The following is a 54,872-nucleotide window of genomic DNA, read 5'->3' as shown; positions in this document are numbered from 1 at the left end:
CGTATCCCGGAACCCGACCGCCGTCTCGGCCAGTTCGCCTGACCTTCCCCGTCGGCCGCCGGGATCCTCCCGCGGCCGCACTCTATCCCAAGGAGACCTTGCCATGACCACCGCCACCCACTTCTTCGACATGACGACCGCGCCGATGCGCATAGGCGCGGTCCGGCTCAAGGTGCGTGACCTCGATGCGGTCTCCGCCTTCTACCAGAGAGTGCTCGGGCTCGTCCCGGTTGCGACCGACGGTGATCGCATCACCTTCGGCACCGGCGACGTGCCGCTTCTGGAGCTTCAGGGTGACCCGGACCTTTCCCCGCTCGATCCGCGGCAGGCCGGGCTCTTTCACACCGCCTTCCTGATGCCGACGCGGTCCGACCTGGCCCGTTGGGTCGGGCATGCCGCCGAGGCGCGCGTGCCGCTCCAGGGCGCGTCGGATCACCTCGTCAGCGAGGCGCTCTACCTCGTCGATCCCGAGGGCAACGGAATCGAGGTCTATGCGGACCGCCCGGTCTCGGCTTGGCACGGCGACGACGGCGAGATCCGGATGAGCACCGATCCGCTGGACCTGCAGGACTTGCTGCAAAGCGCCGAAGGCACTGAATGGTCAGGCTTCCCCGAGGATGGCAGCATCGGCCATGTCCACCTGCAGGTCGGCGACACGGGCGAGGCCGACCGCTTCTACCGCGACGTGCTCGGCCTCGATATCTCCGCGAGTTATCCCGGCGCCAGCTTCTACGGCAGCGGCGGCTACCACCACCAGCTTGCCGGCAATATTTGGAACAGCCGCCGGGCCGGCAAACGCCCCGAGGGAATGGCGGGTCTCGATTCCGTCGAGATTATTGTCCAGAACGCCGGGGACATCACGGGCATTGCCGCCCGCGCCGAAAGCGCCGACATTGCCAGCACCCGCACCGCGGATGGACTGACCCTGAACGACCCCTGGGGCACCGGCATCACGCTCAGGAACTAAGGAGACGATCATGCTTCGAGACGGAGAATGGGTTGCGGACTGGCAGCCGGTCCAGGCCAAGGACGACAAGGGCGGCTTCGTCCGCCAGACATCGAGCTTCCGCAACTGGGTCACGCCTGACGGCGCGCCAGGGCCGACCGGCGAGGGCGGCTTCAAAGCCGAGCCGGGCCGCTACCACCTCTATGTCGCGTTGATCTGCCCATGGGCATCCCGCACGCTTATCGGGCGCAAGCTGAAGGGACTGGAGGACGTGATCTCTGTTTCTGTGGTCGAGCCGGAACTGTCCGACCAAGGCTGGCGCTTTGGCGATCCGACCGAAGCCGAGGGCGCTTCCTACATGCACGAGATCTACACCCGGGCCGATCCCGGCATCTCCGGCCGGGCAACGGTGCCGGTGCTCTGGGACAAGGCTCGCGGGACCATCGTAAACAACGAGTCCGCCGATATCCTAAGGATGCTGAACTCCGGCTTCGGAGAGTTGGCAGACGACTGCGTCGATCTCTATCCGGCAGACCTGCGTGAGGAGATCGACGCGCTCAACGACCGCATTTATCCGGCCCTGAACAACGGCGTCTACCGCACGGGCTTTGCCACCACGCAGGTCGCCTACGAGGAGGCATTCCGCGAGGTCTTCGCGATGCTTGATGAACTTGAAGATCGTCTCGCTGACGGCCGAGACTTCCTTTCGGGAGATCGCTTCACCGAGGCCGATGTGCGGCTGTTCGTGACGCTGGTGCGCTTCGACGTGGCCTATCACGGCCTCTTCAAGTGCAACCTGCGCCGCATCGCGGACTACCCCGCCCTGAGCCGCTACCAGGAACGGATCCTGGCGATCCCCGGCGTGCGCGATACGGTCAACGTCGACCACATCAAGCGCGGTTACTACTCGATCAAGGCGCTGAACCCCACCGGCATCGTTCCTCTCGGGCCGGAATGTTCCCTGGGCTGACGGTGCCGGTGGCCCTCAGAATCAAGACCCTGGCGCGCGCGGGGCGCGCCAGCCCCGCCAGACACTGATCACCCGAAACCCGAAGGCCGCCACGACACCGGCGACGGCGATCCAGACCTCCGAGAGACCGAGCGCAGTCCCGGCCACCACGATTGTTGCGCCGACCGTCGCGGCAAGCGCATAGACTTCTTCGCGCAGGACACGCGGGATCTCGACAACAAGAAGATCCCGCGTCGCGCCACCGCCCACAGCCGTCAGAACCCCGAGCAGGATCGCGGGCAACGGATCGAGACCGAACAGGAGTGATTTCTGGCAGCCGCTGACCGCGAAGACCCCGAGCCCGAGCGCGTCCAGCACCATCACGGGCTTGTTCAAGCGTTCCAGCAGCCGATGCCCGAAGAACACGCAGACACCCGCAGCGAGCGCCGTGAGAAGGTAACGCGGATCCTCCAACGCTGTTGGCGGCGTCGCACCCAGAAGCATATCCCTGATCATGCCACCCGCGAGGCCGGCTGCGACCGAGAGGACCAAAATCCCAAATATGTCGAGGCCGCGGCGGACCGCCACCAGCGCGCCACTGATGGCGAACACGAAGGTTCCGAGAAAATCCAGCCAGAGACCCAAAGGTAGCACGTCCATATCGTCACCGAGGCAATGAGATAGGTGTGCACCTTCGCTCAGTTACGGGAAGTCGTCCATTCAACTCAGACCCGCCTGCGAGGAATACCGCGAAAGAAGGGCTGCCAGCGACCGATCACGCGATACGAAGCTTCGCCAGTGCCACACGAAATCCTGAAAGCAGTAAGTGAAGAGGAGGCGGACCTGATCGTGATGTCGACGCATGGTCGAAGCGGACTTGCCAAAATGCTCATCGGCAGCGTGACCGAGCAGGTGCTCAGAACCGCGCAAACCGACGTGCTCGCAATTCCCCCGAAACGTGGAGAGTGAGCCAGGCGTCGGCGTTGCCAACGCAGAAGGCTGGCCCACCGGTTAGTCCTCGAGACCCAGCCAGATCTCGCGCGCTACATCCTGCGGTCCCCGCAGCGCCTCGCGCAAGGCCAGAAAACGCTGTTCAACGGTCTGCGACACGCCCGCCTTTCCGACCTCGTGAGCCTCGAAGAGAATCTTGCGTTCTCCGTCTGCCTCCACAAGGGACCACGTCTCGTGTCTCGATCCACCGTCTGTTGGAGTCCACCCTGCGCGAGAACGGTTTGCACAACGGTCGAGGATCAAATAGCTGATGAGCAAATGGGCGCTCGTGGTGCTGATGCACACATTTTCCGCACCCGACCAACACCCCCCTTTGATGCGACGAGGCACATGAACAATATCGACGAAAAGCTACAACCGATCCTTACCGAAGTAGCGCGGCGCAATGCCGGCGAGCCGGAATTCCACCAGGCCGTGCACGAGGTGATGGAAAGCCTCGGGCGAGTCGTGGCAAAGCACCCTGATTATCTCGAACAAGCGCTCATCGAACGGATCTGCGAACCCGAACGCCAGATTATCTTTCGCATCCCTTGGGTTGACGACCAGGGGAATGTCCAGATCAATCGAGGATTTCGCGTCCAGTTCAACTCGTCCCTCGGTCCCTACAAGGGAGGGATGCGCTTCCACCCGTCTGTCAATCTGGGAATCATCAAGTTCCTGGGCTTCGAGCAGACCTTCAAGAATGCCCTGACCGGCCTGCCGATCGGTGGTGGAAAAGGCGGAACGGATTTCGACCCCAAGAACAAATCCGACGGCGAGATTATGCGCTTCTGTCAATCTCTCATGATCGAACTGCACCGCCACCTGGGCGAGCAGACGGATGTGCCTGCCGGCGATATCGGTGTTGGCGGGCGTGAAATCGGATACATGTTCGGACAATACAAGCGCCTGACCAACCGTTATGAATCAGGCGTGTTTACCGGCAAGGCCATCGCCTACGGCGGATCCCGCGCCCGGACCGAGGCAACTGGTTTCGGCAACGCCTATTTTACCAGGGCCATGCTTGCAACGCGCCAGAGCGACTTCGACGGGAAGCGCGTCGTGGTATCGGGCGCGGGCAATGTCGCCATCCATACCATCGAAAAGGTGCAATCCTTTGGGGGCACGGTCATCGCCTGTTCGGATTCCAGCGGTTACGTCATAGACGAAGCCGGGATTGATCTTGCCCTGCTCCAGGAGATCAAGATCGTGCGCCGAAAGCGCATTTCGGAATATGCCCGGTTGCGTGGGGACGGGGTTCATTTTGTGCCTGTCGGGAAAGGCTCTGTCTGGGATCTACCCTGTGACGTGGCAATGCCCTCGGCCACCCAGAACGAACTGACGGGCAAGGACGCGAAATCACTGGTCAAGAACGGCGTTCTGGCTGTCGGCGAAGGCGCGAACATGCCCTGCACCCCCGAGGCGATCCGCATCCTGCGCGAGGCCGGGATCCTGTTCGCGCCTGGCAAGGCGGCGAATGCCGGGGGCGTTGCGACGTCGGCGCTCGAAATGCAGCAGAACGCCAGCCGTGACCGCTGGAGCTTTGAGCAGACTGAACAGCGGTTGGCTCAAATCATGAAGAGCATCCACGACAGATGCGCCGAAACTGCCGATGAGTATGGCGCCCCCGGTGACTACGTCCTCGGCGCGAACATCGCCGGTTTCGAGCGGGTTGCGAAAGCCATGCGGATGCTGGGAGTGATCTGAGCCGATCCCCTCGGTCATCGAAAGACGAGGGCGGTCTCTTCCTCGCTCAGCAGATTCCATCGACCGGGAGCCAAGTTCTCGTGCAGGCAGAGATCGCCCAGGCGTTCACGTCGCAGAGCTTCGACGAAATTGCCGGTGGCGGCGAACATGCGGCGAACTTGGTGGTATCGGCCCTCGGTGACGGTGATCAGGGCTTCGGTTTCCGAGATTATGTCCAGCACTGCCGGCGCCAGGGGTTTGTCATCGCCTCTGAGCGTGAGTCTGCCAGACGCAAACAGTGCGGTTTCCGTGCCATCGAGTGGACGGGCAAGCGTGACACGGTAGGTTTTTCTGAGCCGGCTTCTGGGGCTGCTGATACGATGCAGAAGGTCTCCGTCGTCGGTCAGAAGCAAAAGGCCAGAGGTCTGTTTGTCCAAACGCCCAATGGTTGAAATTGCGGGCTTGCGGCGTCGCCAGCGAGCAGGCAGCCTGTCATAGACAAGCTCGCCTGCCTCCTTGTGCGAACAGGTCACGCCCGAGGGTTTGTTCATCATGACGACCAGGCCAGCAAGCGGATCAAGCGAACTGCCCGCGACCGTCATGCGGCGGGGCAGGTCCGCGCTGACAGGGATGCGGACGGAGGCGTCCAGGATCTCAGCCTGATCGAAGACAATGCCACCAGACCGCGCCAGCCGCGCGATGTCCTTGCGGGCACCATATCCCATCGAGGACAAGAGCCTGTCTACACGTGTGAATGAACTGCTGGACAAGTCCGGTGATCCTCGTAAGCGAAATCCACCACGCCGGGCTACTTGCGGCTCTATCGCAATGATCGGCCCTACCCCGAAAGTCCAGTTTGTATGCTGGAGAACAGTCAGCTTTCGGTCCATCGGGGCGATAGTTTCGGGAGCCGGAGGGTGATCGCCCAGAGCGCCATGGGGTCGCTTGGTGTTGTGGTGTTTCCGACTTCGCTCGATCGGAGCCAGCGCTTGGCTGGGGCTACAGAAGATTTCTCCGTTGAATAGTTTGTCGCGGAACCGGGCATTGAAGCTCTCGCAGCATCCGTTTTCCCAAGGTAAGCTTGGTTCGGTGTAGGCTGTCCCGGTCACCGTTCAACCAGCATCCTGATACGAGCGACCGCGCGGGGAGGCGGTCCGCTATTTCTACAGCCGCGGGCCATTTTTCGAGGATCGGATCGCCGAAGATCAAGCGGGTAGTGTAGTAATCCGCCCTCTCAGAACATGCAGTGAGAGCGCCTCGATACTCCCCTCAACCGCCAATCGCGCGCCGCAACCTCTTGCGCTCTTCAAAGTCCTCGGTGACGTCGCGCATGATCGCCGCGACCGCCTGCAAGTCGCCGTCCTCGCCGCGCAACGGAACGATGGAAAACTGGATCGAGATCTGTGCTCCGTCCTTACGGATTGCTGGAACTGACAGAAGATCGCCTGCGCCATATTTGGTTTGGCCGGTCCGCATGGTGGCCTCGTAGCCGATCCAGTGTCGCTCACGCAGTCGCTCCGGCGTGATGATGTCCAATGACTGGCCAAGCGCCTCCCCCTCTGCAAAGCCGAATATCCGCTCCGCACCCCCGTTCCAGACGCGGATGATGCCTTCGCGGTCCGCGACCACCAGCGCATCGGGCATGCCCTCGAACAGTTTTCGCGCCATCTGGTTTCTGTCCATCGTTAGCCTCCGACTTCGATCCCACGCTCGGTGAGTATGACATCCATCGGAATATCGTGGGATTGCGGATAGATCGTGGGCAGCTGCGCCGCGGCGAGACCCACGCCGATGCTGAAGGGTCGCGGCGACAGCGCCGCCAGGGTTCGATCGAAATACCCTCCACCATAGCCAAGGCGATAGCCCTCACTGTCCCAGCCCATGAGAGGCGCGAGAACGACATCCGGCATCACCTCCGGCGCGTCCCGTGGCGGCACAGGGATATTCCAGTGTCCGCGCTCCATCCGGGTCTCCGGAGTCCACAGGCGGAACACCAATGGCGCCGCCCGCGTCTCCACGAGAGGCAGGGCAATGCGGCGGCCAGACGCCTGCATCTCGGTCATCAGAGATCGCAGGTCCGGCTCGTCCTTGATCGGCCAATAGAAGGCAACGATCCCGTCGCCCGCCCCGGCAGAGTTCGCTGCAAACAGTCTCTCCAGTCCTGTCATCAGCGCTTCACCTGTTGCTTTCCTCCGGGGTGAGGAAAGCGTCCGACGCGCCTCACGAAGCCGCTTGCGTTCCGCCGTGCGCCACCGGGCCACGTCGCGCGCTTGTTCGGGATCTACGGCCAAGGGATCGAAATACCCAGGATCGACCTCTGCCGCCATGCAGGGCGGGGAGGCAAAGCCTCCCTCACTCTTGAAGCTGTTGGACCCATTGCCCATGGCCGAACTCCGAAATGCAGGTGTAGTCTTTCTCGCGGTAAGAGCCATTTATCCGCGCCGGGACTGTTCACTCTTCTGGATAAGCGCCATAATAGGCACTGTAAATACCACTTCCACTTCATGGATGGCAGATGCGCCTTACCTCATTCACCGACTACGGACTCCGCATGCTGATGCGCCTTGCCAGCGCGCCGGACCGAGCATTTTCCACGGCTGATCTCGCCAAGGAATTCCAGCTTTCCCGCAACCATCTCATCAAGATCATGCAGAAACTCGGTCGGGCCGGGTTGGTGCAGACACGCCGTGGAGGCGGTGGCGGTGCAACCCTGGCCTGCGCCCCGAAGGAGATCCGGTTGGGGGACGTGGTTCGGGTGCTGGAAGAGGGCCAAGCGCTTGTCGAATGCTTCCAACCGAATGGTGGGGATTGCACGATCGACGGATGCTGTCGCCTGAAGGCTCGGCTTCGGGTGGCCGAAATGGCCTTTATCGAGAACCTCAACCGCTCGACCCTTGCCGATGTCGCCCTCCCCGCACCAGAACCCGCCTGACACGGCGATCGTGGCGCTACCGGCGCAGATTAACCGAGGCAGCAAGTCACTCGCGATGCCTTGCCGCAGATCGGTCTGCTACTCGGCGCGTTAGACCGGTTCCACCGTTTCGATCTTCAAAACGCCGACAATGACAGTGCGACCGTCCTCTTTCTTCAGGGGCTCTTCCTGGTATCTTGACATGCCCAAGAGAGTTGCGCCCAGCAGAGATCCCACGGGAATATGGCCCGGCCGTTCTACTACGCTCATTGTCAAAATGCCCTTCTGTATAGGGCCATTGTTTTCAGCATATGTAATGCGTTTCAAAGGCAATGCGATTTGGTCGATGCCTTTGCCAGCCGCTTTCCCGGCCGTTCGCATCTTGTAGCGCAGGATCCCTTCTACAAGACGCGGCATATTCCGTGCCGCGGGGTCATCTCGGGAAAGCAGCCAGTCGATGTCGGTGCGGTCAGAAGGCCGAAGAAAAAACTCTACATCGTTGAGGCGGTTTTCTGGGGTGGTGTCGTAAGCAAAGCTATTCGGCACCCGCGCATATTGTGCGTTGGTCATGTTCGTCTCCCAGGGGCTGATCTCAGCAGACCCGATGTCTCTATCCAAATGTTCGAGAAATCCCCGGGTGGCCGTGAACGCGTTTACGCGCTCGCCCCCCGGGCAGGGAGGCGGTTCAGAAGCAGAAACCGGAAGAGGCTTTCGTTCGTAACCATGTACACAGGCTATGCAACAAATGGATTCTGTCAACCGTCACGGCCGCGGTGCGGCGAAGTGACAACACTATAAGAGTTTGTTCTCACTGCTGCGCGACAATAAAACCGAGGTCTGCGATTTCCTTTGGCGGAGCATCATCCATGAGCCTCGTCCGCCTCTCATGGCGGCAGTGCCAGAAGGTCGCAGGCCACGCCGTGCTCTTGATATACGCACGCGGAATGCCGATATCTCAGTCATGACCATGTTCAGTCTTCATACGAGGTTCCTGCTCAACGCAGGAAACACACTGAACCGCCGGTAGCCCCGGGCGGGATCAGGCCGCGTGCCGGTCCGCGCCTCGGGGTCTTCTCGATCTCTTACAGATCAGTCGAAGTGACAAACGCGCCAATCTGGCCGGAAGACCACGCCTGTGCGGGTCGCCCAGCTGACGTGGTGCGTGCGTCTCGGTTCAGTTTCTTCGTCATGGAGCATGACATGCACCCCCACGTCTTCAAATCCAATAACCATCACTTCCCACCCCCTCGAGCGGCCAGTCCGCGCAACCGCAAGCCCGGAGCGTTTCGACATTGGCTCCAGACCGCATTCCACCGCTGGCAACGCGGGAAAATGATCGAAACTCTTCGAGGCATGGACGATCGCCTGCTGCGCGACATCGGGATTGATCGCAGTGATATCCCGCGCGTCGTCGATGGTCTCACGGATCGCGAACTGAGCATGCGTCCAGTTTCTTCGGATGTGCAGGTCGATGCGCGGTGGCGCGGCGGCCGAACGGCATAAGCCGGTCCCATTCTCGAGAACCCGCACCACTGGACTGCAGTGGTGCGCAGCCTTCGCCGTGCAGTGGCTCCCTATGGAGCGATGGAAAGGAGTGACAAAATGATGCTTTGCAAGGCAGATTTCGACGAGCTGTTTCCGGAACTTTTCCGGCCGAGTGACATGGAGAGGTCGGTCGCTGAGCCGAGCGCCAAGTGCCTGGCGCGTTGGGAAGATGATGGTGGTCGCACGACTTCGGCAAACATCATCCCGCTGCCACACCGCCGGCCGATCCAGGAAGCTCGACGTGACTCAATCTTCGAGGTGCGCCGTCGGTGACCCCCCCGTCGTCGAAGTCCGCCTCGTGGACCTCGTCATCAATTCGCCGTCTCGAGATCTGTGCATCCTTGACCGTTCCAGAACTGGCCCGGTCTCCAAGATTGACAGGTTGCGCCCAAAGACTAAGGTCTCATCATGGTCACGCACGAGAACCTTTTCCGGTTTCTGCTTCTAAACCGCCCGGGTCCCCGGGCGGTCTGCGCATAAGCGCGTCTTCGACCACCCGGGGCTTTCTCACACCCTTGCATCTGAGAACGCGGGCTTCACCGCTCCGGGAGACACATCATGACCATTACCAGGATCCCCCACCTGCCTGCCGGCAGTGACTTTCGATCGCTCTTCGAACGCTCCGCTGTCGGGAGCGGCTTTCTTCTCACTGTCGACGACCGGCTCGGCATCGAGCACCTGCTTCGCTATCGCGGAACCAGGAATTCGCCCAATCCCGCTCTACTAAACGGGCTGCTGCGCCACAAGCTGCGGATCTCGCGCGGAACTCCCGAGCCGGCCTCGCCAGATCTTGTCGTGGCCGGATGCCACGTCACCTACATGATCAGCGGTGAGGGCGCTCGCAGCGGCGTGCTCTCCATGAACCCCGCGCCGGTCCCGGGACATATTCTCGTTGCTTCATTGCTTGGGGCGACCCTGATCGGGATGCGAAAGCTGCAGAAGGTTCCGCTCCTGCGGGACGACGGTCAGATCGAAGTCGTCGTGGTACTGGACGTGCATCCGTCGCCGGACCACGCCGCGGCCTGATGCTTTGATCCGTTCGTGGCGGGTCAGGGATTATGGCCACCCATAATTCACTCACACCACCAGATGGTGGAAAGGAAACTACGATGAACAAACAACTCTCTACGTCACGCGGCACCGGCCGGCGGCCCAGGGTCGTCATAGGTGCGGACTGCCTGGAAAGGCTCGAGGCACTTGCGGAGGGCGCGATCCAGCGCAACCCGGACCTTGCCGACCGGCTGCTCGGCGAAATCGGCCGGGCCCGTATCGTTCCGGCGGCGAAACTCCCGCAGAACGTCGTGGCCATCGGTCGCGCGGTCACCTATCGGGATGAATCGACCGGCCAGGAAAAGACGGTAACGCCCGTCTATCCCGAGGACGCCGACATCGCACGCGGTCGGATCTCGATCCTGACACCGATCGGGGTTGCCCTGATCGGACTGGCAGAGGGCGCATCGCTCCACTGGGACACCAGGGACGGAGAGCGGCGGGTTCTGACCGTGCTCCACGTCGCGTCCCAGGATGCCCCCGAAAGCCTGGAGGCACAATGAACCGACATTCCCGGGACCCTGCCGAAGCCCATGCTCTGCCCGGAAGGAGCCGCTCGATGCGCTGACGAAGCCACGACGCTCCTTCCGGGATATCGGCAATCGCCGCTTCGGCGTCTTCCCTTCCCGTTGAAAGAGGGTCCCATGAATCGTCACCTTCCGCTTGCCTGCCCCTCCTGCAAGACATCGCTTCCCCGCGCGGCCGCTCATCGCTGTCCCAGCTGTCGGCACATTCTCGGGGGCAATACCCCCATTATCCGAATTTCCTGTCGTCGTTGTGGCTCTGCCGTCGAGCGACATGCCGGCGCCGCCGTGACCTGCCTCCAGTGCCGGTCTCGCCGACCATCGCGGCATCAGCAACAGGGCTGCTGACATGAGACTTCTCTCACATCTCCGTCGGCTGATCTGGCCTTCGGTCCTGCTTCTTGTCGCCGCCGGCCTGGTAATCTTCGACCAGGATGTCGAGCGGCGGACTGGATTACCTCTCCGCATGCTTGGCCGCGTTGTCGGTTGCCTTGCTGCGGCCTGGCTCGGTAGCCGGCTGTTCGGCCTGTTCGCGGATCGCCGGAGACGCGACAAGCGCCCATACCCGCGTCTGTTTCGGGATCTCGTGGCGGTTCTACTGTTCTTCGCCGCCATCGTTGCCTCTGCCTCGCTCCTGCTGGAACAAGGTCTCCTTGGCGCGCTTGCGGGATCGAGCTTGATACTCGCGGTGCTGGGTTTCGCGATCCGGAACGTCGTAGCGGACACGTTGTCCGGCATCGCACTGGGCGTCGAGGCACCCTACCGGATCGGGGACTGGGTCGATATCGAGCAGGTCGCACGAGGCAAGGTCATCGAGATCGGCTGGCGCACGACACGGGTGCTGACGTTGGACTCGACCTACTTGATCCTGCCGAACAGCCAGATCGCGCGCCGACGCATCATCAACTACTCGGCACCGAAACCACAGTATCGCGCGCAGCTGTCTCTGAAGCTATCGCGTGAGGTTTCCGTGGACGCCGCCAAGGAAATAATCCTGAAGGCCGTGGGCGAGGCGCGCCTGATCCAGAGCGAGCCGGCACCGGATGTCCGCGTGCAGGAGCTGGGAAGCGAAGGCAATTCCTATGCGGTCCGGTTCTGGCTGTCGCGCTTCGAACGGGACGTTGACTGCCGCGACGAGCTGCTGTCTCTGATCGACCGCGCGATGCGGCAGGCGAAAGTCCCGACCCCACGCATGCAGATCGAGCTGAATAGGCCCCGCGGGGAAACCATGCTCCCCGTCGATCATGAAACGGAGGTCGCACGGATATTCGCTGCGCCGCCCAAGACGGAGCGCATCGGGGCGTGAGGAGCGGCTGACAACATGGAGAGACATCCGATGACAAACGGCCATGGAGGCCAGCACGTGGTCCTTTCCGGCTGCTCGGGAGGCAGGAAGTCGACGTTGCTGGCCGAACTCGCTTCCCGAGGCTTCGAAACTGTCGAGGAGCCCGGCAGGAAGATCGTGCAGGAGGAGTTGAACGGCGCAGGTGTGGCACTTCCCTGGGTCGATCTCGAAGCCTTCGCAAGGCGCGCCATCGACATAGCGACCGGGGACCGCAACCGCGTCGCGTCTTCGCAGGGTTGGGTGTTCTTCGATCGCGGGCTGCTGGATGCGGCCATCGCGCTGGAACATGCAAGCGGATTGGCGGCGTCCGTCACCCTCTCGGGACACGCCCGCTTCCATCACCAGGTGTTTCTAACTCCACCTTGGCCAGAGATCCACCACAGGGACAGTGAACGCCAGCAAGATCTGAAGGACGGCATCGCCGAGCATCATCGGCTGATCGAGGCTTTCGATTGGCTCGGATATGATCCGTCATTCTGCCAAGGCTCAAAGTCGAAGCGCGAGCCGGTTTCATTCTGAGCGCTCTTGCCTGACGTCACTGGCCTTGCCGAGCAATAAGCCAGAGAGCTACCTGCTCTCCGGATTGGACAAGTCCTTTGAAGACCCCTATATCCGCGTTGCAAGGCAGCATGCGATGGCGTCGCGCGTCCGCTGCCCCGCCCCGATACTTTCAACCGATGTCCTGAACGCCCGGACTTGCTTCCGCACATATCGTGCGGAGCCTGAAGTTATGAGGTGTCCTATGACTCTTGCCTTGCTCGACAGGTCGCAGACCATGTGGACTGGATCTTTCGCAGGAATGACCTGCATGGCCGCGGCAATGCTCCTGCTACCACTGGGCGACACGTTGTCGAAGCTTCTGACAGAGAAACTGAATCCGATCGACGTCGCGACCGCGCGCGTTCTCGCCCAGGGGGCCTTCCTCCTGCCGGCGGCGGTGGTGCTGCGGAAACGTCTCAGGGGCGCCATGTTCTCGCCGGTTGTCGCGCTGTCCGGTCTGCTGGTGATGATCACCCTCATCTGCCTGATAGGCGCCTTCGCGGTCATGCCGATTGCCACCGCGATCGCCATCTTTTTCGTTGAGCCTTTGATCCTGACTGTGCTGGCAGGTCCACTCCTCGGCGAGACAGTCGGACCGCGACGCCTCGCAGCAGTTGGCGCAGGGCTCGCGGGCGCGCTTATCGTAATCCGGCCGGGGCCCGAGTTCGAGGTCGCTGCGCTGCTGCCGCTCCTCGCGGCCGTCTCCTATGCGCTCAACATGATTGTCCTCCGCCGTGCCTCGCGCACCCGCTCCGGGCTGACCATTCAGTGCGGCGCCACAACCTATGCCTGCCTCGGCATGGTAGCGCTTTCTTCCGGTCTTCACGCAGCGGGAATTGTGACTCCGGACCCGAGCGCCCTTTCGACTTGGGCCACGGTCCTCATCCTGGGAAGCGGCCTCCTCGCCGCTGCAAGTTATGTCCTGATCGCCGAAGCCTTTCGCCACGCTGAAGCCGGTCTCCTGGCACCATTCCAGTATCTCGAGATTATAGGCGCCACCGCCGCCGGGTTCGTGGTCTTCGGAGACTTTCCCGATCGGATGACCTGGCTGGGGATCGCAGTCATCCTCACCTCGGGCCTTTACGTCGTCTATCGGGAGAGATCACGCGCGCCGGCCTCCATGCTGCCGACCGCTCACAAGAGCCGGAGGATCCGACCTCGCTGACAGAGGCATCATCAGCATGACGGCACTGGGTTGAGGACGCCCATATCGATGCTGACAGCCTCGAGATGATGGGCCATGGCACGATGCGCGGCCGGCCCGTCGCCGGCGGCAATTGCGTCGACGACCTGTTCGTGATGATCGCCATGCACCCGGGTGAACTCTTCCACGCCGACTCGGCGATAGGTGCGATCCCATTCCCTCTGCCAAACCGCGCGGCATCGGGCGCTCGAGAAATGACGCAGGAGGGCAATCAAGAGAGGGTTGCGCGCGACTTGCGCGATCGACTGGTGGAAGGCGTCATCAGCCCGCTCGCATTCCGCGCGATTTCGAGCGGCACGTCCGTTGGCGACGCGCTGTCGCAGCAGGGAAATGTCCTCCGTTACACGCCGCAACGCGGCAGCCGTTGCGACCTGCGGTTCAAGTAGGCGGCGTGCGTCCATCAGGTCCGCGGGTGTTGTCGCCTCGAGCAGGAGCGTATCCTTCACCGGACGGCCCAGGGGCGCTCGGCCGCGAAAGGTCCCCTGACCGACATGGCGCCAGATCTCGCCGCGCGCCTCGAGGGTGGCGAGCGCCCCACGAAGCGTCTCACGACTGCATCCGACGAGATCCTTCAGCACCCTCTCTGGCGGTAAACGATCTCCCGAGGCCGGCGCACGTTCCTCGAGAACCTGCCAGAGTCGCGCCCGTGCCGCATCCTTGCCTGTTCGCATGCCATTCCCCCATTCAGGCCAATATTCAGACCATTTACCGCTGAAAACAAGCGGGAGCCTGCGTGCGATCGGTCGTTTCGATCCTGACGTCTACGCGGGACCACGATCCCCCCATTCAATTGGAGATAGGACCAATGTCCTTTTCGTCGGATGCATCTGTTCACATTCTGCCATCATCTAAGGCATAGGAGGCGGAAGTTGCTCTCTTTTCGGGCAGCGAAGGAGGCCTTCGTATGCGGGCATGGTATCATCTCTACCCGGCGCTGCCGGCATTTCACGGCCGCGAGCAGTTGCGCGCCGGGCTCGGCGCAGTTCTCGGGATCAGCCTGTGCGCTCTCGTAGTGAGCTTGGCCGCCAGGCTGGGGGAATCGACATTCTTTTTGATGGCTCCGCTTGGAGCGACGGCAGTGCTCGTATTCTGCGTTCCGAACTCGCCCCTCGCCCAACCGTGGTCGGCCATCGTCGGCAATGTGACGGCAGCACTCGTCACTCTCCTGGTTCTCCGGATCGTGCCCGCTCCCTGGTCTGTTGGCGTCGCCGTCGGCGCAGCGATCACCGCCATGATGTTCGTTCGGGCGCTCCACCCGCCGGGAGGGGCAGTGGCATTGCTCACCGCCCTCGATCCGGGCGTGGCCCGGGAAGCGGGACTGCTTTTCGCCTTGATGCCGGTCGGGCTGACCACCGCCGTACTGGTCCTTGCCGCCATCGTCTACAACAGGGCAACGGGCCGGGTATATCCGTTCCGCCAGCCTGAGACGGACGAGACGGGAAATCCCGCGCTGCGCCTGGGTTTGACGACCGAGCAACTCGGTGAGCTTCTCCACCGGTTCAACCAGTCGACCAACCTTGGTGTGGCAGACCTCGGCCGGTTGCTGGCCGCTGCCGAAGCAGAGGCGGCCCAGCACCGTTTTGACGGAACAACCTGTGCTGACGTCATGACCACCGGTCTGATCACGGTCCGACCCGCCACGCCGCTCTCGGATGCGGCACGGCTTTTCCGCAGCCATTCTATCAAGAGCCTCCCGGTCGTAGACGAAGATATGATACTGCGCGGCCTCGTGCTCCAGGCCGATCTTCTGCACGTCGTCGCGGCGCAGGACCGCCCGGCGGCCTGGCGGCAGAGATCTCCGCGTCGCACCATATCAGACGTGATGCGACCCGCCGACCGTGCGGTGCCGGACGATATGCCCGTTGGCGTGCTCCTCAACAGGCTGGCGGCGCAGGGAAGCGAGGTTGTTCCGGTGACCCGGGAGCAGCGACTGGTCGGGATCCTGACCCGATCTGATATCATGCGACTACTGCTTGCTGGGGCAGAGGAACGTCCTGCGGCATGAAGGCCGCTTGCATCGATAAGCGAGGACGGCCTCGCCCAGCCAGATGGTCAACACGCGGGACGGCCCGAACAACAATCGGAGCCATCATGCGCAGCACCGCAGACCGAATTCGCCAAGCTCTCAGTTTCGAGTTCATCGGCATTGTTATCGTCACGCCGCTCTTCGCCTGGGTCTTCGATCACCCCATAGGCGACATGGGAGCACTGGTCGTGCTTGGTGCCACCGCCGCGACGATGTGGAACTACATCTTCAACCTGGTATTCGACCACGTTCTGAATTGGCGGCGACGCGATGTCCGCAAGACGATGCCGCTTCGGATTGTTCATGCCGTGCTCTTCGAGGCGACGCTTCTGGTCCTCCTGTTGCCACTCTTCGCCTGGTGGCTCGGTGTCCCACTGATCGCCTCACTGGTAATGGAGATCTCCTTTGCGGTTTTCTATATGGGCTACGCCTTTGTCTTCACTTGGGGTTACGATACCCTTTTCCCGCCTCAACGGACCGCACGGACAGCGTGACAAGGGACGATGAGGCCGGCAGAGGCGCCGCTCCCTGATTAGCTCACTTTCTTGCCGACGGGCATCCGGTCGACCCTAAGACGGCACGGGCCGTCGGCCGGTCCAGCGCGCAGAGCGGGCCCCACTCCTCGCGGCGAGCGCTGCGTCGTCGGAAGAGCGCGCGAAGGCGACAGCGGCAGTTGTCGGGGTCACGGATCATCGGTGCGGGATCCTACAGTTGGCCTCTTGGCGCCCATCGACTTCATGCCCTGGCGCGTCCCGATGACGGAGGTTTTTCTCTCCGACGGAGCGCACCTGGAACGTTAGTTCCACGCTGAGTCTCGACAGTCAGATTGCGAAGAATACCAGCGTCATCGATGCACCAACACCGACGATCAAAGCCCGCAGATACTCGGTGTGTTGAATCCGCCGCGCCTGTTGGGCGCCGATGTATCCTCCAATCGTTGTCGAGATCGCCAGGATCGTAGCGGACTCCCAGGCGATCAGGCCAGCGGTCACATACGTCGTGACAGATACCAGGGAAAGCACGGCTGAAAGCAGGTTCTTCAGACCATTCATCCCGTGCAGGTTCTGGAAGCCAATCAGGCTGAACACCGCCAGCAACATGATGCCAAGACCTCCATTGAAATAGCCGCCGTAGCCAGCAACGAGGAAGATCGCGAAAGCCGAGAGACTCGGTCCGATCGTCAGTCCCTTCGCGCGAACCAGAGCTACGAGACGCGGACCGATTGCAAAGAGCAGCGTGGCGGAGAGCAAGAGCCAAGGCACGATTCCGACAAAAGCATCGCCCGGCGTAAGCAATAGCAGCCCCGCCCCCGCCAGGCCGCCAAGCGCGGCGATCACGATGATGCTCCTTAGCCCGTGGCTTCCCTCTGCGGATATATCGTGCCTGTAGGCCCATGCACTGCCAATATAACCTGGCAAGGCAGTCAGCGTCGCCGTGGCGTTGGCCATGATCGGCGGCACTCCCAGCCAGACCAGGGCAGGAAAGCTAATGAGTGTCCCGCCACCGGCAATGGCGTTGACCATCCCGGCGAGCAGGCCCACCACGACCAATATGATGATGGAAAGCATTCGCGCATCCTCGACCTGAGTCCTCGCGTATCTGCCCCTTTGCCACATTGGTCTGCAAATTGGTCTTCCGCATGGCGTGCCGCTCCGAGGTGAGCGAAGATCGCCCCGCCACCGGCCATTGGTGAAGATCGTCGGAGTTTCAAAACCCTGCGTCCGATCGAACAGATAGCACCGAATGAAGGTGGTCACTGCCCCGGAAACTGTCGATCAGCAGAGCCTACTGCTGCGCGCCGCAACAGGCTTCACATCTCGACCCTCCCGAGACAGCAACCTTCTCAACTCCCGCGCAATAAGGGCGAGAGCCTTTGCTCGCACGTCTGCGAGCCAGCGCCGGACCGATCTCGCCAAGTCCTGCTCCAGCCATAGACCCTACTGCGCGCCGCAGAGCCTCGTCTGTTTCAGTCCCTGTCGAGGTGCACCCGACACGAAGAGTAGATTGGAACGTTCGCCGGAGAGAAAAGCATCCGATCGGTTTTTCTTCAAGCGGGCGTCTGGTGCCTCCAAAGGCCCCCAAAATCCGCCGCTCTGCGGCTCTTTCAGGGGGATTCAGGATTCTCTTGATTCAGAGGTTGTTTCGTTTCGAAAAATCAGCAGCTTAGAGCCTTCTCTGTCGCAATTTCCCCGCAAAATGACGCAGGAACCCCGCGAGATGACGATATTTCCCCGCGCCTTGACGCAAAAAACCCGCGAGCTGACGACATTTTCCCGCGCGAAATAGCTGGAGTCGATCTCCGTCCTCGCCACGCAATCCTGGACGGGATCGTCAGCCGGTGACCAGGCGTTGTGGGGCCTTTCAACTCTACTGTCATGGCCGGGTGATGATGGCTGCTTTTTTCTTCCCATGCTCAAACGTTGCAGAAAAGTTCTTCGTCTGACCAAGCTCTGGCCAATCTCATGGTCGCCGGCGGATGAAAGAACCACCACGAGACGGTCAGTAGCCCGGGCCGAGCCCTTGAAGCGGCAGATCGCCGCAATCTCTCACTCGAGGAAAGGGAAACCATGCATCACGATACTAATCGCGTGTCCGTCATCGCCACCGATCACACGGAGGATAGCAGCGTCGGCCGAGCCAGCGCGGCGGCGAGCTTCGCAATCGAAGAGGACATGTCAGGCCGCCTTCTGCGAGCACAGGCGCTTTCATGCCGCGCGGCACAATGGCTCGTCCTGATCCGGTTCCGGTCGCATGCCGCCGCCCCAGCATTCTCGGAAAGCGTGTCCCACTACCATGTGCTTCTCGGCGCAGCATCGGCGGACGCCGAGCGCCTGGCGAGCTGCCGGACGATGCTCATCTGCGTCCATCGTCAGCTGGCGGTCGAGGAGCTGGCAGCGCAAGCGGAATTCGCAGTGGAGCGGCCGGCCGATCCCTACGGTGCGGAGTGGAGGATCACAGGGCGTGGTGCCGTCCTGCACGTGATTGCCGACCTGCTCTCCGACGCGATCAGAGCATTCGAGAGGGGTCTGGCCAAATGACGGGTTTTCCCTTGGCGGCCAGCTTGGTCGCCAAGGGCGATTTTTCGATTTCCCGAATGATCCCATCTGCTCCACATGACCCATTCGCAACCTTCCCTGTGCCTGGCCGATCTGCGGATGCGGATCGAAAGCGGCGCCGTGCAATCACCGGGCAGAATCTCTATCCTGGCGTTCCTCGACCTTGCCTGCTGCGCGATAGGAACAGAGACGTTCCACGACCCTGGGGTGCTCGCTTCGGAAGCATCATTCGCGGCCACGTTTCCCCAGGTTCCAGACGACAATCTTGCCGCTGCATTCGGGGACGCTGGCCTTTACGGCCGGTGCCGGGAGAGCCTCCTGCGGCACGCACGGCTGGCAGGGGCATGGCCCGACACTGATCCCTACACGCTGCTTAACCAGCTTGCGCGGGAACGCCGTCTGCCTGGCGTGAACCGGAAACTGATGGAAGAGATGTTCCCTGGAACGATCTTGCGGGATGTGACGCGTAAGTTGGCCATCGCAGCCGACCGCGATCTCCGTGATAAGCAGAGGAATGCGTTCCGGAATTCCGCTACGACAATTGACAAGCTCAGAGACGATCCGCGCGTTGTCGTGGCCGGGATCCTTCGCCCTGAGAAAATCGGCCCCTTCCCGGCTTATCGCGATGGCGACAAACACCGCATCGAATTGCCGGCCGCGCTCGCGGCAGTTCGAGGACGACTTCCCGTCGGCCACGCCCTTCACGCTCGGCGCGCATTCGAACTTGCCGTGGATTTTGGTTTACTTTCAGAAGACGGGCCGAAGCCAGGCTGGTCGCTGAGCCTCGAGGATGCGACGAGATATCATGCAGCGGTAGGGCAGCAGATCTCCGCGAACACCGCGGCTCTCTATCTCCGGACGCTGCTCTCGTTACTTCGATGCACCGAGCCTGCGGCTGTGTCCGAAGATGTTACTGCGGACCGGGTGCGTCGACCTGAACGCCATGACAGGCTCGCCGAACCTCGGAAACGAAAGACAAACAGAAAACCGGTCATGTTACCGACCGCGATCGAGGCAGAGGTTGCGGCCTTTGCGAAAGACCGCTCGACCAGCCGACGGCACGTGAAGGACTTACGCCGGCTGCTGCGAGACCTTCTGGACGCAGGCTTCGACATCGACAGTCCCACCTTTTTGCAGGACGCCGTGGTCTTTTTCGAGACCAGGGTCGAGGAACGTGCGGACCTCACTCGGCGCGACTACCGGACCGCCCTCCGCACGTTTCTGGCGCACACGCACAGGCTTTCTTCTTGGGAGGGTATGATCTCCCGCGCCAAGGGCACGATCGCGAGCGGCACCGACATGCAGGGCCTGCTGTTGGTCAGGAAATATGCCGAATGCTCCGAGCCGCCGATACCTCCCGAAAAGATCGACATGGATGTCGCGCGGGAATTCCTTTTGAAGGCTCAAGGACTGCGAGATGTTCCGAAGTGCCTGACGGGACTGGCAGCCCTCGACGTCTTGCGTTCTGTATTTCCCGAGCTCTTGCCGGGGCCCGCGATCGGCGACCAGCGCGACTGGCTTCGCCATCACCGCGGTGACATGCCCACAGCCTTGGAGAACTCCTTGCGGTCTATCGCCGAAGCGGCGGGATACGGCGCCTTTGGGGTGAAGGAGCTGATCACTGCGGCGCGGCGCCTGTTTGAGCTGACGTCCGACAAAAAGGTCTTCCAAGCTCAGATCGACGTCATTCCATGGCGAGACCTGATCGCGGCGGCGGCCGCGAGCCATCCACGGGAAATGCTCCATTACCGCGCGCCACTGCAGCGTCTGGCTGATCGCGTCGGCCGCGCGTGGACACCCGGTTGGCAAAAGCTCCAGTCCAGGATCGTGGAGGCTGGTCTTCCGCGAGCCGGAAATCCTGTCGACACGTTGATGGACGTGGCGGCCCACGAAGCGCGTGAACCCTGGCAGCTCGATCGCGAATGGGCATGGATCCATGAGAGATCCCTGCGTCCAGACCTGCGCAGAAAGTGGGTCCGCGCCATAGAAAACTTCGATGCCTTGTGGTCCGTTCCAGAAATCGCCGGGGACAGTCTTCTGCCGGCCGAGAAACTCGGGCCGATGCCCCGGATCGGCACCCGGCTGAAGAATGCGCATTTCCCCCTTCCGCGCAGGTTCGAGACCGCGCTCGAGGGCGAGACCGTGCAGGTTCTCGAGGCCGCGCATTTCGTCTGGCGCTGCTTGCGAAAGTTCGGGGTCCATTCGTGCGGGGACGATCCTTTGACCGGCGAGTTGGTGTCGGAGGAGAACCTCGAGCGGATCATGCGCGAGCAACCCTTTATGACGCCCGCGTCGGCCCGCCTCCACGTCGCGCGGATCCGCGATTGGCGCGAAAGCCGCCCAGGCCTGGTTTAGATCAGCGTCAACCACGTCGGCGAAGAAATTCTTTCCGTCACTCTGTGCCTGGAACCATCTCCTGCAAAACAGGAGATGCCCATGCCGCCCTTCGCAAGACTTCACGCCGCGACACTCATCGATTTGAGTGTCTGGTCGAAGCTGTCGCGCAACGAAGTTCGCCGTTTTCTTGCCCGGTTCGAAATTGAACCGCTTGGTCGCAAGTACCCGATGCCGAGAGTTTATGAGCACCTGCTCGGCCTATCGCCATCGGGCCCCCTCGAAAACGACATGCTCGGCAGCGGCCTGGTACGTGTCGCGGACGTCGCGGAGTGGTTCGGTGTCTCCGGGGAGAATCTCCTTAACCAGCTGCGCGCGCCCGACAACCCCTACCCGCCACTCTACGCGTTTGGACCGAAGCGGAACCGCATGCTGAAGGCTCAGGTCGAGCAGCTGCTGGCGAGCCCCAGAAACACCTTTCATGACTTGGCGCCGATCCCCGGGCATGCCCTGCCCGCGACGCGCCTGGCGCGGCATCTCAAGGTCCCGCAAGCCCGGATCGACGCGATCCTCGCGGACGAGGGCGACCTGCCGGCCCGGATCATCAGCCATGGGCGCATCCGCTACATCGTTTCGGACGTGGTGCACAGGCTCGCATCCTCAGAAGAGAAACCCGCTTCGGAGGACGCTCTCCGGGCCGAAGAGACAAATATCGCCACCCCGAAGGCCGCGCCCTCCTCCACGGGCGGCACGTCTCGCGGCCTGTTCGCAGACACCACGGCACGTGCGGCCGCCCAGTCTGAAACGCAGCTCTCCTGCACAGGATCCGGCGCAAATGCACGCCGAGGCGATGGCCTGCACGGGGCGCCGGAAGAGGCGAAACTGTCGGGAACATAAGGCGTCGCTTAGTTCCCGGATATTCCGACTCGAGTGCACATTTTCGCTTCGTCTGCACGCCAAGCGACCAATCTCCTCAATGAACCAGATGAAAGGAAATTCCATGGGTCCCAAAACGAAATACCAAAGCCGCATCGTTGCGAACCCGCTCGCCCAGGCGCCATTCACGCTTCGGGAGGTGCTCGAGCACGAACCCGATCGGCGCCTACAGTCCGCCCTGCGCCGGCTCGAGACCCTCCTCGACAGGCCCCCCGAGAAGATTCCCGCGGACATCGACTGGTTCGATGCGCACTTTCCGAGCGGCGGCTTCGACAATGCCAAGGCGCCCTGGACCAGTGCCCAAGCCTACCAAGCTTGGCGCCACGCCGTCCGCCGCGCCATCCGGCGGTACGTCTTCGCGCTCGGCACGTCCGTCATGCGGATCCGTCACGTCCAGGCGAGCCTCCTCTCCCGGACGAATGCGCCCCCCCACTCCCCGATCCCGGCAGCCCAGCTTCTCGGGCACACTGGTGTCAAGCGCACCAGGGCCCATTACGCAAATTTCCGTGAGGCCGCATCGGACCCTAAGTCCGATTGACTCCGAAATCGCGCGGCCGTCCGGAACGTCGACCGCCTCCCTACAACCCGACAAGGAATACCGAATGGGTTTTTTCGCCAATGCCTCTCAGGCGGCCATGTCCGACGTCGTGCCAGCCTCGAAAACCATGCAGACAGTATGCGACGAGACCGTCAACGAAACCGAACGCACCCGCATTGCTCGGTTGGCCGAGTATTTCAACGCACCGCTCTCTACTCTCGATGGGGGCGAGGTCGACCTCCTCGCGTGGTTTGACACAAATTTCCCGGCACTCAAGCAGATCGGCGCCGGTCCGCTGCCCGGCTCAGGTCGGAGTTTCTGGCAGTCCAAGACCAGCTATGCAAAGTGGCGCGAGGTCGTCCGCCGCAGGATCCGGACCACCCTTGGTCTTGTCGCCGCGAAGAAAGCATTGCGGGAGCGCATCGACGGCTGGACCCCGTTCCTGGCCGTCCTGGCGGACCTATCAAAAGACCACGGTCCGGTGCATTCGGGGACACTCGGCGCGATCCGAACCTTCTCGGACCGCGCAAGAGCGGCCGGTATCGATCCGATGGACCTGACCCCCGACCTCGTTCCGCCCTTCCTGGATCAAATGCCCGTCCACGAGCGAGACGCGTCGGCGACAGCCCTCAGGGCACTTGCCCGCCATCGCGTCTTCCCGCAGATCGCAGCACATCTGCCACCAGACTTCGACCCAACCTATCTCGTTCCGACGGCCCGCATCCCCCTGCCCGACTCCGTGCGCAAGATGATCGCCGACATGGTCGAGACGGCACGCTACGACCAAAGCACCTACGATGATGTCTCCGAGAGTTGCACAGAGAGTTACAAGGCGCAAACGGCCGAGACCTACCGCGCAGCTTTGGTCGCGCTGGCCCGGGCCGCACAGGAAACCGGCGCTGCGGACGTGGCGTCGTTGAACTGTCTCGACTCGCTGTTCGAGACACCGGTTCGCATCGCCGCCATCCGTCACTGGATCGAACAGTCTCAAACGGATGCCGGGTTCAGTCTTCGGACCGCCGCGGATTACGTCCGCATCGTCGCCCAGATCGGCAAGGCCAACGGTCTCAAGACCAAGAAGTGGCTGAAGAATTTGAAGAAGAACCCGCACCTTCAGGAAGGCCACGCGGCGGGTGAAAAGATGTCCGCCAAGAACCGGACCTTCTGCGAGAACCTCATTCACAATCCCGCAGACGTTCGAACGTTTCTCAGGCAACACGTGCTTTACCAGGAGCGTGCGAAGGACGTTCTCGCGACAGACAAGGCTCTCACCACATCGCAGCTGCGTGCCGCGCGGCGTCTATCGACCTGCGCCGCCTTCTCCGCGCTGGCAATCCGTGGCGCCGGCCTACGGAAAGGCAGTGCGCTGGCTGCAGAGTGTAGCGGCACCGGGCAGAATCTGTTCCGCAAGACGACAGGTGAAAGGAAGTTCTTCGAGCTACGGGTCGCGCAGAAAGACATGAAAGGCGAGTATGTTGAGCTGCCCCCTATCCACATCCGGGATGACAAGTATTGCGGCTACGATGTGCTCGACTGGTACCTGACGACTGGGCGGCCGCTTTTCGACTTCGCCAACCCGGACTACTGCGAAGAGAAGAAGTGCGCCCTGGCCACACACCTGTTCGTCTCCGAGCGATCGGCAAACCCTCTCGGAGGGAAGATGCTCTACAAGTGGCTGACCCGCAGTAGCGCAGAGATCGGCTTGCCGATGTTCCCGCACAATTTCCGGCATGGCTTCGCAACGCTGCTGCTCGCGCGGTCCTGGAGCAACCGAGGGCGGGCAGCCGCGTATCTCGGCTGCTCGGTCGGCGTGCTCGACACCTATTACGGGTGGATCGACAAGCGGCAGAAGCTCGAGGAAGTGCAGGATCTCCTGGCGGAGGCTTTGGCCGGAAAATGACCCGTCATGTCATCCTCGCAAAACCGCACTGGCAACCCAACGCGGCTTCCCCCATCCTGCTGGGCATGCCGCTCGCGGAGTTGCAGGCACTCGACAGCCTGGTCGAGTTCATGATCGAACATGGCTGCGCGGAACTCACGCCGTCCGACTGCCGGGTCTGGGCTCGCCTCAATGACGGCGCCGCCGCCATCGGCAATGCTGTCGCGGCAATGATCAAGACCGACGGTCCCGAGGCCCCGCCGCTCGCGTCTCTGCGTGCTGCAGAACAGTCTCTGACCGCCTGCGCGCGCTTTGCCGGCATCTCGCGTGAGCCGCGCCGCGACTACAAGCGCAATATCTCGCTTTATCTCGAAGAGCTTCCCATGGAGTGGCAACAACACCTTGCGGGCATCCGGGACCGGAGGGAAGGTGGCGAGATCAAGCTGGCACCGGATCTCTACGACCGCATGACCCGGAAACTGTGTCAATACGGCTGGTATCTCCGGGAAAGCCAGCTGGCGCTGGACTTCGAAATAACCTCCCTCCGGAAATACTATACTTTTGAGACGACCAGAATTTCCGCCCGGGGCGCGCCACTGAGCACCTCAACCATCATCGCGACATTCGCCGATCTCAGGGATTTCCTCCGCTTCTCGAAGGCCTACCCGAAGCCCCTGGTCAAGCAAATCGACAAGCTTCTCCAGAAGCTGCGGGACCGGGCCAGCGTCGAGACGGCGCAGAAATTTGCCGCCCTTGCCGCGATCGACATCACGACCATTCATCCGCGCGCCGAATCCATCCTCGCAGACGTGGCCAAGCAAACCAACCCGGCAACGCGGGTCATCAAGCGCAATCGGGCCATGGCGATCGCGGTGCCCCCGCTAACTCCCCTTCGACGAGAATGGCATGATCTCAGGTTCGGCCGCGACCTCGTCTGGACCGAGGGCCGTTACCGCCTGCGGGACTACAAGTTGCGCAAGACACGGCATCGTCCCGGTCGGGAGGACTACCCCGGTTCGGTTCATCCGAATGTGCAGCATTTCGTCGATGCCCGCCTGCTTCAGGATGATGACCCGAAATATCTCGACGCCCTGCGCGACGCGGCCAAGGAAGAAGAATGGCCTCTTTTTGTCCATCCTGACAGCACGCGCGTTGCCGAGAACTACGTGTCGCAGGTCTGGTCAACCGAGTTTGGGACCGGTGCTCATATCTGTCGATCCATCGTCTACGATGTCGTGTTCGCGATCAGCGAGGATGCGACGCTGGCCGGCATGTTGATGAATGACCACACCTCGCAGCAGGCCCGAAAGAAATATACTGGTGACAGGGCAAAACTGGCCGCGCTCGCGGCAGCCGGGAAAGAGATCGACGACATCTTCGACGAGTACAATGGATCACGTGGAGCCTCCGCGTGATACCGCAGCGCAGATTTTAGACGAGGCAGTCTGGGTGCCGTCGCGCTCGACGTCAGCCGCACGACCAGAAACCCCGGTAGCCTGCAGTCAGCCCCGCATCGAGGGCGAAGGTCAGTTCCGCATCACCCCGCCAGTCCGCCTCATCTCCGAGCGGTCGAACGCTGACCTCCATGCCATCCGAGGTGAAGCTGGGCTCGCCACCGGAAGATTGCAGACCGACAAGAACACCGTTGAGCTTGGTCACGGCTTCACCGTCCGGTCCGGTCCAAAGGATCGGGTCGGCCTCGGGACTGCGGTTGAAGCGGCATGCGCCCGGCGCGTCGACGACCCGGTTCGCCTCCTCCTCGGGGAGCGGCGAAAGGTCGAGCTTGGAAATCAGGGTGTTGTTCAGGGCGTCCTCTACGCTGCCCGGTTCGGCGGCGGGGTCTTCGTAGATGTCGTTGACCACGTTGCCGCCGGAGACATCCGCGATCAGATGGCTCATCTGCGCGATCTCCTTGCGCTGCGCGGCGATGATCTCGTCGGCGAGCTTGCGCACGCGCGCGTCCTCGATCCCGGCCCGCTCCGACGTCATGACCGCGATGGAATGGTGCGGGATCATCGCGCGCATGTAGCTGGGCCCGCTGACGGTGACCTGGCTGCGAACCAGCCAGAGAGATCCGGCGAAGACGACCGCCGCGCCAAGAAAAATGGCGATGTTCAGCGCTTTGCTCGAATACATGGCCACCATGAAGGACAGCATCACGATGGCCATCGTTGCCCCCATCAGGATGGCCATGTAGGCGCGCGTCTCGGAGAAGAAGAGATGCTCCCACGCGTAGGTGTTCAGATACATCAGGATGAACATGATGATCGTCGAAGTCGCGATCATCAGACCGAACCGAATATAGGACATGTCGCCTCCTCAATTGCCGTAAATTGAGTGTGAAACAACACTCCCGCGCTGGAGGGTTCCCCTTGGCCAACCTCGGGCCGGGTCTGGGGCCGACGGCTCAAACCCGTCGGAGCACAGCGAACTCGAAGCTCTGGGTTCCCCCTCCCGGCGTCTCGTGCCTGTGCCTTCGCGTGTCCAGGAGCGAGAACTCAGGTGCGAAGAAGTCCAACAGATCGTCCGCGGACCAGCGCCTCACCGGCAGGCCGCTGCACCGCTCGGGGCCGTCTGGCGCGAAGGTGCCGATGATCGCCACGGACCCGGGCACGGTGGCCGCCAGCATCGCCCGGCGATAGGCCGCCTGGCCGGACTCCGACACGAGGAAGTGCATCACCGCCCGATCATGCCAGACATCCCAGTGACGGGCCGGCTTCCAAGTGGTGACATCGGCCACGATGAAACCGACCCGATCCGCCAAGGAGGCGAGGCGCTTTCTCGTCCGCGCGAGCGCCGCTTCGGAGATATCCAGGATCGACAGGTCGCGATAACCCGAGGCCAGGAGCGCTTCCGCAAGGCGCGAAGCCCCGCCGCCGATGTCGATAACCGATGCCGCCTTGCCGCCGCCGTGGCGCTCTATCAGCTCAAGGCTTGGCTGCGGCTCCGACTGGAACCAGGAGACGGCCCCTTCGTCGCGCGACTCGTAGACCTCATCCCAGTGCGCTCTGTCCCCGGTTCCCGTCATCGGACTCCCTCTGATGCGCCGACCGCCTCTTCCGGAACATCCTGCGCCAGGTCCTCCAGGATCGGGCAGTCGGGGCGGTCGTCCCCGGCGCAGCAGCTCACCAGTTCGGCCAGCGTCGCGCGCATCGACTGAAGCTGCGCGATCTTGTCGTCGATCTGGTGCAGGTGCTCTTCGGCGACGCGCTTGACCTGCCCGCTCTCGCGGCTCTCGTCCTCGTAGAGGGCGATCAGGGTGCGGCAGTCCTCGATGGTGAAGCCCAGCGCGCGGGCGCGGCCGAGGAAGGCCAGCTTGTGCAGGTCCTGTTCGCGGAACCGGCGATAGCCGTTCTCGCCGCGCTGCGGGCGGATCAGGCCGATCTCCTCGTAGTAGCGGATCGTCTTGGCGGGCAGGCCCGAGCGTTGGGCGACGTCTCCGATGTTCATGGCAGTCCTCCTTTCACTCTGCGGGCGCGTGCGCCGCGTGGGCGGCCGGGCGCGCGGCGGCGCCCTCGTCCATGGCGGGCGCGATGCGGCGCAGGCGCAGCGCGTTGGTCAGCACGAAGACCGACGAGAGCGCCATGGCCCCGGCGGCCAGCATTGGCGAGAGCAGCAGGCCGAAGGCCGGGTAGAGCACGCCCGCCGCGACCGGGATCAGCGCGGTGTTGTAGCCGAAGGCCCAGAACAGGTTCTCGCGGATGTTGCGCATGGTGCGGGTCGAGACCTCGAAGGCGTTGACCACACCGCGCAGGTCGCCGGACATGAGCACCACGTCGGCGGACTCGATGGCGACGTCCGTGCCGGTGCCGATGGCGATGCCGACGTCGGCATGGGCCAGCGCGGGCGCGTCATTGATGCCGTCGCCGACGAAGGCGACCTGGCGGTGCCCCTCGCGCAGCTCGTCCAGCGCGGCGACCTTGCCGTCGGGCAGGACGCCCGCGATGACATGGTCGATGCCGGTCTCGCGCGCGATGGCCTCTGCCGTCTCGCGCTTGTCGCCGGTGATCATCGCGACGGTCAGGCCCTTGTCGTGCAGCGCGGCGATGGCCTCGCGGCTGGCAGGCTTCACGGGGTCGGCCACGCCGATGACCGCGGAGATGCGGCCGTCGATGGCGGCAAAGAGAGCGGTGCGGCCGCGGCTGGCAAGCTCGGTCTCGCGCGCCGCGAGCGCGCCGGTCTCGATGCCCTCGCGGGCCATCAGGCGGTCGGCGCCGACCAGGACCTCGGCGCCGTCCACCGTGGCGCGGACGCCGTGGCCGGTGACGGAGGTGAAATCCGTGGCCTCGGCGCGCGGGGCGCCCTCTGCCCGGGCGGCGCGGACGACGGCCTCGGCGATGGGGTGCTCGGAGCGCGACTCGACCGCCGCGATCTTGGACAGGACGTCGGCGCGCTCGCCCCCCTCGGCCAGCACGAGGTCGGTCATCTCGGGCCGCCCCTCGGTCACGGTGCCGGTCTTGTCGAGCGCCACGACGCCCACGGAGGCGAGCTGCTGCAGCGCGTCGCCCTTGCGGAAGAGGACGCCCATCTCGGCGGCGCGGCCGGTGCCGACCATGATCGAGGTCGGCGTCGCGAGGCCCATGGCGCAGGGGCATGCGATGATGAGGACCGAGACCCCGGCCACCAGCGCCAGCGTCACCGCGGGCGACGGGCCGAAGACCAGCCAGACCAGCACGGTCAGCAGCGCCGCCGACATGACGGCGGGCACGAACCACAGGGTGATGCGGTCGACCAGCCCCTGGATTGGCAGCTTGGCGCCCTGCGCCTCCTCGACCATGCGGATGATCTGCGACAGCGTAGTGTCGGCGCCGACGCGGGTGGCGCGGAAGGTCAGGCTGCCCGCGCCGTTCACGGTGCCGCCGGTGATGGCGTCGCCAGGGCCCTTCTCGGCCGGGACCGGCTCGCCGGTGAGCATGCTTTCGTCGACGTGGCTGGAGCCCTCGGTGACCTCGCCGTCCACGGCAATACGCTCGCCCGGCCGCACGAGGACCATGTCGCCGGCGGAAAGATCGTCGACCGAGACCTCGACGCTTTCGCCGTCGCGCATGACGCGGGCGGTGCGGACCTGCAGGCCCAGCAGCTTGCGGATCGCCGCGCCGGTGCGGCCCTTGGCGCGCGCCTCGAGGAAGCGGCCGAGCAGGATCAGCACGACGATGACGGCGGCCGCCTCGAAATAGACGGCGCGCACCGCCTCGGGGAGCAGCGCCGGAAGGAATGTCGCCACGACCGAGTAGAAGTAGGCCGCCCCGGTGCCCACGGCGACGAGGCTGTTCATGTCGGGCGCGCCCTTGAGCAGCGCGGGGATGCCCTTGCGGTAGAACATGCGCCCGGGGCCGGCGAGCACCAGCGTGGTCAGCACGAACTGCAGCACCCAGCTGGTCTGCTGGCCGATGGTGGCGTCGATCCAGTGGTGCACGGCGGGAAAGACGTGGCCGCCCATCTCGACCAGGAAGACCGGGAGCGCGAGCGCGGCGGCCAGCGCCGTCTGGCGCAGCAGGCCGCGCGCCTCCTCTTCCTTGCGGGCACCACGATCCTCGCCGCCGGAGGCCTCGGCCACCGTGGCGGGGTAGCCCATCTCGGCGCTGGCGGCGGTCAGGTCAGAGGGCGTGACCGCGCCCTCGGCGTAGGTGACCTTCGCGGTTTCCGAGGCGAGGTTCACGTTCACCTCGAGCACGCCCGGCACGGCCTCGAGCGCCTTGTCGACGCGACCCACGCAGGATGCGCAGGACATCGACTCGATGTTCAGCGTCACCGTCGCCCGGCGCGCCGGGTAGCCCAAGTCGTCGAGCGCCTCGACCGCCGCGCCGACACGCGCGGGATCGTCGACGGTCATGCGGGCGGTTTCCGAGGCGAGGTTGACCGAGACGTCATGGACCCCCTCCAGCGCCGCCAGACCGCGATCCACGCGCCCCACGCAGGAGGCGCAGGACATGCCCTCGACGGAGAGAGTGACGGGCTTTGGTTCGGGCATGACGGCCTCCTTGATTCCTCTTGGCTGCCCCTCATGTGGGGCCTCCAGTCACTGGAAGGTCAAGCGTGCGGATGAATTTTCTTCGCGGTGACCGGCCCTCTTGACCTTCCACCCGCTGGAATCCTCATATCTGCGGCGAAGCAAACGCAAGGAGACGTCGCAATGCAATTCAATGTGCCCGACATGAGCTGCGGCCACTGCACGGCTGCCATCGAGAAATCGGTCAAGGCCGCCGACCCCGGCGCCGATGTCGCCTGCGACCTGGACACGCACCGGGTCAGCATCAACAGCGTCCTCGCGCCGGAGCAGGTGAGCGCGGCGATCAAGGACGCGGGCTACGACGCACAGCAGGTCAGCGCCTGACCATGGCCCGCGCCGGTCATCGCTGGCGCAGAGCTTACCGTCACTGCGAAGAATCGCGTGCCTCGCTCACCAGATCGGAGAGACGCTCTTTCTCGACGAAGCCGGGCACGAGCGCGTCGCCGATGACGAAGGACGGCGTCCCATTGAACCCGAGCGCCTGCGTCAGGCGCATCGAGGTTTCAATGTGCTCGGCAACTTCCTGGGCCTCCATGTCCTGTCTCAGTTGATCCAGGTCCAGCCCGACGTCTTCGGCGACACGCATGACTGAGGCTTCGTTCGCGCGGCCATCAATCGCCATCATCGCCCAGTGAAAGTCTTCGTATTTGCCTTGCGCACGGGCCGCGAGCGCCGCCTTGGCGGCAAAGACGGATCCTTCGCCGAGGATGGGCCATTCGCGGTAGACGAGCCGGACGTTCGGGTCTTCCTCGATCAGGGCCCGGATCTCCGGTTTTGCGCGGCGGCAATAGGGGCAGTTGTAGTCGAAGAACTCCACCACGGTCACATCGCCGTCCGGGTTGCCGAGCACGGGCGCGTTCGGATCATGCTCGATCAGGTCACGCTGGTTGCGCAGCACGTCCGACTGGTTCTGGGCCTGGGCATCCGCCTGCCGCTGTTCGAGCAGCGCGACCGCCTCCATGATGATCTCGGGGTTCTCGCGTATCGCCTCGAGGACCAGTTCCTTGACCCGCGCCTCGTCAAGCTCCTGGGAGAGCGCAGGCATCGGCAGCAGGGCTGCCATCGCCAGCGCAAGGATCGGTTTCTTCAGCGTCATTTCAGTTCGCTCCATTGTCCGCTTTCGTTCGTTCTGCCTGGGCTTGTTTCACGTCTTCGGGCCAGGTCGAGCGGATGTAACCCAGAATGTTTCGGATCTGTTGATCCGTCAGGCTGTCACCGAAACCCGGCATGCCACTGCCGAATTCCATGCCACGTTGCGCCATCAGGGCCTCTCCGCCCAGCTTGGTATAGTCGAACAGGACGCTGTCCGGGTGATGCCAGGTATGACCCGTCTCGTTATGCGGCGGCGCCGGCAGACGCCCATCGGGGCCGGGTGAGCGCCAGTCGGGCTGGCCCTCAAGCTCGGCTCCGTGGCAGGAGGCGCAGTTCTCGGCGTAGAGCGCCTTGCCTTCGGCGATGTCCACCGGCGCCGCAGAGGCATTCTCGGTCGTCCCCTGCCCGAGGACGAACCAGAAGCCCGCAGCCGCAAGAACCGCGAAGACTGTCCCGATGACAACGCCCCTCATGTGACCCGCACCCATGTCGTCATGCCCGAGGCCGCGTGACCGAGCATGTGGCAGTGGAACAGCCAGTCGCCGGGATTGTCGACGGTGAAGGCGATCTCGCGCGTCTCCCTGCCGCCAACAAGGATCGTGTCCCGAAGCGGTCCCAACGCGCCGTCCTCGGACACCTCTCGGAAATGCATGCCGTGCAGGTGCATGGCGTGGGGAAAAACGGTGTCGTTGACGATCTCCAGCAGCACGGTCTCGCCCAGCCCCAAGTCGGCCAGCGGCGTATCTGTCATCTCTGCCACGCCGTTGAATGCCCAGAACCGACCCGCGGCCGCCAATTCGCGGAAAGCCATGCGTTCGCCGTTCAGGATGGCGGAGTCCATGCGCCCCATCGCGCCGCCCGACATGACGAGCCGCAGCGGAGTCGCCCCGGCCAGGTCCGGCAGATCCATCTTCGGGTTCGGCGGCAGGGCCACGGGCGCCGCGCGCCGCGTCTGGCTGGCCGTGCCCGACACAGTGAAAACGACCTGCGAAAAATTCTCGGCATCGCCGACATGGACCAGGTCTGCCGTTTCCCCTTCTTCTGCCAAAACGTCGACGATCAGGTCCGTCCGCTGTGCCGGGCCAAGGACAAGGACATGCTCCACCGGGGCTGGCGTGGCGAGCGGCATCCCGTCCAGGGCCACGATCCAGCCCTCCAGCCCCGACAGCTTCAGCGGGAAAATCCGGGCGTTCGATGCGTTGATCAGCCGAAGACGCAGCCGCTCGTGCCGTCGCACGGGCAGCGACAGGTTGTAGCGCCCGTTGGTGGTGACGTAATTCCCTGTGCGTCCGCCGTGGCTCATCATCATCGGATGACCGAAACTGTCGTCGATCTGGCCGGTCTCGGGATTCAGCAACCAGTCGTCGAGAACGAGCACCTCTTCGCGATCGACATCCGGCGCCTCGGCTTCGTCGACGATCAGCGGGCCATGCAGTCCGCGTGCCACCTGTTCCCAGGACCTGTTGTGCGCGTGATACCAGTAGGTCCCGGCATCCGGCGTCACGAAATCGTAGTCGAAGGTGCCGCCTGGCGCGACGGCGTCCTGCGTCAGGCCTGACACCCCGTCCATCGCATTGTCGATGCGGATCCCGTGCCAGTGGATCGAACTGGCCTGCGGCAGGTCGTTGACAAAGCGCCGGCGCAGGCGCTGGCCCTGCCCCACCCGGATCTCGCGTCCCGGGATGGTGCCGCCATAGCCCCAGACCTCGGTCTGCGGGTAACTTTCGGGCAGCAATTGAAGCCGAGCGACCTGCGCCGCGAGTTCGGGCTTCTCCTCGGCGGCGAAGAGCCCCCGCGGAAGGCCCGCGCCAAGCCCAGCAAGTCCGGCCAGTTTCAGGGCATCACGCCTTGTGGCTATCATCGGTTCATTCCTTTCAGAGCGGGGCCGATGGCCCCGCCGTTCTCTCAGTCGATCCGGGTCTTCCGCTCTGCGGACTCCCCTTCTTCCTTCACGATGTCGTCGGCCCCGCCTACCTCCGCGTCGAACAGGTAGATCGCCATCGCCTCGCGATCCTGTGAAGACAGGAACCGCGTGCCTTCGCGAACAACCTCGGCCATGCTGCCGCCGAATGCGTCGCCCGAGGGCGTGACGCCCGATTGCAGCGCATAGGCCAGCGACGAGACCGTCCATCCGTTCTGTTCGAGGTCTTCGGCCCGGATGGACGGCGCCTTGCTACCGCCCGGAAGCTCGGCATTGCCGGCAAAGACGGCGCCAAGGTCACGGCCACCCGCCAGGTTCCGCGGCGTGTGGCAGGCCCCGCAATGCGCGGCACCACGCACCAGTTCACGGCCCCGGTTCCAGGCGTCGCTGCGGTCGGGCAGCGGTTCCGTGTTGGGCTCGTAGAAGAACGCGGCGCGCCAGAGCTTCAGCCCCCACCGCTGATCGAAGGGGAAGCTGACGTCGTGTTCTGGCGCGGGTTCGGCCACCGGCGTGACGGTCTGGAACGCGGCCCAGAGATCGGCAATGTTCTGGTCCGAGAACTCGGCATAGAACGGATAGGGGAAAGCCGGGAAATAAGGCTCGCCGTCCGGGCCTATGCCCTGGCGAACCGCCTTGGCAAAGCTCTCTGCCGTCCAGTCTCCGATCCCGTGCTCCGGGTCCGGGGTCAGGTTCGACGGGTAGAAGGTGCCGAAATCCGTCTCGAGCGGAGCGCCGCCCGCCAGGGGAGCGCCTCCTACCTCGAAATTCGAATGACAGGCGATGCAGCCGCTGGCGCGCGCCAGGTAGGCCCCCCTGTCGACGTTACCCTCCAGCTCGATCGGCGCGGGTGCGCTGCCGACCGGCCATGCGATCACCGCGGCCAGGGCGGCGCCGCCAAGCGCCGCCGCCCCGACCGACCAATAGATTATCCGACGCATGGTCAGTCGTCTTCCGCCCGGAACCGCGAATGGCAGGCCGAGCAGACCTGCGTCGTCATGTTGAACGCCGCATCGGCCGGCATTTCGGCGATGTCCTCCGCGCTCATCATGTCGGACGCGTCATCGCCCATCATGCCCGAGCCAGAGCCCATCATGGACCCGCTTCCCATCATGGAGCCGGACCCCATGCCGGAGCTGCCGCCCATCATGGATCCTGCGCCCATGTTGCCGCCACCCGCCATGCCGTTGCCGGCGGCGCCTTCCAGGCCCTCGCCGTAGACGTCGAGCAACCTCGCAAGCTCCTCGAACCGCTCCCAGTCCGACCAGATCACGTCCTTGGCTTCGGAGGGTGCCCCGTCGGAGCCTTCCGGGAACAGCTCGGTCAGGGCCTCGCCCGAATGCTCCTGGAAGGTGCGCGCGGCGTCGCGCATGACATCGGCGTCATACTCGGCCTCGCCCTGCATCATCGGGGTGACCGTCTTCACGGCGTCGCCCATGGCCTTCATTGCTTCCATGCGTTCCTTGACGATGCCCGTCGCGCCGCTGTGTGCGAGGGCGGCCGCCGCCGTTCCAGTCACGGCGATTGCTGCCAGAATGGTCGTTCTCTTCATCGTATCGTTACTCCGTCGTCCTGAATTCCGGTTCATGGGTTGTTCAGGAATGCCGGCGCGGCGGCGGGAGGTCCATGTCGGGGCGAACGTCGTCAACCATGTGGAACGGCGTGAGGTATGCCGTCGTGGTGACGAATTCAGGCGGCGTGATGTCCACCGCCAGGATGAAAACGGCGGCCGTGAAGCAGTCGAGCCCGGGATGGCAATGCCCCGCGCCCTCCTCGTCCGACTGGTGGACCGGTGAGTCATGTGCCTCATGCAGGGCCGCCGAGCGGGACGGCGCGTGATCGTCCGCGTGAGCCGACGCGGTATCGGGCACGCCCGCCACGAACATCACGGCAAGCAGAACCAGGGCGTTCAGCAATCCGTTCGCACGCCGCAGGATCATCACTCGATCCCGTTTGCCCGCTGCAGTTCGCGGACATAGGCCACGACCATCTTGACGTCGCCCGGCGTCACGCCTTCGACCGGGGGCATGTTGCCGAAATCCCAATGATGCGACCGCACCCCGTTCTGAGCCGCCGCGACAAACGCCATGTCGGAATGATGGCTCGGCTCGTAGATCTTATGAACCAGTGGCGGCGCGACTCCATTCTGTCCGGCTGCGCTCTGACCGTGGCAACTGGAACACTTGGCCTCGAAGATCTTCTTCCCCAGTTGGGCGTTGCCGGAAAGCTCTTCCGGCAGGCTGACCTCCGCAATCGGAGCGCCTTCGGCAACCTCACTGATGTCAGGCGGTGTCATCGAATGCCCCGTCGGCGCGGCCGCGGGCTGCAGGAACTGCCAGCCCGCAATTCCGAGCCCCCCGGCCAGAACGACGGCCACCATCACGGTCAGCTTGTCCATGTACCTGTCTTTCTTTCTCTTTCCGAAACTCAGATGAGCTTGACCTGGGTTCCTACGGGCGCCCTTTCATAGACCTCCTCGATCTGCCGGTTGTAGAGGCCGATACAACCGCTCGAGGAGCGGCGCCCGATCTTGCGCGTGTCCTGCGTGCCGTGGATCCGGTAGTACTGCCACGAGAGATAAAGCGCGCGCGTGCCGAGCGGATTGCGCGGGTCGCCGCCTTCGACGTAAGCGGGCAAGGTCGGATCGCGCTCCCGCATCGACGCCGTGGGGCCCCAGCCCGGGTTCTCGCGTTTTTCGACAACCTCGGTGTAGCCGCGGCGGGTGAGGTCCTCGGTCAGCGGGACGGAGGTCGGGTAGATGCGCATCTCGCCGTCTCCCGTCCAGTGCTGGAGCATCCTCGACGTGGTGTCGGCGATGATGATGCCGTTTCCGATCCGGTCGAAGTGATCGCGCCAGTCGTGCGTGCGGAACGACGAAATGTTGCGCCGCGCCTTATCGGCGGCGGCGTGAACGATACCCGGCGTGGCTATCAGGGCGAGAGCACCGCCGATCAGTCCGCGCCGGTTCAAGTTGATCGAACGATCTGCCTTCATCTGCCTGTGTCCTTCTTCCTTGCCTGTTCCAAGAAGATGAATACCCGAGAAGGTGCGTGCGACAACCTGACAAGCCTGCGAGAAATGTATCGGTTTGTATCCTTGACCTTCCACTCCGGGAGGGCGGCAAATGAAGCAACAATTTCTGAAGGATGAGGCGACCATGATACACGCAAATCGACCTGGCAACCCCCAAGGCAACAAGCTCATGCGATACGGCATGATGGCCTGCTGCGCGGTCATGCTGATCCCCGTCGGCGCATTCTTCGTTACGGGAGGTAGCGTTTCAGGTCTCTGGGCCAATGCCGGGATTTTCGCCCCGTTGATCCTGTGCGCCGGGGGCCATGTTGTCATGCACAGGATGATGGGCAAGTCCTGCCATGGGGACGGTGAAACAGCTCCCAAGCTCATCGCTGAGCCCATACCGGTTGCCGACGATCGGCCAGGGAACGAAAGTCGGACGGGGAGCCCGGGTGTCCACGCCACAAGTCTTGAAGGTTAGCGCATTGCTGCTTGCGCTCGGCGGATGCTCGGCCTCTCTTGCCGAGTGCTTTCGCGATACCGGCGCGCTGTCGACCCGGGAAGAGGGTGTCGCTCTTCCCCGGGGGTGTCGCGTGACGGACAGAACGGGCACGGACTTGCGAAGGCTCGAATGCGATGACGGCCGCCAGGGCTTCGTGTTTGGGTCATGATCCCCCCTGTCGAAGACGACAGCGATCACGCGACCACGGGTCCTGTTCTGCCGGTGGCGTTGCAACGAGCTTCACGGCATGTCCGCTTGTCTGGGAGATCGCCGATCGTTGCCCGCCACTTACGGAATCCCGAAAGATGCTCCATAACATGCTGACGACATATCGTTTCGTCATGGTCATTGCGGCCGCGGCGCTCGGCACTACCCCAGCCGTCCATGCCGCGTCCTCGCAGCCATATGAGTCCCCCGCCGTCACGGCGCGGTTGATCTCTGCCCAGGACGGAGTGCCCGACAGCGGCCGAACCCTATCAGGGGGGCTGGACCTGGACCTTGGCGACGGTTGGAAGACCTACTGGCGGTCACCAGGTGAAGTCGGCATCTCACCATCGGTGGATTGGGCGGGATCGGAGAACATCGCGGAGGTGGAATTCCTCTGGCCCGCCCCTGAGCGCTTCACGGCCTTCGGTATCGAGAACTTCGGCTACCACGGCGAAGTCGTCTTCCCGCTCCGGATCGAACTCGCACGACCGGGAGAGCCGGCAAAGCTTGAGGCGCAAGTCTCGCTGCTCGTCTGTTCAGACGTCTGCGTGCCGCGGGATTTCCACCTGAGCCTCGATCTGCCGGCCAGTAACGGAATCGATCAGCCGGTCGCCGACCGTATCGCCGGCTTTCTGGCGCGCGTTCCAGCTGAGGGGGACGGCATCGGCGTCGATCAGGCGCTTTTCCATCTCGACAACCAGACGACCGCGCTCACCATCTCGCTTCGCAGCGCCACACCGTTCAAGGACCCGGACGTCTTCCCGGAACTCGGCGCAGACAACGCTCTCGGCAAACCCGATGTCCGGCTTGGCGACGGCGGGCGCAGACTGTGGGCCACGCTGCCGGTCCTTTCGACCGACGACGCGACGCTTCACGATCCGGTCCTCACGGTGACAGACGGCCCGGACCGAGCCTTCACCGTCACGCCGGACCGTGCTGCCGAAGCCCCTGCCCCACCTTTCAGCATCGCGACCGCCGCCCCCGGCATCGAAACCCTGATCTGGATCGCACTGGTCGCTTTCCTCGGGGGACTGATCCTGAACGTCATGCCCTGCGTGCTGCCGGTCCTCTCGATAAAGCTCTCGACGGTCATGAAACACGGCGAGCAGGATAGGCGCACGGTGCGCGCGGGCTTCCTCGCCGCCGCCGGGGGCGCCCTGACATTCATGTGGGGGCTGGCGCTGATCCTCTTCCTGTTGCAGCGGGCCGGTGTCGTGGTCGGCTGGGGGCTGCAATTCCAGAACCCGCTGTTCCTTGCGGCGATGGTGCTGCTGCTGTCGGTTTTCTCTGCCAACATGCTGGGCGGTTTCGAGTTCAGCCTGCCCTCCGGCCTGCAGACGCGGCTGGCGAATTCCGGACGCGGACACGGGCATGCCGCGGATTTCCTGACCGGCATGTTCGGCGCTGTCATGGCGACGCCATGTTCGGCCCCGTTCCTCGGGACGGCCATCGCCTTCGCACTGGCCGGGCGAGGTATCGATATCTTCATCGTCTTCACCAGCCTCGGGATCGGGCTGGCCGTGCCGTACCTCCTGGTCGCAGCCGTGCCGGGCGCCATTTCGCTCCTGCCGAAGCCCGGGCGCTGGATGGTGGCGTTGAGGTTTCTCCTCGGGGGCCTGCTCATGGCCACGGTGGCCTGGCTTCTCTGGGTGATGGCAGGGGTGGCTGGGACAGCCGCGGCAGCCGCCGTAGGCGGGCTGGCGCTGGCGCTGGCGGTCGCTCTCTCCGTCCCACGTCTGCCCTCGGCCGCCCGCTGGCCGATCGTCGCCGCATGCGCCGGGCTGTCCCTGATCGCAGTTCCCCAGTTGACCAAAACAGAAGCGACCGAAGTCGCGGTCTCTTCGCTCGGCTGGATGCCCTTCGACCGGGCGGAAATCGCGCGGCGCGTGTCGCGCGGAGAGGTCGTCTTCGTCGATGTTACGGCCGACTGGTGCCTCACCTGCAAGGCCAACAAGGCACTGGTCATCGAGCGCGATCCCGTGCTGACCGCGCTGCGCGCCGAGGGCACCGTCCCGATGCAGGCCGACTGGACGCGACCGGACGAGACCATTTCTCGCTATCTCGAAAGTTTTGATCGCTACGGCATCCCGTTCAACGCCGTCTACGGCCCGGGCGTCCCTGACGGTATCGTGCTGTCGGAAATCCTGTCGGGTGAGGCGGTGATCAACGCGCTGCGCTCCGCCTCGGGCGACCGGGCGACCACGTCTGGCCTTCTTGATCAGGACTGGTGACCCCCGACGCTACGCGGACGCTGCCTGGCATTGGCACGGGTGAACCGCGATATTCGGGGTGTCCCGCGTGGTCTGCCAGGTGAGCAGGAACCCGGCGAACAGCAGGAGCGCACCACCATAAACGGTGCTCGCCGCCGGGATTTCCGCCAGGATCAGGAAACCAAGCAGGGTCGCCACGACCGGCGAGACGATAATGTCGATCAGCGAATAGACATTGGCGTTCAGCCTCTTGAGGACCAGGGAGATCCCGAAATAGGCGAAGCCCGTTGAGACGAGTCCCAGCGCCAGAGCCCAGATGCCGACCGGGACCCCGCCCTCCCCCATGCCTGGCGTTGGTGAAAAGACCTGTCCGGGCCCAAAGATCAGCACCGAAGGGGCAAGGATCAGCGCGGCCACCAGCATCGACCAGGCAATGTCGTTTCCGGTCTCGGATTTTCCCTCGTGCCGCATGTAGGTGACCATCGCGGCATAGACGGCTCCATCAACCAGCGCCACGAGATTGCCGAGCATGTGTCCGCCGGACAGCGGCTTGGCAAGAACGATGCCGACGATCGCGATCCCGAAGGTCAGGACATTCCCGAGGGTCGCTCTTTCTTTCAGGAAAATGGCCGACAAGATGAAGGTAAAGAACGGTGCAACGCTCCAGAAAATCACGGCGTTCGCGATGGGAACAAGCGTCATCGCCAGGTTGAAGACGCTGATCTGCGTCGCAATGAGCACGCCGATGATCACGGTGTCGGTCATGTTTCCCCGAGGCAGCCGCAAAGGCTCACCATTCAGGACGGGCATCGTCAGCATGAGGAACAATGTCGCCGTCAGCAACGCGTAGAAGTTCAAGGTGTGGATGGGAATCAGTCCGCCGGTGAGCTTGACGAATATGCCGATCGTCGCCTCGGAGACGGTGATCAGGGCCAGCAGCAGTAGCGTGCGCATGAAACCTCCAGCCTAAGCAGACCGTGCCCGCGCTGCCCAGCACATGTCGCAGACGGAGTCGCCGTGCGACAGCGTGTGCGGACGACGGTAATGGCCCCGCGAAGCATCGCTTGCAATCAGGTCGGCGCCCGGCCAATCGTAGGTGCACCAGCTGCGGCGGAAGGTCTCCAGCGCGTCGGGATCGCCCTCCGTCTCGGCCACCCGGCGAACGAAACTCTGGGGCGGGCAGCAGGTGAAATGGGTCAGGATGTCATCGCCCTCACGCCGCGCTTGCACCTCGTATCCGGGCGCTCCGGGGGCGCTGAAGGGAAAGACCAGCAGTATTCGGATGGTCCACCTAAGGCGCCGTCCGGGATCCCTCGTCACGAGCCGCACGGGCAGAGAGGTGAGGCTCAGCATCCTGCGGTAGATTTCCCAGCCGAGGTCGGCCACCACCTGTCGCGCGCTCTCAGGCGAAATGCCCGATTTCCTCAATGCACGGTCGGCCGCGACGGTCCAGATCGCCATCTCGACCATCAGGCGGTTCCCGAAGCGGTCAAGTTCGTCGAACCGCGCGTGCGGGCGACGAGCAACCGCTTCCGCATCCATTGCGGCCAGATAGGAATGGATCTCAGGACCGAGCCAGCGGATCGGGCGGCCCTGCGTGTCCGTCAACTGCCGGTTGGCAATGCCGCTGCGCACTGCACGTCTGACAGTCTGACGGACGACCTGTCGCGCGACACGAAGCCGAGGTGACGGCTCCGATCCTCGGCCCCTTGCGGTCATGGTTCACCTCCCGTCTCGGCAGCACCACGGGTCACGTCGATCTTCTTGGCGCCGCTCTCGTCCAGGCACCGGGTTTCGATCTGAAGAGTGACGAAGAAGAAACCGAAATCCGATTTCAACATCGTATTCGCATCTTTCAGCAGTGCCTGCGTATCGGCGTCTTGAGAAACCCTCAGATGTCCGGAAAACACGTTGCGCCCGCTGGTCAGAGTCCAGGCGTGGACATGATGGGCATCCTGCACTCCGTCCATTGCCTCCAGCGCCTCGATCACCCCTCGCAAATCCACCTCGTCGGGCGTGCCCTCCATCAGCAGCCGCGCCGCGTCGCGCAGGATGCCCCAGCTCGCCCACAGCAGCACGACCCCGAATGCCATGCCGAGGATCGGGTCGATCAGTAGGAATCCAGTAAACTTGATGACCAGTGCCGTTACGATGATCAGAAGGCTCCCGACGAAGGTCTGGATGATGTGCCAGAGAGCGCCACGCACGTTGAGGTCGGTCTTGCTCTGCTGCCAGATCAGCCAGAGCGAGATCACCTCGGTGAAGAGCCCGCCCGCAGCCGCGATCAGCATCGGCCCGGTCGGCAGGTCTATCGGCGACCCGAGGCGCATCGCAGCCATGTAGATGACGACCAGTGCCATGCCGAGCAGAAAGCCACCGTTGACCAGCGCACCGATGATCTCCGAGCGATACCAGCCGAAACTGAAGGATTCGTCTGCCGGGCGCTTGGCAAGCCGAGCCGCGGCAATTGCGACCAGCACGCCGCCGACAGCCGAAAAGGTATGGAACGCGTCCGAGATCACCGCGATCGACCCGGTCCATAAGCCGATGCCCATCTCGATCACGAAATACACGCCCGTCAGCCAGGCCGAAATTGCCATGCCCCGACCGCCCGAAGGCATGTGGCCGGCGTGCGGGTTGCCATGCGAACTCATCGCTCTCTCCTCCTTGCCGTGTCCTTCACCATCGATCCAGCGGGCGGCCGCCTTGTCCGGCAGATGACCGCGGCAGATCCTTGAAAAGGCCATCTCAGGCCCCTTCGGCACTACGTCACCCCTGGAGATCCCGGAGAGCTTTCTCGACGATCTGTCTTCGAGGGTCGTCTTGAGCCGCGGCTTCCAGCAGTTCCTGCGCACGGCTGTAGGCCTCGATGGCGTTCTTGCGCTCGTTCAGGACCTTGTAGGCATTGCCAAGCCTCATCCACCCGTCCAGGTCGTCCGGTTCCGCTTCCAGCCGGGATGCAAGACGATCGACCATAGACCTGATAAAGTCGGCTCTGTCGTCCTCGGACATGTCGCGCGCCGCCGCAACGTCTGCGGCACTGGGACCGCGCGGAGCTTCGGACGCGTAGTCCGAAACCGCGACGCGCGGCTTGCCTGTCGCCTGTGCGAGCCGATTGATCCGGGCCACGTAGCTATCCATCCAGGCCGCATATCCGTTTGCTTCCGTCAGGCGGGTCGTGAGCAGATCGTAGGCCTTGGCGTCGTCGCCTCCCTGACTTTCGGCCAGCGCGGCGTAGAATGTGGCCGCCGGGTTCATTGCGTCGATCTCCAGGGCACGTTCGATTGCCGCCTCGGCGCGCGGAACCACCGTCCCGGCGTTGGCCCCGATCAAGGCTTCTGCCAGCATCGACCAGGTCGCCGAGGTTGCATCCGAGCGATCCGCGACCGTCTCGAAGGCCCTCACGGCGTCCTCGAAGCGCTGCATCCGCATGTAGGTCTGACCGAGAAGCATCCAGCCTTCGCTCGCGCCGCCATTCGGATCGTTCTGCAAGCGATCATGGAGTTGCTGCGCCAAGTCCACGATCCGGGCCTCCTCCGCGCGCTCGGGGGCCCTCTCCCCGAATGCCAGGGCCGGGACGTCAGGAGCCCCGTTCACGGTGTAGTATCCAAAGGCCATGAGCGGGACGAAAAGCGCGGCAAGGATCGCGCCGGCCCGTCCGCCGCCTGCGCCGGGACCATGTTCTTCACTCGTTGTTCTGCGAACGACAGACAGAATGCGTTTCTTGATCTCCAGCTCCGCAGCCTTGGCTTCGGCGGCGGAAATAAGACCACGGTCCAGATCACGCCGGACTTCTTCCAGCTGATCGGCGAGCACCGCCGGGACCGCGTCGGAGCGAACGACGGCCGCCGTATCCGTCCTGAAGATCGGAAAGAGCGCGAAAGCTGTCGCGACAAGAGCCATCACAAGGAAAGCAACCCAGATCATTTTTCGTCTCTCCTACCATGTCTTGCGAGGACCTCGGCGACGAGCGCCTCTTCCTCATCGCTGAGGTCCTCGACCGAAGCGCGTCGCCGTGCTCTCCAGAGGAGTATTCCGCCAATCACGAATGCGGCAGCGGGCAGAGCGAACGGCGCGATCCAGAGCGCGTAGGTCTGCGGTTTGAACGGAGGTTTGAACAGGACGAAATCGCCATAGCGGGCGCGGACGAAGTCGATGACCTCCGTGTCGCTGTCGCCCGCCGTCAACCGCTCGCGCACCAGAAGGCGAAGGTCGCGCGCCACGCCTGCATTCGAACTGTCTATATCCTGGTTCTGACAGACGACGCAGCGCAGCTCCCTCGATATCTCGCGGGCCCGCGCTTCGAGGTTCGGGTCAGCCAGCATCTCGTCCGGCTCCACGGCATTCGCCAGCCCAGGCAACCCCAGCATGATGATCAGAAACAGGGCCCGGATCATGAGCCCAACTCCCGGTCAAGGGCCCCGGCCTGGGTCAGTGCGGTGGTGAACTTCGCGACAGCCTCCTCCCCCACGATGGGGCCGACATAGCGGTAGAGCACCGTCCCATCGCGGCCGACGATGAAGGTTTCGGGGACGCCGGATATGCCCCATTCGATGCCCGCGCGTCCTGAACGATCCGAGCCGATCCGCGCGTAGGGGTTGCCCAGATCCGAGAGCCAGGTCGCGGCGTCCTTGGGTTCGTCCTTGTAATTGATCCCGAAGAGACGCAGGCCGTAACGCTCGACGAACCGCGTCAGCACGGCATGCTCGGCTTTGCACGGGACGCACCACGAGGCGAAGACGTTGATGACCACGGGGCCCGGGTTGTCCGTCAGGTCTGCGCGCCCCAGGCCCGGCACATCGACACCGGGAACGGAAGGCAGATCGAATTCCGGTGCGGGCTGCGAAATCAGGACCGACGGAATTTCGCTCGGGTCGCGTTCGGGGTTTAGCCCCCAGAGGAAAAATCCTCCGAGCACTACGGCGACAGCCAACGGCACCACTGCAAACAGGCGTTTCATGGGGTCTCCTATTCTGCAGGCAGGCGCAGGTCGCCATGGGGGCGGGTTCGACGCGGCACCCCCACGCGCAGCCTCCGATCCGATAGCGAGAGCGCGCCGCCTGCCACCAGCATCAAGGCACCGAGCCAGATGAAATTGACCAGCGGTTCGTAGAGAATGCGCAGCGTCCAGGCTTCGCCGCTGGCCGCCTCTTCCGAGGCGGGCTCACTGATCGAAGCATAAAGGTCGCCCGCAAGTGTCGACCGGATCGCGGATTCCGTGGTCGTGCTTTGCGCCACGGGATAGCTCCGCCGCTCCGGGTAGAGCGTTGTCACCGGCTCGCCGTCTCGCCGGACCTCGAGCCTGCCGCGATCCGCGATGTAATTCGGGCCGCGCAGACGCTCGGCACCGGTAAAGGTCACGTCGAATCCGGCGATCGTTACGTCGGTCCCCGGCGTGACGAAGACGATCTCTTCGCTCTTCCAAGCGCTTGATCCGATCATGCCGATCATTGCCACGGCGAGGCCGACGTGCGCCAGCGTCATGCCGTGCGATGCACGCGGCAGATTGCGCGCCCGGCGCAGCGTCTCGCTCAGAGGAGCTTCCATGAATTTGATCCGCAACGCCCATTCCCGGAGAGTCGCCAGAAGCAGCCATACCGCGATCAGAATGGAAACATAGGCCAGGAAAGGACCGCCGCTGATCAGGTACCAGACGGCGAGAGTGACAAGAACCGCCAGCCCGGCGACGAACCGGACCCGTTGAAGAACGCCGGCAAGATCCGCGCGCTTCCATGACAGGAAGGGGCCGGCACCCATGAAAAGGCCGAGCACGAGCATCATGGGCACGAACGCCGCGTTGAAGAAGGGCGGTCCGACGGAGATCTTGTCGCCCGTGAGGGCCTCGAGGAGCAAGGGATACAAGGTTCCGAACAGGACGGTTCCGGTTGCGGCCGCCAGGATCAGATTATTGACCAAAAGCCCGGCCTCGCGGCTGATTGGACGGAACAATCCGCCGCCCTCCATGACCGGCGCGCGCCAAGCGTAGAGCGTCAGCGAGCCGCCGATGGAAAGGGCCAGGAGCCCGAGGATGTAGATCCCCCGCTCCGGATCCACGGCGAAGGCATGGACCGAGGTTAGCAGCCCCGAGCGCACGATGAAGGTGCCCAGAAGCGACAGCGAGAACGTCAGGATGGCCAGGAGAATGGTCCAGCTTTTGAATGCATCGCGTTTCTCGGTCACGATGGCCGAATGCAGGAGTGCCGTGCCGAGCAACCAGGGCATAAAGCTGACGTTCTCGACCGGATCCCAGAACCACCAGCCGCCCCAGCCCAGCTCGTAATAGGCCCACCACGACCCAAGGGCGATCCCCGCGGTCAGGCTCATCCATGCGGCCAGGGTCCAGGGCCGGACCCATCGCGCCCAGGCGGCATCGATGCGTCCCTCGATCAGGGCCGCGACGGCGAAGGAAAACACGATCGAGAACCCGACATAGCCGAAATAGAGCAAGGGCGGATGCATCGCGAGCCCCACGTCCTGCAGCAGGGGATTGAGGTCGCTGCCGTCCGCGGGAGGCGGGAATACGCGGTCGAACGGATTGGAGGTGAACAGCAGGAAAGACAGGAACCCGACGCTGATCCAGGCCTGCACGGACAGCGTGCGCGCCTTCGTGGCTGCCGGGATGTTCGATCCCAGCACGGCCACGCCGGCACCGAATACCGTCAGGATCAGCACCCAAAGAAGTAACGAGCCTTCGTGACTGCCCCAGGTCCCCGCGATCTTGAACAGCAGTGGCTTCAGGGAATGCGAGTTCTCCGCCACGTTCCTGACGGTGAAGTCGCTGACCACGAATGACCGCATCAGCGCCGCGAAGGCCACTCCAACGAAAAACACCTGCCCGATCGCGGAAGACCGGGCAGACTGCATCCACCGCACGTTGCCGCGTGAGGCCCCGAGGATTGGCATGACGCTCTGGACCACAGCGAGGGACAAGGCCAACGCGAGGGCGAAATGCCCGATTTCAGGTATCATGATGTCTGTCCCTCTGTCTGTCTTTCACTGGTCCTGATGCGTCACGCCTCGCGCCTCACTCCTCGAGCGCGGCCTTCCGCCGCCGGAACTCCTCTTCGTCGATTTCACCTTTCGCCAGCCGCTGACGCAGGGTTTCGAGCGCGTCCGAGGACTTGCCGCCGGTGCCGCTGTTGTCGCGCAGCCAGTGAACCGCCAGCACGATCAGGGCGATGATCACGCCCCAGAAGACCAGCATCATCAGGCCGCCGAAGACGCCGTAGCCGCCGCCCCACATCATGTGCCCGTCCCATGAACCGTCGGGATCGGCCAGGGCCGGCGAGGCGGCAAGGCTCGCAAGGGCGGTCATGCTCCAGAGTTTGAAGGTCATCGTTCTCTCCTTTCTTCAGGTGGTTTCGGGGCGAGCGGGATCGAGATCGCCGCGCGCAGCCCGCCGGTTTCCCGGTTTTCGAGCGTGATGTCACCGCCATGCGCCTGGACGATTGTCCGCGCGATCGACAGGCCCAGGCCGTGCCCCCCGGTTTCGAGCGAGCGCGACTCCTCGATCCGGTAGAAGGGGTCGAAGACCTTCTCGAGCTTGTCCCGGGGAATGCCGGGACCATCGTCCTCGACCGTCACCACGAGGGTATCGCCCTGGCGATGCCAACCGACTGTGGCGCCGCCCCCGTAGCGGATGGCGTTCTCGATCAGGTTGCGCAGCGCCCGCCGCATGGCATTCGGCCGCAGGCGCGCTTCGATCCGGGGGCCGGCGTCGATGGCGAACCCGCCGGGCATGTCCGCGCACAGGGCCTGGAGGAAGTCGTGCAGATCGACGGTCTCGGGCGGCTCGGACCCGGTCAACCCGCGCGCGAAGGTCAGCGTCGCATCGACCATGCCCTGCATTTCCTCGACCGAGGCGACGAGGCTGTCGCGGGTCTCGGTGTCGTCGACCATCTCGGCCTGCACGCGCATGGCGGTCAGCGGCGAGCGCAGGTCGTGCCCCAGCGCGGCCAGCATCCGCGTCCGGTCGCCCACGAACCGCGTCAGGCGGTCCTGCATGCGGTTGAAGGCCCCGGTCAGGTCGCGCACTTCGGTCGGTCCCGCCACGGGAAGCTCGGCCACGTCCTCGCCCCGGCCAAGGCTGTCGGCCGCGCGGGCCAGCCGCCGCAACGGGCCGGTCAGGCGCGTCATGACGAACCAGATCACCACGACGAGCAGAAGCCCCGCCGACATGGCGAAGGTCAGCATCGAGTAAAGCGGCCACTGGATCGGCGGACGCTCGAACCGGGTTCCGACGTTCAGCCACTGCCCGCCCCGGATCGCGATGGAGAGGTTCATCTCGACCGCCGTCAATTCGCCCCGCATCATCGCCATGTGCATGTCGGTCATTTCGCGCGACAGGTTCGGCAGCGGCATCAGTTGGCCTTCGACCTCGTGCAGTTCGACACGGATATCGCGGCTGTAGCTGTCGTCGAGCAGGGTCCGGATCCGGGCCTCGACAAGACCGCCGTCGGAATGATCCGAATGCTGAACCGATGCGATTCCGGACAGATCGAAGCGCACGAGCGGCGAATTCGCGGCCCTGACGATCGAAGGGTGAAGGTCGGGCGGCGCCTCCTCGATCAGCCGCGCCACGTTCGCCGCCCGGCCTGCCGCCTCGAACCCCAGGGCGGCGCGGATCGCAAGGCTTCGTTCATCGGCAAAGAGAAACAGGCTGACCAGTTGGCCCGCGACAAGTGCCGCGACGACGATCAGAATCAACTGGACCCGCAGTGAACTGATATGTCGCGAGATCACGCCTGCTCCTCCACGTCCGTGGCCAGGCAATAGCCGCCGTTGCGCACCGTCCTGATGATCCTCGGACGCAGGACATCGGGCTCGATCTTGCGGCGCAGGCGGCTGATCTGGTTGTCGATCGTCCGGTCGAGCGGTCCCGCCGTGCGGCCGGCCGTCAGGTCGAGCAGCTGGTCGCGGCTCAGCACCATCCGCGCGCGCTCGAGCATGACGACCAGCAGCCGGAACTCGGAGTCGGTGAGAGGGATCTCGCCCTGTTCGTCGTCGACGAGGATCTGCCGGTCGGTGTCGAGCACGAGATGCTCGAACCGCACCCTCCGCCCGGCCAGCTTGCCGGCGAGGGGCTCACCCCGGCTGCTCCGCCGCAGGACCGACCTGATCCGGGCCAGCAGTTCGCGCGGGTTGAACGGCTTGGCGAGGTAGTCGTCGGCCCCGATCTCGAGCCCTGCGATACGGTCCGGCTCTTCTCCGAGAGCGGTCAGCATGATGACCGGCACCGCGCCCTCGGCGGCAAGCCTGCGGCAAGCCGAGAGCCCGTCTTCGCCGGGCATCATCACGTCCAGAACGACGAGATCGAAATGACCGGCCGCGAGCTTCGCATCCATGTCGGTGGCGTCCTTCGCCGCGGTCGCGCGCATCCCGTTCTTCGCGAGATAGCGCGTCACGCTCTCGCGGATCTGCGCGTGATCGTCCACGACAAGAATATGCGGAGGCTGGCCCATGCCCCTGATTTTACCGGAATACAGGACCGGGTTTCATCAATGGAATTGTAGCGGTTTGTATCAGGCAACCGCTCTGCGACAGACCGTTACAATTCCGCTGATGCACTTACATTCAATTTTGCGCAATCATGGCGATGTCATGGGTTATCGACCCGAACAAAGGAGGATTCCATGCCGACACTGGCACGAACAGCAAGCATTCTCGCGATCACCGTGCTGACCACCGGAGCAGCCCTGGCCGACAGCGGCCACCACGATCGCGATGGCTCGGGGCCTCGCATGGGCGCCGACGAGCCGCGCATGGGCCGCGACGCCATGCCGATGGGCGGCGACGGGCACGAGATGATGGAGCACATGATGCGCATGATGATGCAGATGCACGGCTCGGACGCGATGGGCCCGGGCACGGGCATGGGGTTCATGGGCGGCCCCGGCATGGGCGGAATGTCCATGATGGACCGCGACATGATGCAGATGATGATGGGACCGGACATGATGAACGACATGCCCGGCCAGATGATGCAGTCGCGCCTCGAGGACTACGACGCGGGTGGCGACGGCGCGCTGAACCTCGACGAGTTCGCCGAGTGGCACGCCGCGATGCTGCGCGAGACCATGGTCGACCGCTTCCAGCATCTTGACGCGGACGGTGATGGCACGATCACCTCCGGGGAAATGAAGGCCCTCGCCGGCCGCGTGGCCCGGATGCGCGGCGGCGAGCCTGACAGGCGGCCGATGATGCAGGGCGATGACACGGGCGACCGCCCGATGATGCAGGGCATGCCGGACCAGAACTGAATCGGCTGCACTGCGTTGACCCGTGGCCCGGTCCGCCGGACCGGGCCCGACCAATCGGAAAGGAGCAGTTCCATGAGCTACACGCACGACCGCCTGCTGAAAGGCGTCTCCATCGACGATGCCGAGGCGCGCCTCCGCGCGTCGCTCTCGGATGCCGGCTTTGGCGTCCTGACCGAAATCGACGTCCGGGAGACGATGAAGAAGAAGATCGGCGCCGAAATGGACGGCTACCGCATCCTCGGCGCCTGCAACCCGAAGATGGCCTACGAGGCGATCGGGATCGAGCCCCGCGTCGGCGCGATGCTACCCTGCAACGTGATCCTGCGCGAGACCGATGGCGGGACCGAGATCAGCGCGATCGACCCCGTCGCCTCGATGACGGCCATCGACAACGACGACCTGCACACCGTCGCCGGCCAGGTCCGCGACATGCTGATCGGTGCCGTCGATGCCGCCTGATCCCGTCCGGTCATGACACTTGCCGCGATTGCCATAGGAGTGGGCCTCGTCGCCCTCGTGGGCCTTGTCCACCACTACGCCCTCTACGCCCTCGGACGGGCGGCGCCGCGGCCGGATTCCAGCTCGACGATGGCGATACAGTCGACCTTCATCGGTCTGCTGCTTCTCCACGTCGCCGAGATCCTTGGCCTCGCCGCGGCGAACCGGTGGCTGCTGGGCTGGGACGGCCTGGGCGGACCCGCCTCCGCCCCGCTGTCCTGGGCCGACCTCATCTACCTGACCGGGGTGAACTTCACCACGCTGGGCTACACGCAGATCGAGCTCGCCGGTGACATCAGGATCGTGACCATGCTTCAATCCCTGGGCGGCTTCATGATCCTGACCTGGTCGGCCACCTACCTCTTCACCGTGTGCCAGAGGAGCTGGCGACGCGCCGAGAACGAATGACGGAAGCCACGGGGAAGCGGACACTCAGGATCGTCGCGGCGGGCGCCGGGGTCCTGCTGCTGGCCGCGTTGGTCGTGGCCTGGCTGGCCGGCTGGCCACCCGATGGCCTCGACCGTGAGACCGTCGCCCGCTGGGTCGCGGGCGCCGGACCGTGGGGGCCGCTTGCCGTGATCGGCCTGATGACGGCGGCGGTCGTGGCCAGCCCGCTGCCCAGTGCGCCGATCGCGCTCGCCGCCGGGGCGGCCTACGGACATTACGCGGGTGCGGCCTATGTCGCGCTCGGCTCCGAGCTCGGCGCGGTCTCGGCCTTTCTCATCGCGCGCGGGGCCGGCCGCGGCGCGGTCGAGCGCATGCTCGGCGACAAGCGCGACTACGGCCTGCTCGGCTCGCAGAACGCGCTGACGCTGACCGTCTTCGTCAGCCGCCTGCTGCCCTTCGTGTCCTTCGACGCGATGAGCTACGCCGCCGGGCTGAGCCGCCTGCACTTCTGGCGCTTCGCGCTGGCCACCCTGGCCGGGATCCTGCCGGCCAGCTTCGTGCTCGCGCATTTCGGCAGCGTGGCCGTGCAGGGCGATTTCGGCACGGCGGAATGGATCGCCCTCGGCCTCGGGCTGCTGACCGCGGTGCCGCTGGTGCTGCTCGCCCTGCGCGGCGGAACGGGCGCGAACCGACGGCAGACCGAACAGATACAGGACAAGGAACACATCAGATGAGCTCCGACTACCGGGAAAACAGCATCACCCTTCTCGACGCCATCGCCATGGGCACCGGCGTGATGATCGGCGCCGGCATCCTCGCGCTGACAGGGCAGATCGCCGACCTGGCCGGCCCGCTCTTTCCCTTCGCCTTCATCGCCGGCGCGGTCGTGACCGCCTTCAGCGCCTATACCTACATCAAGATGTCGAACGCCTACCCCTCGGCGGGCGGGATCGGGATGATCCTGCAGAAGGCTTATGGGCCCACCGCCGTCGCCGCCGGCGCCGCGCTGCTGATGGCGCTTTCGATGGTGATCAATGAAAGCCTCGTGGCGCGGACCTTCGCCAACTACCTGCTGCGCGGTCTCGACATGCCCCGCGACACCTGGCTGGTGCCCGCGATCAGTGTCGGCGTGATCTTCTTCGCGTGGCTGGTCAACATCTCGGGGAACCGTTCGGTCGGGTGGCTGTCGGTCCTCATGGCCGCCCTCAAGGTCGGGGGCATCACGCTCTTCGGCGCGGCGGCGCTCTGGGCCGGCGGGTTCAGCTTCGAGGCCACGGGCCGCGGCGGCGAAACGACGGGTGCAGCCGGCTTTGTCGCCTCGATGGCGCTGGCCATCCTCGCCTTCAAGGGCTTCACCACCATCACCAACAGCGGCGCCGAGATCACCAAGCCGCACCGCAACGTCGGCCGCGCCATCGTCATCTCCATCGCGGTCTGCACGCTGGTCTACCTGCTGGTCGCCTTTGCCGTCGGCAGCAGTCTGCCGCTCGACCGGATCGTGGCTGCCAAGGACTATGCCTTGGCCGAGGCCGCCGAACCCGCGCTCGGGCGCACCGGCTTCTACCTCACAGTCGCGCTTGCACTGGTTGCCACGGCTTCGGGCCTGATTGCGAGCGTCTTTGCCGTGTCGCGGATGCTGGCGATGCTCACCGACATGAAGATGATCCCGCACAGCCATTTCGGGATGCCCGGCGTCATCCGCGACCACACGCTGGTCTACACGGTGGTGATCGCCTCGCTGCTGACGGTCTTCTTTGACCTCAGCCGCATCGCCTCGCTCGGGGCGTTCTTCTACCTGGTCATGGACATCCTCATCCACTGGGGCGTTTTCCGTAACCTGCGCGAGGAAGTCGGCGCCCGCGGCTGGATCCTGCTGACGGCCATCGGGCTCGACGCCGTGGTGCTTGCTGCTTTCGCGGCGATGAAATGGCAGGCAGACCCGTCGATCGTGCTGATCGCCGTCGCCGGGATGGCGGTGGTCTTCGTCTTCGAGCACGTCTTCCTGCGGCTGCGCCCGCCGCCGCGTCATCACCATCAACATGGCCCTTGACCCTTCAGTGACTGGAAGCCCTATGCCTTGTCGTGTGAGAAGGAGACGGTCATGTCCGAACACGCGAAACACCACCACCATCACTCTCATCACGACCATGACGCGCATATCTCCGAAGGCGCGCAGACCGCGACGGACCCGGTCTGCGGCATGACCGTCGAGGTGACCGGCGACACCCGGACGCAGGCGTTCGGCGGCGAGACCTATCATTTCTGCTCGGAAGGCTGCGAGGAGAAGTTCAAGGCCGATCCGTGGTTCTACGCCTCGGGCAACGCCGACAAGGCCGGGCAGCACGTCCAGCCGGGCACGCAGTGGACCTGCCCGATGCACCCCGAGATCGTGCGCGACGAGCCCGGCGCCTGTCCGATCTGCGGCATGGCGCTGGAGCCCATGGTGCCCACCGACGAGCCCTCCGAGGAGCTGACCGACTTCACCCGCCGCATGTGGATCAGCGCGGCGGCGGCCGTACCGCTCATCATCCTGACCATGGGCGAGCTGGTGGGCCTGCCGGTGCGCGACTGGCTCGGCCACCGCATCGCCACCTACATCGAGTTCCTGCTGGCCACCCCCATCGTCCTCTGGGCGGCGCTGCCCTTCTTCAGGCGCGGACTCGACTCGTTCCGCAACATGTCGCCCAACATGTGGACGCTGATCTCGCTCGGCGTCGGCGCGGCCTATGTCTACTCGCTCTTCGCCACCTTCCTGCCCGGCGTCTTCCCCGAGGATTACCGGATGGGCGAAGGCGTCGGCACCTATTTCGAGGCCTCCGTCGTGATCGTCGCGCTGATCTTCGTGGGCCAGGTGCTCGAGCTGCGCGCCCGCGAACGCACCGGCGACGCGATCCGCGCGCTGCTGGACCTCGCCCCCAAGACCGCGCGGCGCATCCTGCCGGACGGAGCCGAATACGATGCCCCGCTCGAGAACGTGGTCGCGGGCGACATGCTCCGCGTTCGCCCCGGCGACAGCATCCCCGTGGATGCCGAGGTCGTCGAGGGCCGCTCCTCGGTCGACGAAAGCATGATCACCGGCGAGCCGGTCCCGGTCGAGAAGACCGAGGGCGACCGCGTCACCGGCGGCACGATCAACAGGAACGGCACGCTGGCGATCCGCGCCACGCAGGTGGGCGCCGACACGGTGCTGGCACAGATCGTCGACATGGTCGCGGGCGCCCGCCGGTCGCGCGCGCCGATCCAGGGCCTCGCCGACCGCGTGTCCGCGATCTTCGTGCCCACGGTGGTCGGCATCGCGGTGCTCGCCTTCTTCACCTGGCTGGCTTTCGGTCCGGACCCGGCCCTCGCCTTCGCCATCGCCTCGGCGGTCTCGGTTCTCATCATCGCCTGCCCCTGCGCACTGGGCCTCGCGACGCCGATCTCGATCACCACCGCCGCCGGGCGCGGCGCGCAGGCGGGCGTGCTCATCAAGGACGCCGAGGCGCTCGAGCGCATGGCGCGGGTCGACACCGTGATCGTCGACAAGACCGGCACGCTGACCATGGGCAAGCCCAGTCTGACCGACGTGCTCGCGCTCGGGCAGACCGACGAGGCCGAGGTGCTCGCCCTCGCCGCGGCCCTCGAGCGCGGCTCGGAACATCCGCTGGCCGAAGCGATCGTGCAGGGCGCGCGGGAGCGCAACGCCGAACGGCGCGACGTCACCGACTTCGACGCGGTCACCGGCAAGGGCGTGACCGGCCGTGTCTCCGGCCGGGACGTGGCGCTCGGCAACCGCGCGCTCATGGAGGCGCTGAAGATCGACGCCGCCTCCGCCGAGGAAAACGCCGACGCCCTGCGCGCGGACGGCAAGACGGCGATGTATGTGGCGTTGGATGGCGCCCTCGTCGGCCTCGTGGCCGTGGCCGACCCGATCAAGGAAACGACCGAGGGCGCCATCCGCGACCTGCACGCGCTCGGCCTGCGGGTCATCATGGCGACCGGCGACAACCAGCGCACCGCCGAGGCCGTCGCGCGCCATCTCGGCATCGACGATGTGCGCGCCGGCGTCCTGCCCCAGGACAAGAAGGCGCTGGTCGAGGAGCTGCGCGCGCAGGGCGCCTACATCGCCATGGCGGGCGACGGCGTGAACGACGCTCCTGCACTCGCCGCCGCCGATGTCGGCATCGCCATGGGCACCGGCGCCGACGTCGCGGTCGAGAGCGCGGGGATCACCCTGCTCGGCGGTGATCTCGTCGGCATCGTCCGCGCCCGCAAGCTGGCCACCGCGACGCTGCGCAACATCAAGGAGAACCTCTTCTTCGCCTTCGCCTACAAC

At 64.3% G+C, this 54,872-nt stretch carries 59 protein-coding genes and 1 pseudogene (2 of these 60 running past the window's edge); 30 read left to right on the top strand and 30 right to left on the bottom strand.

All coding sequences use genetic code 11. From position 1 onward, the window contains the following. From GLS40_RS10625 to GLS40_RS10615, 3 genes are all read left to right on the top strand, one after another. Window positions 1-42, top strand: the 3' portion of a protein-coding gene (locus GLS40_RS10625) for a DoxX family protein (RefSeq protein WP_107978710.1). 381 nt of this gene lie to the left of the window's left edge; only the last 42 of its 423 coding nucleotides appear in the window; its start codon lies off the left edge, out of view; its stop codon occupies window positions 40-42. A gap of 61 nt (window positions 43-103) precedes the next feature. Continuing rightward, window positions 104-967 (top strand): VOC family protein, encoded by an 864-nt coding sequence (locus GLS40_RS10620; protein WP_107978711.1) that lies wholly within the window; start codon window positions 104-106, stop codon window positions 965-967. A gap of 10 nt (window positions 968-977) precedes the next feature. Next, entirely contained in the window at window positions 978-1,916 is a 939-nt protein-coding gene (locus GLS40_RS10615; RefSeq protein ID WP_107978712.1) for a glutathione S-transferase family protein, read from the top strand. Window positions 1,917-1,937: 21 nt separating this feature from the next. Here GLS40_RS10615 and GLS40_RS10610 read toward each other — a convergent pair whose 3' ends face one another. Beyond that, the gene (locus GLS40_RS10610) at window positions 1,938-2,555 is read right to left on the bottom strand and encodes a trimeric intracellular cation channel family protein (protein ID WP_107978713.1); all 618 of its coding nucleotides are present in this window, start codon (window positions 2,553-2,555) and stop codon (window positions 1,938-1,940) included. 138 nt (window positions 2,556-2,693) lie between these two features. On the opposite strand from GLS40_RS10610, the gene GLS40_RS18120 reads away from it, so the two are divergent. Both GLS40_RS18120 and gdhA read left to right on the top strand, forming a co-directional pair. After that, window positions 2,694-2,864 carry a universal stress protein gene (locus GLS40_RS18120; protein WP_244641165.1) on the top strand — a complete coding sequence of 57 codons (171 nt, stop codon included), beginning with the start codon at window positions 2,694-2,696 and terminating at the stop codon, window positions 2,862-2,864. 372 nt (window positions 2,865-3,236) lie between these two features. Next, a complete protein-coding gene (gene gdhA / locus GLS40_RS10600) occupies window positions 3,237-4,592 on the top strand; it encodes an NADP-specific glutamate dehydrogenase (protein WP_107978715.1) in 1,356 nt (451 codons plus the stop codon). Window positions 4,593-4,606: 14 nt separating this feature from the next. Here gdhA and GLS40_RS17985 read toward each other — a convergent pair whose 3' ends face one another. From GLS40_RS17985 to GLS40_RS10585, 4 genes and pseudogenes are all read right to left on the bottom strand, one after another. Further along, window positions 4,607-5,296 (bottom strand): pseudouridine synthase, encoded by a 690-nt coding sequence (locus tag GLS40_RS17985; protein ID WP_235905893.1) that lies wholly within the window; start codon window positions 5,294-5,296, stop codon window positions 4,607-4,609. A 165-nt stretch (window positions 5,297-5,461) separates the two neighbouring features. Next, window positions 5,462-5,671: pseudogene (locus GLS40_RS17980) on the bottom strand (integrase core domain-containing protein); the annotation flags it as partial. 169 nt (window positions 5,672-5,840) lie between these two features. Then, on the bottom strand, window positions 5,841-6,254 hold the full coding sequence (locus tag GLS40_RS10590) for a PAS domain-containing protein (protein ID WP_107978717.1): 414 nt from the start codon (window positions 6,252-6,254) through the stop codon (window positions 5,841-5,843). 2 nt (window positions 6,255-6,256) lie between these two features. Then, complete coding sequence (locus GLS40_RS10585) at window positions 6,257-6,955, bottom strand: 5-formyltetrahydrofolate cyclo-ligase (protein ID WP_235905885.1); 699 nt, start codon at window positions 6,953-6,955, stop codon at window positions 6,257-6,259. A gap of 131 nt (window positions 6,956-7,086) precedes the next feature. Here GLS40_RS10585 and GLS40_RS10580 point away from each other — a divergent pair, with 131 nt between their 5' ends. After that, window positions 7,087-7,503 carry an RrF2 family transcriptional regulator gene (locus tag GLS40_RS10580; RefSeq protein ID WP_107978718.1) on the top strand — a complete coding sequence of 139 codons (417 nt, stop codon included), beginning with the start codon at window positions 7,087-7,089 and terminating at the stop codon, window positions 7,501-7,503. 90 nt (window positions 7,504-7,593) lie between these two features. Here GLS40_RS10580 and GLS40_RS10575 read toward each other — a convergent pair whose 3' ends face one another. Next, window positions 7,594-8,052 (bottom strand): hypothetical protein, encoded by a 459-nt coding sequence (locus GLS40_RS10575; protein WP_146178890.1) that lies wholly within the window; start codon window positions 8,050-8,052, stop codon window positions 7,594-7,596. 618 nt (window positions 8,053-8,670) lie between these two features. On the opposite strand from GLS40_RS10575, the gene GLS40_RS18260 reads away from it, so the two are divergent. The 6 genes from GLS40_RS18260 (at window position 8,671) to GLS40_RS10545 (ending at window position 13,651) form a co-directional block, all read left to right on the top strand. Next, window positions 8,671-8,985 carry a DUF1127 domain-containing protein gene (locus GLS40_RS18260; protein WP_146178891.1) on the top strand — a complete coding sequence of 105 codons (315 nt, stop codon included), beginning with the start codon at window positions 8,671-8,673 and terminating at the stop codon, window positions 8,983-8,985. A gap of 600 nt (window positions 8,986-9,585) precedes the next feature. Continuing rightward, window positions 9,586-10,053 (top strand): hypothetical protein, encoded by a 468-nt coding sequence (locus GLS40_RS10565; protein WP_107978722.1) that lies wholly within the window; start codon window positions 9,586-9,588, stop codon window positions 10,051-10,053. An 83-nt stretch (window positions 10,054-10,136) separates the two neighbouring features. Further along, window positions 10,137-10,580 carry a nucleoside diphosphate kinase regulator gene (gene rnk, locus GLS40_RS10560; protein ID WP_107978723.1) on the top strand — a complete coding sequence of 148 codons (444 nt, stop codon included), beginning with the start codon at window positions 10,137-10,139 and terminating at the stop codon, window positions 10,578-10,580. A 370-nt stretch (window positions 10,581-10,950) separates the two neighbouring features. After that, complete coding sequence (locus GLS40_RS10555; RefSeq protein WP_160382705.1) at window positions 10,951-11,907, top strand: mechanosensitive ion channel family protein; 957 nt, start codon at window positions 10,951-10,953, stop codon at window positions 11,905-11,907. Window positions 11,908-12,003: 96 nt separating this feature from the next. Further along, window positions 12,004-12,465, top strand: a complete 462-nt coding sequence (locus GLS40_RS10550; RefSeq protein ID WP_235905883.1) for an AAA family ATPase — start codon at window positions 12,004-12,006, stop codon at window positions 12,463-12,465. Window positions 12,466-12,754: 289 nt separating this feature from the next. Continuing rightward, window positions 12,755-13,651, top strand: coding sequence for a DMT family transporter (locus tag GLS40_RS10545; RefSeq protein WP_160382704.1), 897 nt, complete (start codon window positions 12,755-12,757; stop codon window positions 13,649-13,651). A gap of 11 nt (window positions 13,652-13,662) precedes the next feature. Here the strand turns inward: GLS40_RS10545 and GLS40_RS10540 are convergent, their stop codons facing one another. Further along, window positions 13,663-14,361, bottom strand: a complete 699-nt coding sequence (locus GLS40_RS10540) for a FadR/GntR family transcriptional regulator (RefSeq protein ID WP_107978726.1) — start codon at window positions 14,359-14,361, stop codon at window positions 13,663-13,665. Between the two features lie 233 nt (window positions 14,362-14,594). On the opposite strand from GLS40_RS10540, the gene GLS40_RS10535 reads away from it, so the two are divergent. Next, the gene (locus tag GLS40_RS10535) at window positions 14,595-15,695 is read left to right on the top strand and encodes an HPP family protein (RefSeq protein ID WP_107978727.1); all 1,101 of its coding nucleotides are present in this window, start codon (window positions 14,595-14,597) and stop codon (window positions 15,693-15,695) included. An 86-nt stretch (window positions 15,696-15,781) separates the two neighbouring features. Next, entirely contained in the window at window positions 15,782-16,210 is a 429-nt protein-coding gene (locus GLS40_RS10530; protein WP_107978728.1) for a PACE efflux transporter, read from the top strand. Window positions 16,211-16,537: 327 nt separating this feature from the next. Here the strand turns inward: GLS40_RS10530 and GLS40_RS10525 are convergent, their stop codons facing one another. Next, on the bottom strand, window positions 16,538-17,284 hold the full coding sequence (locus GLS40_RS10525) for a sulfite exporter TauE/SafE family protein (RefSeq protein WP_107978730.1): 747 nt from the start codon (window positions 17,282-17,284) through the stop codon (window positions 16,538-16,540). Between the two features lie 436 nt (window positions 17,285-17,720). Here GLS40_RS10525 and GLS40_RS10520 point away from each other — a divergent pair, with 436 nt between their 5' ends. From GLS40_RS10520 to GLS40_RS10490, 7 genes are all read left to right on the top strand, one after another. Then, a complete protein-coding gene (locus tag GLS40_RS10520) occupies window positions 17,721-18,002 on the top strand; it encodes a hypothetical protein (RefSeq protein WP_146178912.1) in 282 nt (93 codons plus the stop codon). Between the two features lie 281 nt (window positions 18,003-18,283). Next, entirely contained in the window at window positions 18,284-18,754 is a 471-nt protein-coding gene (locus GLS40_RS10515) for a hypothetical protein (RefSeq protein ID WP_107978984.1), read from the top strand. Between the two features lie 75 nt (window positions 18,755-18,829). Further along, on the top strand, window positions 18,830-21,127 hold the full coding sequence (locus GLS40_RS10510; protein WP_160382703.1) for a hypothetical protein: 2,298 nt from the start codon (window positions 18,830-18,832) through the stop codon (window positions 21,125-21,127). 81 nt (window positions 21,128-21,208) lie between these two features. Continuing rightward, window positions 21,209-22,003 (top strand): hypothetical protein, encoded by a 795-nt coding sequence (locus GLS40_RS10505; RefSeq protein ID WP_076695371.1) that lies wholly within the window; start codon window positions 21,209-21,211, stop codon window positions 22,001-22,003. A 79-nt stretch (window positions 22,004-22,082) separates the two neighbouring features. Then, window positions 22,083-22,580, top strand: coding sequence for a hypothetical protein (locus GLS40_RS10500; protein ID WP_146178874.1), 498 nt, complete (start codon window positions 22,083-22,085; stop codon window positions 22,578-22,580). A 64-nt stretch (window positions 22,581-22,644) separates the two neighbouring features. Then, window positions 22,645-24,480, top strand: coding sequence for a site-specific integrase (locus GLS40_RS10495; protein ID WP_160382702.1), 1,836 nt, complete (start codon window positions 22,645-22,647; stop codon window positions 24,478-24,480). Next, a complete protein-coding gene (locus GLS40_RS10490; RefSeq protein ID WP_107978278.1) occupies window positions 24,477-25,874 on the top strand; it encodes a hypothetical protein in 1,398 nt (465 codons plus the stop codon). The genes GLS40_RS10495 and GLS40_RS10490 overlap by 4 nt, the downstream gene beginning before the upstream one ends. A 52-nt stretch (window positions 25,875-25,926) precedes the next feature. On the opposite strand, the gene GLS40_RS10485 is transcribed toward GLS40_RS10490, so the two are convergent. The 4 genes from GLS40_RS10485 to GLS40_RS10470 form a co-directional block, all read right to left on the bottom strand. Next, the gene (locus tag GLS40_RS10485; RefSeq protein WP_107978279.1) at window positions 25,927-26,769 is read right to left on the bottom strand and encodes a DUF305 domain-containing protein; all 843 of its coding nucleotides are present in this window, start codon (window positions 26,767-26,769) and stop codon (window positions 25,927-25,929) included. Window positions 26,770-26,866: 97 nt separating this feature from the next. Then, entirely contained in the window at window positions 26,867-27,487 is a 621-nt protein-coding gene (locus GLS40_RS10480; RefSeq protein ID WP_076695381.1) for a class I SAM-dependent methyltransferase, read from the bottom strand. Next, window positions 27,484-27,909, bottom strand: a complete 426-nt coding sequence (gene cueR, locus GLS40_RS10475) for a Cu(I)-responsive transcriptional regulator (RefSeq protein WP_076695383.1) — start codon at window positions 27,907-27,909, stop codon at window positions 27,484-27,486. Before cueR ends, GLS40_RS10480 begins: the two co-directional genes overlap by 4 nt. Window positions 27,910-27,922: 13 nt before the next feature. After that, a complete protein-coding gene (locus GLS40_RS10470; protein ID WP_160382701.1) occupies window positions 27,923-30,430 on the bottom strand; it encodes a heavy metal translocating P-type ATPase in 2,508 nt (835 codons plus the stop codon). 162 nt (window positions 30,431-30,592) lie between these two features. Between GLS40_RS10470 and GLS40_RS10465 the strand changes: the two genes are divergently transcribed. Next, the gene (locus GLS40_RS10465; protein WP_076695385.1) at window positions 30,593-30,793 is read left to right on the top strand and encodes a heavy-metal-associated domain-containing protein; all 201 of its coding nucleotides are present in this window, start codon (window positions 30,593-30,595) and stop codon (window positions 30,791-30,793) included. A gap of 40 nt (window positions 30,794-30,833) precedes the next feature. Here the strand turns inward: GLS40_RS10465 and GLS40_RS10460 are convergent, their stop codons facing one another. Genes GLS40_RS10460 through GLS40_RS10425 form a run of 8 tightly spaced genes read right to left on the bottom strand, consistent with a single transcriptional unit; the run spans window position 30,834 to window position 36,473 of the window. Beyond that, a complete protein-coding gene (locus GLS40_RS10460; RefSeq protein ID WP_076695387.1) occupies window positions 30,834-31,565 on the bottom strand; it encodes a DsbA family protein in 732 nt (243 codons plus the stop codon). Window position 31,566: 1 nt separating this feature from the next. Next, window positions 31,567-32,034 carry a c-type cytochrome gene (locus tag GLS40_RS10455; RefSeq protein WP_107978319.1) on the bottom strand — a complete coding sequence of 156 codons (468 nt, stop codon included), beginning with the start codon at window positions 32,032-32,034 and terminating at the stop codon, window positions 31,567-31,569. Beyond that, window positions 32,031-33,422, bottom strand: a complete 1,392-nt coding sequence (locus GLS40_RS10450) for a multicopper oxidase family protein (RefSeq protein WP_107978281.1) — start codon at window positions 33,420-33,422, stop codon at window positions 32,031-32,033. Before GLS40_RS10450 ends, GLS40_RS10455 begins: the two co-directional genes overlap by 4 nt. A gap of 44 nt (window positions 33,423-33,466) precedes the next feature. After that, window positions 33,467-34,420, bottom strand: coding sequence for a c-type cytochrome (locus GLS40_RS10445; RefSeq protein ID WP_107978282.1), 954 nt, complete (start codon window positions 34,418-34,420; stop codon window positions 33,467-33,469). A gap of 2 nt (window positions 34,421-34,422) precedes the next feature. Next, window positions 34,423-35,031 (bottom strand): c-type cytochrome, encoded by a 609-nt coding sequence (locus GLS40_RS10440; protein ID WP_107978283.1) that lies wholly within the window; start codon window positions 35,029-35,031, stop codon window positions 34,423-34,425. Between the two features lie 43 nt (window positions 35,032-35,074). Next, complete coding sequence (locus GLS40_RS10435; RefSeq protein ID WP_107978284.1) at window positions 35,075-35,419, bottom strand: hypothetical protein; 345 nt, start codon at window positions 35,417-35,419, stop codon at window positions 35,075-35,077. Further along, window positions 35,419-35,877: a c-type cytochrome gene (locus GLS40_RS10430; RefSeq protein WP_076695398.1), complete on the bottom strand. Its 459-nt coding sequence runs from the start codon at window positions 35,875-35,877 to the stop codon at window positions 35,419-35,421. Before GLS40_RS10430 ends, GLS40_RS10435 begins: the two co-directional genes overlap by 1 nt. Before the next feature lie 29 nt (window positions 35,878-35,906). After that, window positions 35,907-36,473, bottom strand: coding sequence for a L,D-transpeptidase (locus GLS40_RS10425; RefSeq protein WP_076695400.1), 567 nt, complete (start codon window positions 36,471-36,473; stop codon window positions 35,907-35,909). 130 nt (window positions 36,474-36,603) lie between these two features. On the opposite strand from GLS40_RS10425, the gene GLS40_RS10420 reads away from it, so the two are divergent. After that, on the top strand, window positions 36,604-36,975 hold the full coding sequence (locus tag GLS40_RS10420; protein WP_235905882.1) for a DUF2933 domain-containing protein: 372 nt from the start codon (window positions 36,604-36,606) through the stop codon (window positions 36,973-36,975). Window positions 36,976-37,313: 338 nt separating this feature from the next. Then, window positions 37,314-39,434 (top strand): protein-disulfide reductase DsbD family protein, encoded by a 2,121-nt coding sequence (locus GLS40_RS10415; RefSeq protein WP_107978285.1) that lies wholly within the window; start codon window positions 37,314-37,316, stop codon window positions 39,432-39,434. 9 nt (window positions 39,435-39,443) lie between these two features. Here GLS40_RS10415 and GLS40_RS10410 read toward each other — a convergent pair whose 3' ends face one another. The 10 genes from GLS40_RS10410 to GLS40_RS10365 form a co-directional block, all read right to left on the bottom strand. Continuing rightward, the gene (locus GLS40_RS10410; RefSeq protein ID WP_107978286.1) at window positions 39,444-40,367 is read right to left on the bottom strand and encodes an EamA family transporter; all 924 of its coding nucleotides are present in this window, start codon (window positions 40,365-40,367) and stop codon (window positions 39,444-39,446) included. 12 nt (window positions 40,368-40,379) lie between these two features. Next, complete coding sequence (locus GLS40_RS10405) at window positions 40,380-41,048, bottom strand: hypothetical protein (protein ID WP_107978287.1); 669 nt, start codon at window positions 41,046-41,048, stop codon at window positions 40,380-40,382. Between the two features lie 80 nt (window positions 41,049-41,128). After that, window positions 41,129-42,160 (bottom strand): cation diffusion facilitator family transporter, encoded by a 1,032-nt coding sequence (locus tag GLS40_RS10400; protein ID WP_456238985.1) that lies wholly within the window; start codon window positions 42,158-42,160, stop codon window positions 41,129-41,131. Between the two features lie 22 nt (window positions 42,161-42,182). Continuing rightward, window positions 42,183-43,340, bottom strand: a complete 1,158-nt coding sequence (ccmI, locus tag GLS40_RS10395) for a c-type cytochrome biogenesis protein CcmI (RefSeq protein WP_160382700.1) — start codon at window positions 43,338-43,340, stop codon at window positions 42,183-42,185. Next, complete coding sequence (locus tag GLS40_RS10390) at window positions 43,337-43,810, bottom strand: cytochrome c-type biogenesis protein (RefSeq protein WP_107978289.1); 474 nt, start codon at window positions 43,808-43,810, stop codon at window positions 43,337-43,339. The genes ccmI and GLS40_RS10390 overlap by 4 nt, the downstream gene beginning before the upstream one ends. After that, window positions 43,807-44,373, bottom strand: a complete 567-nt coding sequence (locus GLS40_RS10385) for a DsbE family thiol:disulfide interchange protein (RefSeq protein ID WP_107978290.1) — start codon at window positions 44,371-44,373, stop codon at window positions 43,807-43,809. Before GLS40_RS10385 ends, GLS40_RS10390 begins: the two co-directional genes overlap by 4 nt. Before the next feature lie 8 nt (window positions 44,374-44,381). Next, window positions 44,382-46,382 carry a heme lyase CcmF/NrfE family subunit gene (locus GLS40_RS10380; protein WP_107978291.1) on the bottom strand — a complete coding sequence of 667 codons (2,001 nt, stop codon included), beginning with the start codon at window positions 46,380-46,382 and terminating at the stop codon, window positions 44,382-44,384. 55 nt (window positions 46,383-46,437) lie between these two features. Continuing rightward, the gene (locus tag GLS40_RS10375) at window positions 46,438-46,749 is read right to left on the bottom strand and encodes an SHOCT domain-containing protein (protein WP_235905881.1); all 312 of its coding nucleotides are present in this window, start codon (window positions 46,747-46,749) and stop codon (window positions 46,438-46,440) included. Next, a complete protein-coding gene (locus tag GLS40_RS10370) occupies window positions 46,746-48,155 on the bottom strand; it encodes an ATP-binding protein (protein WP_107978292.1) in 1,410 nt (469 codons plus the stop codon). The genes GLS40_RS10375 and GLS40_RS10370 overlap by 4 nt, the downstream gene beginning before the upstream one ends. Next, window positions 48,152-48,874, bottom strand: coding sequence for a response regulator (locus GLS40_RS10365; protein ID WP_107978293.1), 723 nt, complete (start codon window positions 48,872-48,874; stop codon window positions 48,152-48,154). Before GLS40_RS10365 ends, GLS40_RS10370 begins: the two co-directional genes overlap by 4 nt. Before the next feature lie 171 nt (window positions 48,875-49,045). Here GLS40_RS10365 and GLS40_RS17835 point away from each other — a divergent pair, with 171 nt between their 5' ends. The 6 genes from GLS40_RS17835 to GLS40_RS10335 form a co-directional block, all read left to right on the top strand. Beyond that, a complete protein-coding gene (locus GLS40_RS17835; RefSeq protein ID WP_188758773.1) occupies window positions 49,046-49,672 on the top strand; it encodes a penta-EF hand family protein in 627 nt (208 codons plus the stop codon). Between the two features lie 72 nt (window positions 49,673-49,744). Next, window positions 49,745-50,131 carry a DUF302 domain-containing protein gene (locus GLS40_RS10355; RefSeq protein WP_076695418.1) on the top strand — a complete coding sequence of 129 codons (387 nt, stop codon included), beginning with the start codon at window positions 49,745-49,747 and terminating at the stop codon, window positions 50,129-50,131. A gap of 12 nt (window positions 50,132-50,143) precedes the next feature. Beyond that, window positions 50,144-50,578: an ion channel gene (locus GLS40_RS10350; protein ID WP_076695420.1), complete on the top strand. Its 435-nt coding sequence runs from the start codon at window positions 50,144-50,146 to the stop codon at window positions 50,576-50,578. Next, window positions 50,575-51,291 carry a TVP38/TMEM64 family protein gene (locus GLS40_RS10345; protein ID WP_076695422.1) on the top strand — a complete coding sequence of 239 codons (717 nt, stop codon included), beginning with the start codon at window positions 50,575-50,577 and terminating at the stop codon, window positions 51,289-51,291. Before GLS40_RS10350 ends, GLS40_RS10345 begins: the two co-directional genes overlap by 4 nt. Then, entirely contained in the window at window positions 51,288-52,607 is a 1,320-nt protein-coding gene (locus GLS40_RS10340) for an APC family permease (protein WP_107978294.1), read from the top strand. The genes GLS40_RS10345 and GLS40_RS10340 overlap by 4 nt, the downstream gene beginning before the upstream one ends. A gap of 51 nt (window positions 52,608-52,658) precedes the next feature. Then, window positions 52,659-54,872, top strand: partial view of a heavy metal translocating P-type ATPase gene (locus GLS40_RS10335; RefSeq protein ID WP_202076085.1) — the 5' portion only. Its footprint extends 144 nt past the window's final position; the window shows 2,214 of its 2,358 coding nt (coding positions 1-2,214); its start codon is at window positions 52,659-52,661; its stop codon lies off the right edge, out of view.

This window comes from Pseudooceanicola pacificus (genome assembly GCF_009789075.1).
Taxonomy (GTDB): Bacteria; Pseudomonadota; Alphaproteobacteria; order Rhodobacterales; family Rhodobacteraceae; genus Pseudooceanicola; species Pseudooceanicola pacificus.
The sequence above is the reverse complement of the archived record's forward strand: the minus strand, read 5'-3'. Positions and strand labels throughout refer to the sequence as shown.

What these genes read in the sequence shown, in the direction of transcription:
- GLS40_RS10620 (WP_107978711.1), top strand. Translation starts at nt 104, where the DNA reads ATGACCACCGCCACCCACTTCTTCGACATGACGACCGCGCCGATGCGC.
- GLS40_RS10615 (WP_107978712.1), top strand. Translation starts at nt 978, where the DNA reads ATGCTTCGAGACGGAGAATGGGTTGCGGACTGGCAGCCGGTCCAGGCC.
- GLS40_RS10610 (WP_107978713.1), bottom strand. Translation starts at nt 2,555, where the DNA reads ATGGACGTGCTACCTTTGGGTCTCTGGCTGGATTTTCTCGGAACCTTC.
- gdhA (WP_107978715.1), top strand. Translation starts at nt 3,237, where the DNA reads ATGAACAATATCGACGAAAAGCTACAACCGATCCTTACCGAAGTAGCG.
- GLS40_RS17985 (WP_235905893.1), bottom strand. Translation starts at nt 5,296, where the DNA reads ATGGGATATGGTGCCCGCAAGGACATCGCGCGGCTGGCGCGGTCTGGT.
- GLS40_RS10590 (WP_107978717.1), bottom strand. Translation starts at nt 6,254, where the DNA reads ATGGACAGAAACCAGATGGCGCGAAAACTGTTCGAGGGCATGCCCGAT.
- GLS40_RS10585 (WP_235905885.1), bottom strand. Translation starts at nt 6,955, where the DNA reads ATGGGCAATGGGTCCAACAGCTTCAAGAGTGAGGGAGGCTTTGCCTCC.
- GLS40_RS10580 (WP_107978718.1), top strand. Translation starts at nt 7,087, where the DNA reads ATGCGCCTTACCTCATTCACCGACTACGGACTCCGCATGCTGATGCGC.
- GLS40_RS10575 (WP_146178890.1), bottom strand. Translation starts at nt 8,052, where the DNA reads ATGACCAACGCACAATATGCGCGGGTGCCGAATAGCTTTGCTTACGAC.
- GLS40_RS18260 (WP_146178891.1), top strand. Translation starts at nt 8,671, where the DNA reads ATGGAGCATGACATGCACCCCCACGTCTTCAAATCCAATAACCATCAC.
- GLS40_RS10565 (WP_107978722.1), top strand. Translation starts at nt 9,586, where the DNA reads ATGACCATTACCAGGATCCCCCACCTGCCTGCCGGCAGTGACTTTCGA.
- rnk (WP_107978723.1), top strand. Translation starts at nt 10,137, where the DNA reads ATGAACAAACAACTCTCTACGTCACGCGGCACCGGCCGGCGGCCCAGG.
- GLS40_RS10555 (WP_160382705.1), top strand. Translation starts at nt 10,951, where the DNA reads ATGAGACTTCTCTCACATCTCCGTCGGCTGATCTGGCCTTCGGTCCTG.
- GLS40_RS10545 (WP_160382704.1), top strand. Translation starts at nt 12,755, where the DNA reads ATGGCCGCGGCAATGCTCCTGCTACCACTGGGCGACACGTTGTCGAAG.
- GLS40_RS10540 (WP_107978726.1), bottom strand. Translation starts at nt 14,361, where the DNA reads ATGCGAACAGGCAAGGATGCGGCACGGGCGCGACTCTGGCAGGTTCTC.
- GLS40_RS10535 (WP_107978727.1), top strand. Translation starts at nt 14,595, where the DNA reads ATGCGGGCATGGTATCATCTCTACCCGGCGCTGCCGGCATTTCACGGC.
- GLS40_RS10530 (WP_107978728.1), top strand. Translation starts at nt 15,782, where the DNA reads ATGCGCAGCACCGCAGACCGAATTCGCCAAGCTCTCAGTTTCGAGTTC.
- GLS40_RS10525 (WP_107978730.1), bottom strand. Translation starts at nt 17,284, where the DNA reads ATGCTTTCCATCATCATATTGGTCGTGGTGGGCCTGCTCGCCGGGATG.
- GLS40_RS10515 (WP_107978984.1), top strand. Translation starts at nt 18,284, where the DNA reads ATGCATCACGATACTAATCGCGTGTCCGTCATCGCCACCGATCACACG.
- GLS40_RS10510 (WP_160382703.1), top strand. Translation starts at nt 18,830, where the DNA reads ATGACCCATTCGCAACCTTCCCTGTGCCTGGCCGATCTGCGGATGCGG.
- GLS40_RS10505 (WP_076695371.1), top strand. Translation starts at nt 21,209, where the DNA reads ATGCCGCCCTTCGCAAGACTTCACGCCGCGACACTCATCGATTTGAGT.
- GLS40_RS10500 (WP_146178874.1), top strand. Translation starts at nt 22,083, where the DNA reads ATGAACCAGATGAAAGGAAATTCCATGGGTCCCAAAACGAAATACCAA.
- GLS40_RS10495 (WP_160382702.1), top strand. Translation starts at nt 22,645, where the DNA reads ATGGGTTTTTTCGCCAATGCCTCTCAGGCGGCCATGTCCGACGTCGTG.
- GLS40_RS10490 (WP_107978278.1), top strand. Translation starts at nt 24,477, where the DNA reads ATGACCCGTCATGTCATCCTCGCAAAACCGCACTGGCAACCCAACGCG.
- GLS40_RS10485 (WP_107978279.1), bottom strand. Translation starts at nt 26,769, where the DNA reads ATGTCCTATATTCGGTTCGGTCTGATGATCGCGACTTCGACGATCATC.
- GLS40_RS10480 (WP_076695381.1), bottom strand. Translation starts at nt 27,487, where the DNA reads ATGACGGGAACCGGGGACAGAGCGCACTGGGATGAGGTCTACGAGTCG.
- cueR (WP_076695383.1), bottom strand. Translation starts at nt 27,909, where the DNA reads ATGAACATCGGAGACGTCGCCCAACGCTCGGGCCTGCCCGCCAAGACG.
- GLS40_RS10470 (WP_160382701.1), bottom strand. Translation starts at nt 30,430, where the DNA reads ATGCCCGAACCAAAGCCCGTCACTCTCTCCGTCGAGGGCATGTCCTGC.
- GLS40_RS10465 (WP_076695385.1), top strand. Translation starts at nt 30,593, where the DNA reads ATGCAATTCAATGTGCCCGACATGAGCTGCGGCCACTGCACGGCTGCC.
- GLS40_RS10460 (WP_076695387.1), bottom strand. Translation starts at nt 31,565, where the DNA reads ATGACGCTGAAGAAACCGATCCTTGCGCTGGCGATGGCAGCCCTGCTG.
- GLS40_RS10455 (WP_107978319.1), bottom strand. Translation starts at nt 32,034, where the DNA reads ATGAGGGGCGTTGTCATCGGGACAGTCTTCGCGGTTCTTGCGGCTGCG.
- GLS40_RS10450 (WP_107978281.1), bottom strand. Translation starts at nt 33,422, where the DNA reads ATGATAGCCACAAGGCGTGATGCCCTGAAACTGGCCGGACTTGCTGGG.
- GLS40_RS10445 (WP_107978282.1), bottom strand. Translation starts at nt 34,420, where the DNA reads ATGCGTCGGATAATCTATTGGTCGGTCGGGGCGGCGGCGCTTGGCGGC.
- GLS40_RS10440 (WP_107978283.1), bottom strand. Translation starts at nt 35,031, where the DNA reads ATGAAGAGAACGACCATTCTGGCAGCAATCGCCGTGACTGGAACGGCG.
- GLS40_RS10435 (WP_107978284.1), bottom strand. Translation starts at nt 35,419, where the DNA reads ATGATCCTGCGGCGTGCGAACGGATTGCTGAACGCCCTGGTTCTGCTT.
- GLS40_RS10430 (WP_076695398.1), bottom strand. Translation starts at nt 35,877, where the DNA reads ATGGACAAGCTGACCGTGATGGTGGCCGTCGTTCTGGCCGGGGGGCTC.
- GLS40_RS10425 (WP_076695400.1), bottom strand. Translation starts at nt 36,473, where the DNA reads ATGAAGGCAGATCGTTCGATCAACTTGAACCGGCGCGGACTGATCGGC.
- GLS40_RS10420 (WP_235905882.1), top strand. Translation starts at nt 36,604, where the DNA reads ATGAAGCAACAATTTCTGAAGGATGAGGCGACCATGATACACGCAAAT.
- GLS40_RS10415 (WP_107978285.1), top strand. Translation starts at nt 37,314, where the DNA reads ATGCTGACGACATATCGTTTCGTCATGGTCATTGCGGCCGCGGCGCTC.
- GLS40_RS10410 (WP_107978286.1), bottom strand. Translation starts at nt 40,367, where the DNA reads ATGCGCACGCTACTGCTGCTGGCCCTGATCACCGTCTCCGAGGCGACG.
- GLS40_RS10400 (WP_456238985.1), bottom strand. Translation starts at nt 42,160, where the DNA reads ATGGCCTTTTCAAGGATCTGCCGCGGTCATCTGCCGGACAAGGCGGCC.
- ccmI (WP_160382700.1), bottom strand. Translation starts at nt 43,340, where the DNA reads ATGATCTGGGTTGCTTTCCTTGTGATGGCTCTTGTCGCGACAGCTTTC.
- GLS40_RS10390 (WP_107978289.1), bottom strand. Translation starts at nt 43,810, where the DNA reads ATGATCCGGGCCCTGTTTCTGATCATCATGCTGGGGTTGCCTGGGCTG.
- GLS40_RS10385 (WP_107978290.1), bottom strand. Translation starts at nt 44,373, where the DNA reads ATGAAACGCCTGTTTGCAGTGGTGCCGTTGGCTGTCGCCGTAGTGCTC.
- GLS40_RS10380 (WP_107978291.1), bottom strand. Translation starts at nt 46,382, where the DNA reads ATGATACCTGAAATCGGGCATTTCGCCCTCGCGTTGGCCTTGTCCCTC.
- GLS40_RS10375 (WP_235905881.1), bottom strand. Translation starts at nt 46,749, where the DNA reads ATGACCTTCAAACTCTGGAGCATGACCGCCCTTGCGAGCCTTGCCGCC.
- GLS40_RS10365 (WP_107978293.1), bottom strand. Translation starts at nt 48,874, where the DNA reads ATGGGCCAGCCTCCGCATATTCTTGTCGTGGACGATCACGCGCAGATC.
- GLS40_RS17835 (WP_188758773.1), top strand. Translation starts at nt 49,046, where the DNA reads ATGCCGACACTGGCACGAACAGCAAGCATTCTCGCGATCACCGTGCTG.
- GLS40_RS10355 (WP_076695418.1), top strand. Translation starts at nt 49,745, where the DNA reads ATGAGCTACACGCACGACCGCCTGCTGAAAGGCGTCTCCATCGACGAT.
- GLS40_RS10350 (WP_076695420.1), top strand. Translation starts at nt 50,144, where the DNA reads ATGACACTTGCCGCGATTGCCATAGGAGTGGGCCTCGTCGCCCTCGTG.
- GLS40_RS10345 (WP_076695422.1), top strand. Translation starts at nt 50,575, where the DNA reads ATGACGGAAGCCACGGGGAAGCGGACACTCAGGATCGTCGCGGCGGGC.
- GLS40_RS10340 (WP_107978294.1), top strand. Translation starts at nt 51,288, where the DNA reads ATGAGCTCCGACTACCGGGAAAACAGCATCACCCTTCTCGACGCCATC.